At 69.4% G+C, this 57379-nt stretch carries 53 protein-coding genes (2 of these 53 cut by a window edge); 37 read left to right on the top strand and 16 right to left on the bottom strand.

From position 1 onward, the window contains the following. The 10 genes from ABD736_RS01705 to ABD736_RS01660 form a co-directional block, all read left to right on the top strand. Positions 1 to 135, top strand: the 3' end of a protein-coding gene (locus ABD736_RS01705) for a cytochrome ubiquinol oxidase subunit I (RefSeq protein ID WP_344792185.1). The gene continues 1425 nt to the left of window position 1, outside the view; only the last 135 of its 1560 coding nucleotides appear in the window; the start codon falls outside the window, past its left edge; its stop codon occupies positions 133 to 135. Between the two features lie 15 nt (positions 136 to 150). Further along, positions 151 to 1224 carry a cytochrome d ubiquinol oxidase subunit II gene (gene cydB, locus ABD736_RS01700; protein ID WP_344790010.1) on the top strand — a complete coding sequence of 358 codons (1074 nt, stop codon included), beginning with the start codon at positions 151 to 153 and terminating at the stop codon, positions 1222 to 1224. Next, positions 1221 to 4610 (top strand): thiol reductant ABC exporter subunit CydC, encoded by a 3390-nt coding sequence (cydC, locus tag ABD736_RS01695; protein WP_344790009.1) that lies wholly within the window; start codon positions 1221 to 1223, stop codon positions 4608 to 4610. Before cydB ends, cydC begins: the two co-directional genes overlap by 4 nt. Before the next feature lie 9 nt (positions 4611 to 4619). Further along, positions 4620 to 6692 (top strand): excinuclease ABC subunit UvrB, encoded by a 2073-nt coding sequence (gene uvrB / locus ABD736_RS01690; RefSeq protein ID WP_344790008.1) that lies wholly within the window; start codon positions 4620 to 4622, stop codon positions 6690 to 6692. Between the two features lie 59 nt (positions 6693 to 6751). After that, the gene (locus tag ABD736_RS01685; protein WP_344790007.1) at positions 6752 to 7420 is read left to right on the top strand and encodes a DUF4129 domain-containing protein; all 669 of its coding nucleotides are present in this window, start codon (positions 6752 to 6754) and stop codon (positions 7418 to 7420) included. Continuing rightward, positions 7387 to 7908 (top strand): hypothetical protein, encoded by a 522-nt coding sequence (locus ABD736_RS01680; protein ID WP_344790006.1) that lies wholly within the window; start codon positions 7387 to 7389, stop codon positions 7906 to 7908. Before ABD736_RS01685 ends, ABD736_RS01680 begins: the two co-directional genes overlap by 34 nt. 208 nt (positions 7909 to 8116) lie before the next feature. After that, positions 8117 to 9139 (top strand): AAA family ATPase, encoded by a 1023-nt coding sequence (locus ABD736_RS01675; protein WP_344790005.1) that lies wholly within the window; start codon positions 8117 to 8119, stop codon positions 9137 to 9139. Continuing rightward, a complete protein-coding gene (locus ABD736_RS01670; RefSeq protein WP_344790004.1) occupies positions 9136 to 10497 on the top strand; it encodes a DUF58 domain-containing protein in 1362 nt (453 codons plus the stop codon). Before ABD736_RS01675 ends, ABD736_RS01670 begins: the two co-directional genes overlap by 4 nt. Next, the gene (locus tag ABD736_RS01665; RefSeq protein ID WP_344790003.1) at positions 10494 to 11006 is read left to right on the top strand and encodes a hypothetical protein; all 513 of its coding nucleotides are present in this window, start codon (positions 10494 to 10496) and stop codon (positions 11004 to 11006) included. Before ABD736_RS01670 ends, ABD736_RS01665 begins: the two co-directional genes overlap by 4 nt. 29 nt (positions 11007 to 11035) lie before the next feature. After that, a complete protein-coding gene (locus ABD736_RS01660; RefSeq protein WP_344790002.1) occupies positions 11036 to 11590 on the top strand; it encodes a GNAT family N-acetyltransferase in 555 nt (184 codons plus the stop codon). A gap of 16 nt (positions 11591 to 11606) precedes the next feature. On the opposite strand, the gene ABD736_RS01655 is transcribed toward ABD736_RS01660, so the two are convergent. Next, entirely contained in the window at positions 11607 to 13181 is a 1575-nt protein-coding gene (locus tag ABD736_RS01655) for an ABC-F family ATP-binding cassette domain-containing protein (protein WP_344790001.1), read from the bottom strand. 416 nt (positions 13182 to 13597) lie between these two features. Between ABD736_RS01655 and ABD736_RS01650 the strand changes: the two genes are divergently transcribed. The 11 genes from ABD736_RS01650 (at position 13598) to ABD736_RS01600 (ending at position 26787) form a co-directional block, all read left to right on the top strand. Further along, a complete protein-coding gene (locus tag ABD736_RS01650) occupies positions 13598 to 15133 on the top strand; it encodes a DUF222 domain-containing protein (protein ID WP_344790000.1) in 1536 nt (511 codons plus the stop codon). A 116-nt stretch (positions 15134 to 15249) separates the two neighbouring features. Next, positions 15250 to 18144: an excinuclease ABC subunit UvrA gene (gene uvrA / locus ABD736_RS01645; protein ID WP_344792184.1), complete on the top strand. Its 2895-nt coding sequence runs from the start codon at positions 15250 to 15252 to the stop codon at positions 18142 to 18144. 2 nt (positions 18145 to 18146) lie between these two features. Then, entirely contained in the window at positions 18147 to 20132 is a 1986-nt protein-coding gene (gene uvrC / locus ABD736_RS01640) for an excinuclease ABC subunit UvrC (RefSeq protein ID WP_344789999.1), read from the top strand. A gap of 9 nt (positions 20133 to 20141) precedes the next feature. Then, entirely contained in the window at positions 20142 to 21044 is a 903-nt protein-coding gene (gene rapZ, locus ABD736_RS01635) for an RNase adapter RapZ (RefSeq protein ID WP_344789998.1), read from the top strand. Positions 21045 to 21067: 23 nt separating this feature from the next. Further along, positions 21068 to 22045 (top strand): DNA-binding protein WhiA, encoded by a 978-nt coding sequence (gene whiA / locus ABD736_RS01630; RefSeq protein WP_344789997.1) that lies wholly within the window; start codon positions 21068 to 21070, stop codon positions 22043 to 22045. A 119-nt stretch (positions 22046 to 22164) separates the two neighbouring features. Beyond that, positions 22165 to 22788: a superoxide dismutase gene (locus tag ABD736_RS01625; protein ID WP_344789996.1), complete on the top strand. Its 624-nt coding sequence runs from the start codon at positions 22165 to 22167 to the stop codon at positions 22786 to 22788. Between the two features lie 101 nt (positions 22789 to 22889). Further along, complete coding sequence (gene gap, locus ABD736_RS01620) at positions 22890 to 23894, top strand: type I glyceraldehyde-3-phosphate dehydrogenase (protein WP_344789995.1); 1005 nt, start codon at positions 22890 to 22892, stop codon at positions 23892 to 23894. Between the two features lie 62 nt (positions 23895 to 23956). Beyond that, positions 23957 to 25180 carry a phosphoglycerate kinase gene (locus tag ABD736_RS01615; RefSeq protein WP_344789994.1) on the top strand — a complete coding sequence of 408 codons (1224 nt, stop codon included), beginning with the start codon at positions 23957 to 23959 and terminating at the stop codon, positions 25178 to 25180. After that, entirely contained in the window at positions 25177 to 26001 is an 825-nt protein-coding gene (tpiA, locus tag ABD736_RS01610) for a triose-phosphate isomerase (RefSeq protein WP_344789993.1), read from the top strand. Before ABD736_RS01615 ends, tpiA begins: the two co-directional genes overlap by 4 nt. Before the next feature lie 101 nt (positions 26002 to 26102). Then, on the top strand, positions 26103 to 26348 hold the full coding sequence (secG, locus tag ABD736_RS01605; RefSeq protein ID WP_120790399.1) for a preprotein translocase subunit SecG: 246 nt from the start codon (positions 26103 to 26105) through the stop codon (positions 26346 to 26348). Positions 26349 to 26424: 76 nt separating this feature from the next. Next, positions 26425 to 26787 carry an RNA polymerase-binding protein RbpA gene (locus ABD736_RS01600; protein ID WP_344789992.1) on the top strand — a complete coding sequence of 121 codons (363 nt, stop codon included), beginning with the start codon at positions 26425 to 26427 and terminating at the stop codon, positions 26785 to 26787. Between the two features lie 160 nt (positions 26788 to 26947). Here ABD736_RS01600 and pgl read toward each other — a convergent pair whose 3' ends face one another. From pgl to tkt, 6 genes are read right to left on the bottom strand one after another with little or no spacing between them, the layout of a single operon-like run. Further along, complete coding sequence (gene pgl / locus ABD736_RS01595; RefSeq protein ID WP_344789991.1) at positions 26948 to 27718, bottom strand: 6-phosphogluconolactonase; 771 nt, start codon at positions 27716 to 27718, stop codon at positions 26948 to 26950. Between the two features lie 29 nt (positions 27719 to 27747). Then, on the bottom strand, positions 27748 to 28692 hold the full coding sequence (locus tag ABD736_RS01590) for a glucose-6-phosphate dehydrogenase assembly protein OpcA (RefSeq protein WP_344789990.1): 945 nt from the start codon (positions 28690 to 28692) through the stop codon (positions 27748 to 27750). Next, entirely contained in the window at positions 28689 to 30230 is a 1542-nt protein-coding gene (gene zwf, locus ABD736_RS01585; RefSeq protein ID WP_344789989.1) for a glucose-6-phosphate dehydrogenase, read from the bottom strand. The genes ABD736_RS01590 and zwf overlap by 4 nt, the downstream gene beginning before the upstream one ends. Before the next feature lie 12 nt (positions 30231 to 30242). After that, positions 30243 to 31844, bottom strand: coding sequence for a glucose-6-phosphate isomerase (locus tag ABD736_RS01580; RefSeq protein WP_344789988.1), 1602 nt, complete (start codon positions 31842 to 31844; stop codon positions 30243 to 30245). After that, complete coding sequence (gene tal / locus ABD736_RS01575) at positions 31841 to 32959, bottom strand: transaldolase (RefSeq protein WP_344789987.1); 1119 nt, start codon at positions 32957 to 32959, stop codon at positions 31841 to 31843. The genes ABD736_RS01580 and tal overlap by 4 nt, the downstream gene beginning before the upstream one ends. A gap of 40 nt (positions 32960 to 32999) precedes the next feature. Continuing rightward, complete coding sequence (gene tkt, locus ABD736_RS01570; RefSeq protein WP_344789986.1) at positions 33000 to 35102, bottom strand: transketolase; 2103 nt, start codon at positions 35100 to 35102, stop codon at positions 33000 to 33002. Between the two features lie 253 nt (positions 35103 to 35355). Here tkt and ABD736_RS01565 point away from each other — a divergent pair, with 253 nt between their 5' ends. The 9 genes from ABD736_RS01565 (at position 35356) to ABD736_RS01525 (ending at position 45475) form a co-directional block, all read left to right on the top strand. Next, positions 35356 to 36294, top strand: coding sequence for a heme o synthase (locus ABD736_RS01565; RefSeq protein ID WP_344789985.1), 939 nt, complete (start codon positions 35356 to 35358; stop codon positions 36292 to 36294). 10 nt (positions 36295 to 36304) lie between these two features. Continuing rightward, a complete protein-coding gene (locus ABD736_RS01560; protein WP_344789984.1) occupies positions 36305 to 37282 on the top strand; it encodes a COX15/CtaA family protein in 978 nt (325 codons plus the stop codon). Between the two features lie 145 nt (positions 37283 to 37427). After that, on the top strand, positions 37428 to 38846 hold the full coding sequence (sufB, locus tag ABD736_RS01555; RefSeq protein ID WP_344789983.1) for a Fe-S cluster assembly protein SufB: 1419 nt from the start codon (positions 37428 to 37430) through the stop codon (positions 38844 to 38846). A 2-nt stretch (positions 38847 to 38848) separates the two neighbouring features. After that, entirely contained in the window at positions 38849 to 40021 is a 1173-nt protein-coding gene (sufD, locus tag ABD736_RS01550; protein ID WP_344789982.1) for a Fe-S cluster assembly protein SufD, read from the top strand. Continuing rightward, a complete protein-coding gene (locus tag ABD736_RS01545; protein WP_344789981.1) occupies positions 40021 to 40350 on the top strand; it encodes a non-heme iron oxygenase ferredoxin subunit in 330 nt (109 codons plus the stop codon). Before sufD ends, ABD736_RS01545 begins: the two co-directional genes overlap by 1 nt. A gap of 1 nt (position 40351) precedes the next feature. Next, positions 40352 to 41161: a Fe-S cluster assembly ATPase SufC gene (gene sufC / locus ABD736_RS01540; protein ID WP_344789980.1), complete on the top strand. Its 810-nt coding sequence runs from the start codon at positions 40352 to 40354 to the stop codon at positions 41159 to 41161. A 2-nt stretch (positions 41162 to 41163) separates the two neighbouring features. After that, positions 41164 to 41493, top strand: coding sequence for a metal-sulfur cluster assembly factor (locus ABD736_RS01535; protein ID WP_344789979.1), 330 nt, complete (start codon positions 41164 to 41166; stop codon positions 41491 to 41493). Between the two features lie 14 nt (positions 41494 to 41507). Further along, positions 41508 to 43106 (top strand): ABC-F family ATP-binding cassette domain-containing protein, encoded by a 1599-nt coding sequence (locus tag ABD736_RS01530; RefSeq protein WP_344789978.1) that lies wholly within the window; start codon positions 41508 to 41510, stop codon positions 43104 to 43106. Between the two features lie 272 nt (positions 43107 to 43378). Continuing rightward, positions 43379 to 45475, top strand: a complete 2097-nt coding sequence (locus tag ABD736_RS01525; protein ID WP_344792183.1) for a RecQ family ATP-dependent DNA helicase — start codon at positions 43379 to 43381, stop codon at positions 45473 to 45475. Positions 45476 to 45506: 31 nt separating this feature from the next. Here the strand turns inward: ABD736_RS01525 and ABD736_RS01520 are convergent, their stop codons facing one another. The 3 genes from ABD736_RS01520 to ABD736_RS01510 are packed head-to-tail and all read right to left on the bottom strand — an operon-like array spanning position 45507 to position 46887. Further along, positions 45507 to 46382, bottom strand: coding sequence for an SURF1 family cytochrome oxidase biogenesis protein (locus ABD736_RS01520; protein ID WP_344789977.1), 876 nt, complete (start codon positions 46380 to 46382; stop codon positions 45507 to 45509). Then, positions 46379 to 46618: a hypothetical protein gene (locus ABD736_RS01515; RefSeq protein WP_344789976.1), complete on the bottom strand. Its 240-nt coding sequence runs from the start codon at positions 46616 to 46618 to the stop codon at positions 46379 to 46381. The genes ABD736_RS01520 and ABD736_RS01515 overlap by 4 nt, the downstream gene beginning before the upstream one ends. Then, positions 46615 to 46887 (bottom strand): DUF3099 domain-containing protein, encoded by a 273-nt coding sequence (locus ABD736_RS01510; protein ID WP_344789975.1) that lies wholly within the window; start codon positions 46885 to 46887, stop codon positions 46615 to 46617. Before ABD736_RS01510 ends, ABD736_RS01515 begins: the two co-directional genes overlap by 4 nt. Before the next feature lie 45 nt (positions 46888 to 46932). Between ABD736_RS01510 and fabG the strand changes: the two genes are divergently transcribed. Then, positions 46933 to 47649 (top strand): 3-oxoacyl-ACP reductase FabG, encoded by a 717-nt coding sequence (fabG, locus tag ABD736_RS01505; protein WP_344789974.1) that lies wholly within the window; start codon positions 46933 to 46935, stop codon positions 47647 to 47649. Positions 47650 to 47744: 95 nt separating this feature from the next. Here fabG and serB read toward each other — a convergent pair whose 3' ends face one another. Both serB and glgC read right to left on the bottom strand, forming a co-directional pair. After that, positions 47745 to 48422 carry a phosphoserine phosphatase SerB gene (serB, locus tag ABD736_RS01500; protein WP_344789973.1) on the bottom strand — a complete coding sequence of 226 codons (678 nt, stop codon included), beginning with the start codon at positions 48420 to 48422 and terminating at the stop codon, positions 47745 to 47747. Continuing rightward, entirely contained in the window at positions 48419 to 49663 is a 1245-nt protein-coding gene (glgC, locus tag ABD736_RS01495; protein WP_344789972.1) for a glucose-1-phosphate adenylyltransferase, read from the bottom strand. The genes serB and glgC overlap by 4 nt, the downstream gene beginning before the upstream one ends. A 47-nt stretch (positions 49664 to 49710) precedes the next feature. Between glgC and glgA the strand changes: the two genes are divergently transcribed. The 3 genes from glgA to ABD736_RS01480 all read left to right on the top strand — a co-directional run bounded on the left by glgA (position 49711) and on the right by ABD736_RS01480 (position 52088). Continuing rightward, positions 49711 to 50892: a glycogen synthase gene (gene glgA, locus ABD736_RS01490; protein WP_344789971.1), complete on the top strand. Its 1182-nt coding sequence runs from the start codon at positions 49711 to 49713 to the stop codon at positions 50890 to 50892. Between the two features lie 21 nt (positions 50893 to 50913). Next, on the top strand, positions 50914 to 51702 hold the full coding sequence (locus ABD736_RS01485) for an ABC transporter ATP-binding protein (RefSeq protein WP_344789970.1): 789 nt from the start codon (positions 50914 to 50916) through the stop codon (positions 51700 to 51702). 128 nt (positions 51703 to 51830) lie between these two features. Then, complete coding sequence (locus ABD736_RS01480; protein WP_344778006.1) at positions 51831 to 52088, top strand: type B 50S ribosomal protein L31; 258 nt, start codon at positions 51831 to 51833, stop codon at positions 52086 to 52088. Positions 52089 to 52120: 32 nt separating this feature from the next. Here the strand turns inward: ABD736_RS01480 and ABD736_RS01475 are convergent, their stop codons facing one another. Both ABD736_RS01475 and ABD736_RS01470 read right to left on the bottom strand, forming a co-directional pair. Then, on the bottom strand, positions 52121 to 52441 hold the full coding sequence (locus ABD736_RS01475) for a putative quinol monooxygenase (RefSeq protein ID WP_344789969.1): 321 nt from the start codon (positions 52439 to 52441) through the stop codon (positions 52121 to 52123). Between the two features lie 17 nt (positions 52442 to 52458). Beyond that, entirely contained in the window at positions 52459 to 53154 is a 696-nt protein-coding gene (locus tag ABD736_RS01470; RefSeq protein WP_344789968.1) for a 3'-5' exonuclease, read from the bottom strand. Positions 53155 to 53216: 62 nt separating this feature from the next. Here ABD736_RS01470 and ABD736_RS01465 point away from each other — a divergent pair, with 62 nt between their 5' ends. The 3 genes from ABD736_RS01465 to ABD736_RS01455 are packed head-to-tail and all read left to right on the top strand — an operon-like array spanning position 53217 to position 56516. Beyond that, positions 53217 to 54092: an alpha/beta fold hydrolase gene (locus ABD736_RS01465; protein ID WP_344789967.1), complete on the top strand. Its 876-nt coding sequence runs from the start codon at positions 53217 to 53219 to the stop codon at positions 54090 to 54092. After that, positions 54089 to 55177 carry a glycosyltransferase family 4 protein gene (locus tag ABD736_RS01460; protein ID WP_344789966.1) on the top strand — a complete coding sequence of 363 codons (1089 nt, stop codon included), beginning with the start codon at positions 54089 to 54091 and terminating at the stop codon, positions 55175 to 55177. Before ABD736_RS01465 ends, ABD736_RS01460 begins: the two co-directional genes overlap by 4 nt. A 10-nt stretch (positions 55178 to 55187) precedes the next feature. Continuing rightward, on the top strand, positions 55188 to 56516 hold the full coding sequence (locus tag ABD736_RS01455) for an outer membrane protein assembly factor BamB family protein (RefSeq protein WP_344789965.1): 1329 nt from the start codon (positions 55188 to 55190) through the stop codon (positions 56514 to 56516). 19 nt (positions 56517 to 56535) lie between these two features. Here the strand turns inward: ABD736_RS01455 and ABD736_RS01450 are convergent, their stop codons facing one another. Further along, a complete protein-coding gene (locus tag ABD736_RS01450; protein WP_344789964.1) occupies positions 56536 to 57168 on the bottom strand; it encodes a histidine phosphatase family protein in 633 nt (210 codons plus the stop codon). Positions 57169 to 57202: 34 nt separating this feature from the next. Then, positions 57203 to 57379, bottom strand: partial view of a Sir2 family NAD-dependent protein deacetylase gene (locus ABD736_RS01445; protein WP_344789963.1) — the final stretch only. It continues 654 nt past the right edge of the window; the window shows 177 of its 831 coding nt (coding positions 655-831); its start codon lies off the right edge, out of view — the gene reads right to left on this strand; it ends in the stop codon at positions 57203 to 57205.

Genomic DNA, 57379 nt, shown 5'->3' with positions numbered 1-57379 from the left:
CTCATCACGAAATACGTGCGCGGAGGCGCGGCGAGTGCGATACCCGAGTTGGGCAAAAAACCTGACGACACGGATGCCTCAGGCGGCGGCACCGGTCAGAAATCCCCCGACGACGTCCTGGCCTTCGCCTACTAGGAAAGGGGAGAGCTCATGGTCGACTTCCTGCCCACGCTCTGGTTCATCCTGATCGCCGTCCTCTGGACGGGCTACCTCTTCCTCGAGGGGTTCGACCTCGGCGTCGCGATGCACATGCTGCTGCTCGCCCGCAACGAGAAGGACCGCCGCGTGATGCTCAACACCATCGGCCCCGTGTGGGACGGCAACGAGGTGTGGCTGCTCACCGCCGGCGGCGCGACCTTCGCGGCGTTCCCGTTCTGGTACGCGTCCCTGTTCTCTGCGCTCTACATCCCGCTGATCCTGGTGCTGCTCGGGCTCATCCTGCGCGCGGTCGCGATCGAGTACCGCGGCAAGGGCGACTCGGAGCGCTGGGTGCAGCTGTGGACCTGGTGCCTCGGCCTCGGCTCGTTCGTCGCCGCGTTCGGCATCGGCGCGGGTCTGGCGCTCACCTCGACCGGGCTGCCGCTCGACAAGAACGGAGACATGATCGGCGGGCCGTTCGCGTGGTTCAACGGCTATGCGGTGCTCGGCGGCCTCGCCGTCGTCGGATTCGCGCTCGTGCACGCGGCCGACTTCCTGGCGCTCAAGACCGAGGGGCCGGTGCGCGAGCGCGCGGCCGCGTTCGCCTGGCCGTGGGGCGTGGTGTGCCTGCTGCCGATCGCACTGTGGGCGATCTGGGTGACGGCGCGGGCGGGGCATCCGATCGCCTGGGTCACGCTCGCCATCGGCGTGGCGGCCGTCGTCTGGTGGGCGATCGAGGCGCGTGCGCGCCATGAGGGCCTCGCCTTCCTCGGCCTCGGCATCTTCGTCGTGGCCGGCGTCGCGACGATCTTCGAGGCGATGTACCCCGTGGTGCTGCCCGCGTCGAACGACCACGCCTTCGATCTGACCGTCTCGAACGCGTCCGCTGCGCCCTACACCCTCGAGGTGATGTCGTGGGTCGCGCTGTTCGGGGTGCCGCTGGTACTGGCCTATCAGGCCTGGACCTACTGGGTGTTCCGCAAGCGGCTGAGCGGCGATGCGATCCCAGATGCCACCCCGTTCCAGGCGGCCGTGGCCGCGGCATCCGGTCGCAGTGACGCCGCGACCCAGCCGTTCGCGAAGTGAAGCCCGTCCTCGACGACCTCGGGCGGCCCGCGCTCTATCTGCTCGGGCTGCTCGGGGCGGTGAAGGCCGCCGGTCTGGTGCTGGTCGCGCAGGGCGTGGCCGGCGGGCTGGCCGCCCTGTTCTCGCACACGGATGCCTGGCACTCAGCGCTCTGGATCGGACTGCTCGGCGCGCTGCTGCGCGGCCTGTCGACCTGGGCGCTGCAGGCGACGTCCGCGCGCGTCTCACTCGGGGTGAAGGAGAAATTGCGCGCCCGCGTGCTGGATCGCGCGGTGACGGATGCCCGTGGCACGGTCGGCGCGACGACGACGGTCGCCACGGCCGGGCTCGATGAGCTCGACCGCTACTACACGGTGTTCCTGCCGACGCTCGTCGGCGCGGTGACGGTGCCGCTGCTGGTGGGTCTGCGCATCCTGGCCGCGGATTGGGTCTCTGCGCTGATCGTGGTGCTGACGATTCCGCTGATCCCGGTCTTCATGGCGCTCATCGGGCTGCACACGCGCGAGTCGGTGGCGACGGCGACGCGCGCACTCGAGCGGATGTCCGACCACCTGGTCGAGCTCGCTCGCGGGCTGCCAGTGCTGATCGGCCTGGGGCGCGTGCGCGAGCAGAGCGCGGCGCTGCGGAAGCTCTCGGACGACTGGCGCACCACGTCGCTCGGCACGCTGCGCACCGCGTTCCTGTCGGCGCTCGCGCTCGAGCTGATCGCGACGCTGTCGGTCGCGATCGTGGCGGTGTTCGTCGGCGTCCGGCTGGTCGCCGGCACGATGCCGCTCGAGGCGGGGCTGCTCGCGCTCGTGCTGGCGCCGGAGTGCTACGCGCCGTTCCGCGACATCGGCGCCGCGTTCCACGCCTCGCAGACCGGGCTCGAGGCGCGGCGGCGCGTGCAGGAGGTGCTCGATGCACCGGCTGTGCCTTCTGAGCTCGAGCGGTCGGTCGCGGCATCCGGTCTCGCTGTGCGCGCGCTCACCGTGCGACACGCCGGGCGCGCGGCTGACGCGGTGACCGGGCTGTCGTTCGACGTGCGGCCGGGCGAGGTCGTCGCGCTCGACGGGGCGAGCGGGGCCGGGAAGTCCACCGTCCTGCGCGTGCTCGCGGGCCGCGGGGCGCAGCTGGCCGGGGGCGCGCGGGCCGCGGGGACCGTCGCCGCACCGAGCGAGGTCGCGTGGCTGCCGCAGCATCCGCAATTCGCGCGGGCGGGCGCGCTCGAGGAGTTGCTGGCATATGGGGCGACGGATGCCTCGGCCCGCGCCCTGCTCGAACGACTCGGCCTTCCCGACGCCGACCCCGCACGGATGTCGCCCGGCGAGCAGCGCCGTCTGGCGTTCGCGCGGGTGCTCGCCCGCGTTGACGCGGGGGTGCGGGTCGTGCTGCTCGACGAGCCGACCGCGCACCTCGACGAGGAATCCGCCGCCGTGGTGCGGGGCGAGATCGCCGCGTTGGCGGGGCGCGGGGTCGCCGTCGTGGTCGCCTCGCACGACGCGGCCGTGCGTGAGCTCGCCGATCGGGTGGTGTCGGTCGGTTCGGGCGTCGGCGCGTCGAGCGATGGCCCGGTCGTCACCACGGCGCCCCGTGCCGACTCCGACGGCAGCCTCTCTGATGATCGGCAGAGCTGGGCCGCCGCGCAATCGTCAGAAGAGCGGGGTGACGATGCCCCGGGCGCCGCTCTTTCCACGACAGGGGGAGACGCCGATTCGAGCGCACGCTGGCTCGCCTTCCGCGAGCTCGCGCGGGTGCTCGGGCCGACCCGTTCGCGGCTGCTCGGCGCCATCGGCCTCGGCACGCTCGCGGCGCTGTTCGCCACGGCGCTCACCGCGCTCTCGGGGTGGCTCATCGTGCGGGCCGCAGAGCACCCGCCGATCCTGTTCCTCGAGGTGGCGATCGTCGGGGTGCGCTTCTTCGGACTCGGTCGGGCGGCGCTGAGATATGCCGAACGGCTCATCACCCATGACGCCGTCTTCGGCGCGCTCACCGAGCTGCGCATGCGGCTCTGGCGCGGACTCGCCGCGCAGGGCCCGGCCGGCCGCGTCGAGCTCACGGCCGCGAACACGCTCGACCGGCTGATCGGCGACGGCGACCGGGTGCGCGACCTCGCGCCGCGCGTCGTCGTGCCGCTCGCCTCGGGAGTCGTCGCGCTGACGGCGGCGGTCGTCGCGCTCTGGATCCTCTGGGCCCCCGCCGGCATGCTGCTGCTCGCCTGCTGCATCGTCGCGCTCGGCGGGGGAGCGCTGGTGGCCGTCGCCGCCGACGCCCGGGCATCCCGCGGCCGCGACCGCGATCGCTCGGCGATCGTGCGCCGGGTCGCGGCCGTGCTCGCCGCCCGTGACGACCTCGCCGCCAACGGCGCGGCTGCCGGTGAGCTGGCGGCGGTCTCCCGACTCGATGCGCGGGCCGCGGCATCCGCCAAGCGCTCCGCCAGCGCGCTGGGGGCCGGCGCCGCGCTCGCTGTCTTCGTGTGCGCCGCCACCGCGATGGGGATGCTGCTGCTCGGCCAGCATGCTCATGCCGTCGCCGCGCTGCCGGTGCCGCTGATCGCCGTCTTCGTCCTGACGCCGCTGGCGCTGATCGAGCCCGTGCTCGAGGCCATCGGCGCGGCGCAGCGGTGGCCGGAGCTCGCCCAGGTGCTGCGTCGCATCGCGCCGGTGACGGCGGCCGCCGATGAGGCTGCGCGCGAGGAACCGGGCCTTCCGGTGGGGCCCGTGCGAAGCATCCGTCTCGCTGATGTCGCCTACCGCTACCCGCGCGCGCCGCACGACGTGTTCAGCCACGTGTCGGCGGCGGCGAGCGCGGGGGAGACGCTCGTCGTCACGGGGCCGTCCGGCAGCGGGAAGACGACGCTGCTCGGCGTGCTGCTGCGCTATCTCGCGCCGACCGCCGGGCGATATTCGCTGGACGGTGCCGACGCCTCGGCGCTCGACGCCGATGCGCTGCGCCGCCGTGTCGCGTGGTGCCCGCAAGAGGGTCACCTGTTCGACTCGACGCTGCGCGGGAACCTGCAGCTCGCGCGTGGCCGCGACGAGCAGGCGACGGATGCCGAGCTCGTCGGCGCTTTGGAGAGCGTGGGGCTCGGGCCCCTGCTCGCCGCGCTGCCGCTCGGGCTCGACACGCCGATCGGGCAGGGCGGTGCGTTCCTCTCGGGTGGGCAGCGGCAGCGGGTCGCCGTGGCGCGCACGGTGCTGGCCTCCGCCGATGTGGTGCTGCTCGACGAGCCCACGGCGCACCTCGACGACGAGGCGGCCGAGGCGCTGATCGCCGATCTGGCGGTGGCGCTGCGCGAGAAGACCCAGGTGCTCGTGACGCACGATGCGCGGTTCCGGGGACGCGGCGTCGCCGTTGAGTTGGGCGGGGAGCGAACGGCCCGGACGAATGTCGTACGTGCTTCCTAGACTGATTGCATGGTTCAACCCACCCGTGCTGTGCGCCCGTTCGAGGTCGTCAGCGAGTACTCGCCGAGCGGTGACCAGCCGCAGGCGATCCAGGAACTCGCCGCACGAATCAACGCCGGTGAGACCGACATCGTGCTGCTCGGCGCCACGGGAACGGGAAAGTCGGCGACCACCGCCTGGCTGATCGAGCAGGTGCAGCGGCCGACACTGGTGCTCGCGCACAACAAGACGCTGGCCGCGCAGCTGGCGAATGAGTTCCGCGAGCTCATGCCGAACAACGCCGTCGAGTACTTCGTCTCGTACTACGACTACTACCAGCCTGAGGCCTACGTTCCGCAGACAGACACCTTCATCGAGAAGGACTCGTCGGTGAACGCCGAGGTCGAGCGGCTGCGGCACTCGACGACGAATGCGCTGCTGTCGCGGCGTGACGTGGTCGTCGTCTCGACGGTCTCGTGCATCTACGGCCTGGGCGCCGTCGACGAGTACATCGGCGCGATGACGGTGCTGCAGGTCGGCGACACGGTCGGGCGCGACCGCCTGATCCGCACCTTCGTCGACGCACAGTACGAGCGCAACGACATCGACTTCTCGCGCGGGAAGTTCCGGGTGCGCGGCGACACGATCGAGATCATCCCGATCTACGACGAGAACGCGGTACGCATCGAGCTGTTCGGCGACGAGGTCGAGGCGATCTCGATCATCCAGCCGCTCACCGGCCAGGTGCTGCAGCGGGTGGAATCCGTCTCGATCGCTCCCGCCACGCAATACGCGGCGAGCCAGGCGGCGGTGCACCGCGCGATCGGCACGATCAAGGAAGAGCTGGCAGAGCGGCTCGAAGAGCTCGAGCGGCAGGGCAAGCTGCTCGAGGCGCAGCGGCTGCGCATGCGCACCACCTTCGATCTCGAGATGCTCGAGCAGATCGGCTTCTGCTCGGGCATCGAGAACTACTCGCGGCACCTCGACGGGCGCAAGCCGGGCGAGCCGCCGACCTGCCTGCTCGACTACTTCCCCGACGACTTCCTCGTCGTGATCGACGAGTCGCACCAGACTGTGCCGCAGATCGGCGCGATGTACGAGGGCGATGCGAGCCGCAAGCGCACGCTCGTCGAGCACGGCTTCCGTCTGCCGAGCGCGCTCGACAACCGGCCGCTCACGTGGGACGAGTTCAAGAGCCGCGTCGGCCAGACGGTGTACCTCTCTGCGACGCCCGGCCGCTACGAGCTCGGGGTCGCCGACGGCATCGTCGAGCAGATCATCCGCCCCACCGGCCTCGTCGACCCGAAGGTCGTCGTCAAGCCGACGAAGGGCCAGATCGACGACCTGCTCGAAGAGATCAAGACCCGCACCGAGCGCGATGAGCGGGTTCTCGTCACCACGCTGACGAAGAAGATGGCGGAAGAGCTGACCGACTTCCTCACGGAAGCCGGCGTCCGGGTGCGCTATCTGCACTCCGACGTCGACACGCTGCGCCGGGTCGAGCTGCTGACCGAGCTGCGCCAAGGCGTCTTCGACGTGCTCGTCGGCATCAACCTGCTGCGCGAGGGTCTCGACCTGCCCGAGGTGTCGCTCGTCGCGATCCTCGATGCCGACAAAGAGGGCTTCCTGCGCTCGGGCACCTCGCTCATCCAGACGATCGGCCGCGCGGCGCGCAATGTGTCGGGCGAAGTCCACATGTATGCAGACACGATCACCGACTCGATGAAGTCGGCCATCGAAGAGACCGACCGCCGCCGCGACATCCAGATCGCCTACAACCGCGAGCACGGCATCGACCCGCAGCCGCTGCGGAAGCGCATCGCCGACATCACGGATGCGCTCGCCCGCGAAGAAGCCGACACCGCGAAGATGCTGGCTGAGCGCGATGGCGGCAAGCCCGGCAAACCGGGCAAGGGCAAGTCGCAGCGGGTCGGCATCGCGGCGCAGGGCGCGACCGAGCTCGAGACGCTCATCGCCGATCTGAACGCCCAGATGCTCGAGGCAGCGGCCGAGCTGAAGTTCGAGCTGGCCGCGCGGCTGCGCGACGAGCTCTCCGATCTCAAGAAGGAGCTGCGCCAGATGGAGAAAGCGGGGCACGCCTGAGCGCCCGGCCGCGGCCGCGCCACGGCGCCCTGATCGGCGTCGGCGCGCTGGGCGTCGTCGTGCTCGCCGGGGTGGCTCTGGCGGGAGTGCCGCGCTTCGGGCCCCAGCGGTGGCGACTCGGGCTCTTCGGCGGCGCGCTTCCGCACCATGACTTCCAGGCGCCGTCGCTACCGCCGATGCCGCCGCACCACGGCGGCATGTCGTCGAGCTGGCCGCTGATCCTGCTCGTGGTGATCGCGGCGGCCGCTGCCGTGGCGTTCTGGCTCGTGCTGCGGGCGGTGCTGCGCACGCGCCGTGGCAGGGGACTGCCGCCGGCACTGAGCCAGACTGAGCTCGAGCCACCCGCTCTGACGGCCGACGCCGGGCCCGACGACGAAGGCGAACCCGACGCGCCGATCGTGCACCGCGGTCTGAGACTCGCACTCGACGTGCTCGACGAGCAGCGCGAGCCGGCTGACGCGATCGTGAAGGCGTGGCTGGGGCTGCAGTCGGCCGCCGAGGACTCCGGGGTCGAGCGGCGCGCCGCCGAGACGCCCACCGAGTTCACCCGGCGCGTGATCACCCGCGTGCAGGCCGACGCCGCCGCGGCGCAGCAGCTCGTCGACGTGTATCAGGCGGTGCGCTTCGGCGCGCACGAGATCACCGCGGCCGACGTGCGCGCGGCGCGCACCGCCGTCGAGCGCATGCTGAGCTCGTGGCACGAGCCGATCCTGAGGTCGCGGCGGTGAAGAAGCTGCTGAGCCTTCGTGTGCTTGCGCCGTCGGTCGCCCTCGGCGTGATCGCCGGGGTGGTGCTCTGGTTCGTCGGCGCCCCGGGGTGGTGGGCGGTCGCGACCGGCCTCGTTGCCGCTGCGGCGATCGCGCTCTGGCGCGGCCACCCGAGCCTCGAAGAACCGATCTGGGGCAAGCTCACCGGGGAACGCGGTCGCGGGGCGCGCGACGACGTGCAGGTGCTCGGGTGGGCCGTCGCCGACCTGCGGGGCCACATCCAGCCGCGTGCGCTCGAGCGCGTCAGGGGTGTGGCGCGCGATCGCCTGGCACAGCGCGGGCTCGATCTGGATGCGGCATCCGATCGCCCCGCAATCGAGGCGCTCATCGGCCGGCGCGCCTACGCGACCCTGCACAGCGACGTGGCGCACATGCCCAGCCAGGCCGCGCTGCTGGCGAGCCTCGACGCGCTCGATCGGGTTGGGCTGCCCGGCGCGGCACGGCACTGAGCAGTCAGCGCGCGGCACGGCACTGAGCAGTCAGCGCGCAGAACGTCGACCAGGCATCCGATCACGACCGCATCGCCGCTCTGATCGGCGAGCCCGCCTACGCGACCCTGCACAGTAATCTGGCGAACATGCCCGCTCAGGACGCGCTTCTGGCGTGTCTCGATGCGCTCGACGCCCTCGACCGCACCACCGTACGAAGGAGTAACGGATGACCGAGAACGCCCTGCCCGTTTCTGAGATCTCACGGCTCGCGAACGAGGTGCTCGACCGCGTCGGCAGCGTCGTGGTCGGCATGCGCGAACCGCTCACGACGGCACTCGCGACGATCCTGGCCGGCGGCCACGTGCTGTTCGAAGATGTGCCCGGCCTCGGCAAGACACTCGCCGCGCGCAGCATCGCCTCGGCACTCGGGCTCGGCTTCCGCCGCCTGCAGTGCACGCCCGACCTGCTGCCGTCCGACATCACCGGCTCGTATGTCTATCAGCCGAGCACGGGCGAATTCGTGTTCCGCGAAGGGCCGGTGTTCACGGGGCTGTTCCTCGCCGACGAGATCAACCGCACCTCCCCGAAGACCCAGTCGGCCCTGCTCGAGGCGATGGCCGAGGGCCAGGTCACGGTCGAGGGCCGCAGCTTCCCGCTGCCGAAGCCGTTCCACGTCGTCGCGACCAGCAACCCGATCGAGTTCGAGGGCACGTACCAGCTGCCCGAGGCGCAGCTCGACCGCTTCATGGTGCGGCTGGCGGTGGGCTACCCGGGGCGCGACGGCGAGCGGCAGGTGCTGCTCGCGCGCGTCGACCGCCGCCACGAAGTCGCGACCGTCGAGCCGGTCGTGAGCGCCGAGACGCTCGCGGCGATGCAGGCCGGGGTCGAGAGCGTGCACGTCGACCCCGACATCGCGACATACTGCGTCGACCTCGCGATCGCGACCCGTGGGCACGCCTCGGTGCAGGTCGGCGCGTCGCCGCGTGGGTCGCAGGGCCTGATGCTGGTCGCGCGCGCCCGCGCGGTGATCGCCGGCCGCGACTACGTGACGCCCGACGACGTGAAGGCCGTCGCGGTGCCCGTGCTCGCGCACCGCCTGTCGCTCACGGCGCAGGCCTGGGCGACCGGCGTCAACCCGCGCGACGTCGTCACCGAGCTGGTGAGCGTCGTGGCCGGGCCGCCGGCGGTGGGTGCAGCAGGCGCGGGCGCCGCGAGCTCCGCGAGCGCGGCCGGCACCGCCTCGGCATGAGCGAGCCGCGCCCTACGCCGCCTCCGCGCTGGCGGCTCACCGTCGCGCAGACCGGCGCGATCGTCGTCGGATTCCTCACCGGTGCCGCCGGCGTCGTCGCCGGCCACGCCGACGTCGTCGTCATGGGTCTGCCGCTGCTCGCGCTGGCCGCGTGGGCGTGGGATCGCCGGCCGCGTGCGGCCGATGAGCTGCAGGCGACGGATGCTTCGCTGGCTGCCCCCGCAGGCGCCGTGTTGACGGCGGATCGCACCGCAAGCGACCGGGGCATCGGCTATCGCGTGCGGTTCGACACGGCGCCCGGTATCGAGGCGGTGCAGCTGCGCATCCTTGAGTTGGGGGTGCGGCCACGGGTGCACATGCTCGCAGCGGCGCCGAGCCGGCCGATCGACGTGCGCGGCCGCGTGCCCGCCCCGCACTCCGGCCCGCAGCGCATCGTCTCGGTCGACTGGCGGCAGGTCGCCGACGGCGCCGCTCTGATCACCGATGTGTCGGCGCCGATCGGTGTCGACCGCACCCTGGCGCCCGCATTCACCCCGATCGCCGCACTTCCGCTGCCGCTGCGGCTCACCGGGCTGACGGGGTCGCACGACTCCTCGCGCCCCGGCGACGGTGGCGACTTCCATGACATCGATCGCTTCCGCCCGGGCGACCGGCTGCGCCGCATCGACTGGAAGGCGACCGCGCGCCTCGCCCGCGACCCGAGTGAGCTGTACGTGCGCCGCACCCGCGCTCAGGCCGACGCGACGATCTTCATCGTCCTCGACAGCGCAGACGACCTCGGCGAGAACGTCGACACCTGGGCGGTCTTCGACCCCACCGAGAGCGGCACGACATCGCTGGACATCGCTCGCTCGGCTGCGTCGGCGATCGCCGCCGGCTATGTGCGCCAGGGCGACCGGGTCGCCCTCGCCGATCTCGCAGTGCCCGGTCGCACCGCACGACCGGGCGCCGGCAGCCGACACCTCGACCGCGTGCTGCGGGCGATCGCGGCAACGGATGCTTCGGGCGCGACGCGCCTCACCCGCCGACCGCCTCTCGTGACGCCGGGCTCCGGGGTATTCCTGCTCTCGACGTTCCTCGACGACCATCCTGCGGCGTCGGCGCTGCAGTTCGCGGCTGCCGGCCACCGAGTGATCGCAATCGACGTCCTGCCGCCTGCGAACCTCGGCGCCCTGACACCGTCGCGCCGCATCGCGCACCGGCTGCTGATGATGGACCGCGAGAACCGCCTTGCGGCGCTGCGACGCGGCGGCGTCGACGTGCTTCCGTGGGGTCTCACGGTCGATGACCCCGAGCGGGACGCCGCTCTGCTGGCGCTCGCGCGGCCGAGGCATCCGTCACTGGCGGTGTCGCGATGAGCCGGGTGCTGGCCGGCGCGGGCGTCGAGGTTCCGGCGTGGGCGATCAGGGTCGCGCTCGGCGTGGTGCTGATCGCTGCGGGTGCGCTGCATGCGGGCGACGCGTGGGGCTGGCTCGCGATGTCGCTCGGCGCGCTTGCCGCCGCATCGCCGTGGGTGCAGCTGGCGTGGGCGGCGATGCTGAGCCTTGCGCTGTCCGAGCTCACTCAGCCCGCGGGGGCCGGCACGTGGCATCCGTATGCCGTGCTCGCCGCTGTCGTGCTCGCGCACGTTCTCGCGAGCCGCGCCGCGATCACGCCCGTGCGGGCGCGTGTCGAGCTGCGCATCTTCAGGCGGCCCCTGATCGTTGCCTGCGTGATCGCCCTGACGAGCGAGTTGCTGCTGGCACTCACGCTGTGGGAGCGCGGCCGCTCGCACCCGACGTGGGCGCCGGCCACGCTGGTCGCCGCGCTCGCGCTGCTCGGGCTGGGCGCGCTGCTGTTCCTGCGGCTGTTCAGGCGCACGGAGTGACACCGCGAGGCCGCCCGTAGGCTGGCCGCGTGCCGACCGAACCAGAGGACGCGACCGACCGCCTCGACCTCTTTCGGCCGACGCTCGACGATGTGGAGCAGCTGCACGAGATCCTCAGCGACCCGCGCGTCTGGCAGCACTTCCCGAGCCTGCGCCCGACCGAGCCGGCGCAGACGGCGGCGCGCGTGCGCGGCTGGATGCTCGGCTGGCGGGCTGTCGGCCTCGACACCTGGGTCGTCCGCGAGCGCGGCAGCGACGCGATCATCGGCTACGGCGGCTGCTCCGTGCTGCCCGGCGGTGTCTGGAACCTCGGCTATCGCCTCGCGCCCGCGTCGCAGGGCAGGGGATTCGCCACCGAGCTCAGCCGACGCGCCATCGAGCGCGCCGAGCGGCTGCGGCCCGAGCTGCCTGTGGTCGCCTACCTGCTCGAGCACAACCTCGCGTCGAAGGCCGTCGCTGAGAAGCTCGGCATGACGCCGGTGCACCGGGGGCCGGATGCAGGCAACCCCGACCCCCGTGCGATCCGCCTCGTCTACGCCTTCCGCCCGCTCACCGCAGGCGAGCTCGCCGCGGCGCTGCACTGAGCGCTGCCGGTGCCGCTCACGTCGCTCGCTGTGAGAGGCGACCGGATGCCTCGAGCCGCAGCTCCACGTCGAGGTTCAGCCGCTCCAGGAATCCCCGGTCATGGCTCACGACGAGCAGCGCGCCGCGGTAGGCGGTGAGCGCCTCGACCAGACGGTCGATCGAGTCGAGATCGAGGTTGTTGGTCGGCTCGTCGAGTACGAGCAGCTGCGCGGGTGGGTCGGCGAGCAGCAGCCGCGCGAGGCCCACGCGGAACCGCTCGCCGCCCGAGAGGCTCGAGACGGGGCGGTCGACGGCGTCGCCGCGGATCAGGAAGCGCGCGAGGCGATTGCGCAGCTCGCCGGTCGTCGTGTTCGGCGCAGCCTGTGCGACGTTCGCGAGCACCGTGGCGTGCTCATCGAGGGTGTCGATGCGCTGGGGCAGATACGCGACGCGCTCGGTGAGCAGGCCCTCGCCTCCGACCAGCCGCTCGAGCATCGTCGTCTTGCCGACGCCGTTCGGTCCGGTGAGCGCGACGCGCTCGGGTCCCTGTAGCACGTAGTCGCGGCCATCGCTGCTCGGAAGCGCGGCGATTCGGCGGCCACGGGCGACGCCGGGGTCCGGCAGATCGACGCTGATGCGGTCGTCGTCGCGCACCAGCAGATCGGCGGCTTCGACCGCGGCCTTCGCCTCGGCTTCCCGCCCCGCGTGCAGCCCACGGATCTTGGCACCGGACTTCTCGCCCGAGTTCTTCATCGCGTCGAACATCGCCTTGCCGAAGTCGCCGTTTGCGCGCTTCTTGCGCCCGTCTGCGGCGCTGCGCGCGACCTTGGCCTCTGCCCTGATGCGGTCGCGCTGCTCGGCCCGCAGCTTCTGCTTCGCGGTGACCAGCGCCTGTCGCGCCGCCGCCTGCTGTTCCTCGAGCCAGGCGCGGTAGGCGCTGAACGGGCCGCCGAAGACGGTCAACCCGCCACCGCGCAGCTCGGCCGTGTCATCCATCAGCTCGAGCAGCGCCGTGTCGTGGCTGACGACGATGAGCGCGCCGCGCCATGCGCGCACGAGGTCGTAGAGGCGCTCGCGCGCGTCGCCGTCGAGGTTGTTGGTGGGTTCGTCGAGCAGGGCGACGGATGCCCCGCGCAGCCGCACGCCGACGACTCCGGCGAGCATCGCCTCGCCGCCGGAGAGCTCGTCGACACGGCGGTCGAGGTCGCTGGGCAGGCCGGCCGCGGCGAGCTCCGCTGCGGCGCGCTCTTCGACATCCCAGCCGTCGGTGCCGATGAGGTCGAAGTTCGCCGGGTCGGGGTCGCCCTGCGTGACGGCGCGCACGGCGTCGACGACGGCGCGCACCCCGAGCAGGTCGGCCAGCGTGGCATCCGCATCGAGCGTCAAATGCTGCGGCAGATAGTCGACCGTTCCCGTGATGCTCACGGTGCCGCGCGTTGGCGTGAGACGGCCCGCGATCAAGCGCAGCAGCGTGGACTTTCCGGCGCCGTTCGCACCGATGAGGCCGGTGCGGCCGCGGCCGAAGGTGCCGGTGAGTCCGTCGATGGCGGTTTCGCCGTCAGGCCAGGCGAAGGTGAGGTCGTTCAGGACGACGGAGGGCGAAGAAGGCATGGAAAAGGCTCCGGTTCGTGTCGAAGATGAACGCCGACACGGCGGAGCCTCGGTGCTTTCGAAGAGCGGGCAGGCAGCGGTGTCAGCGAGTGGTCGCGAAACCGGTGCTGTCCGTCATTCCTGATCCTTCTGCCTGTTCCCTGGCATGGCGGGTGATCCGCGGGAACGGTTGATTATGGCATGGATGCTTCGTCGAGCGCATGCATTGGCGGGGGGGTCGTGCATCGCGCGAGCAGGCTGGAGACCGCACGGCGCCTCGCAGCGGAGGGCGGATGACCGGTGCCGAGCATCCTGCCCTCGGATGCCCGAAGCTCTCGTTCTGTGGGTCTTGCCGTGCACAGGCGGCGACGCGACGAGTTGTACACACATTCGGCTGTCCGGCCTTGAATGTCGGGGGTGCGTTCTAGCCTTGTGGCATGTCTTCGGTGCTGGATTCGCTGGACCGGCTGGCCGCCATGGTCGCCGGGGCGTTGCCGTGTGCCGATGACCTGGCAGTTTTGTCGCCCGATGAGGAGGCGCGGGCGACGCAGGTTCTGGGCGGCATCCGTGCTCGTGTCGGCACGACCATTGCACTGCTGGCCGCCGACATCATCCGCAAGTCCGCGCGGGAGCTAGGCACCGAGGGGCTGGCGCAGCAGCGCGGCTTCAAAGACGGTCTCGGGTTGGTGCAGAACCTGACCGGGGTGAGCCGTGATGAGGCGGCCCGGCTGATCAGGGTCGGTGATCTTTTGGAGACGGCGCAGGCCGTAGCGCCGGTGCATGAGGCAGGTGACGAGTCGGTGGCGGCGGGGGAGCGGTCGCTTGCGCTGCTGAGCGCGCTGCCCGGCGGGTGGGATGCGCCGATCGGCGTCGCGGTGCGCAACTGGTGGCTGAGCGCCGCCCAGGGCGACGCGCTCCGGCGCGAGCTGGGCGCCCCGCGCCTTCCCGAGCTGACGGCGGAGTGGCGCCGGGCGGCGCTGGAGCTGATCGGCGACAGCTGGTCGGGGCACTGGACCCCGGAAGACCTCGGCCGCGCCGCCAAGCGCATCCGGGCGTCGCTGGACACGCTGGCGGCCTCCCGTGAGGCCGAGCAGCGCAAACAGCAGCGGTCGTTCACACGCGTCGTGCGCCGAAACGGCATGGTGCACTACGACATCGACCTCGACCCGGAATCCGACGCCCGCTTCTACGGCCCCATCCGTACGATGCTCTCCCCACGGCTGGGCGGCCCGCGCTTCCGCGACCAGGCAGCGATCGAACGCGCCCGCGAACTCGGCGAGGACCCGCGCACCACCGAGCAGCTGCAGGCCGACACGCTCGTGGACCTGGTCGAATGCGGCGGCCAGGCCGAGAGCAACGTGCTGCTGGCCCGCCACCGCCCCCAGGTGACCATCGCGGTGACCACGAAAGAGCTGCAGAAGGCGCGCAAGGCGCAGAACATCCTGGCCCTGCACGCCGCCGGCGACCACAGCAGCTGCCCCGGCACCGCCTTCGGGCTGGCTTGCGCCGGCCCCGACCAGGGCATCGCGTGGATCGACGGGTCCGAGTCCCCGATCACCGCCACGGACGCACTGCGCATGCTCTGCGGGAACGGGTTCACCCCGATCCTGTTCGACGAGACCGGCCAGGCCATCGACGTCGGCAAAGACCAGCGCCTGTTCACCCGCCGCCAGCGGCGCGCCCTGGCCAAACGCGACGGCGGGTGCCTGTGGCCCGACTGCCTCATGCCACCAGAGGCCACGGAAGCCCACCACCTCAACCCATGGGGCGAGCATTCTGCGCATCACAAGACTGAAACCCGCGACGGCGCCCTGTTCTGCAAGCGACATCACCTGATGCTCCACAACCACGGAGCACGAGTTGAACGACGCGGATCCGAATACTGGCTGCTGTGGCCCGGGCGCGACCCCATCCGCCTGCACTCCAAAGCGGGAATCCAAACCCAACTACGCCGAGAGGCAGCCAGCGCATGACGGAGAACTCTGCCTGGAGCCGGCGAGCACACATGCCGGGCTCAAAGCGCAATGTCGGTGGTCGAATCTAGACTCGAAAGGTGACGTCCCCAACTACTTCCGCGGCGTTCGGGCACGTGCACCCGGTCGACTCGCGAGCCAAGCTCAGCGTGCGCGGCGCGCGCGTGCACAACCTGCACAACGTCGACCTCGAGATCCCGCGCGACGCGCTCGTCGTGTTCACCGGCCTGTCCGGCTCCGGCAAGTCCTCGCTCGCGTTCGACACCATCTTCGCCGAGGGCCAGCGCCGCTACGTCGAGTCGCTGTCGGCCTACGCCCGCCAGTTCCTCGGCCAGGTCGACCGTCCCGACGTCGACTTCATCGAGGGCCTGAGCCCGGCGGTGTCGATCGATCAAAAGTCCACGAACCGCAACCCGCGTTCGACCGTCGGCACCATCACCGAGATCTACGACTACATGCGCCTGCTCTGGGCGCGCATCGGTGTCGCCCACTGTCCCGTCTGCGGCGAGAAGATCCAGCGCCAGACCGTGCAGCAGATCGCCGACCAGCTGATGGAGCTCGACGAGCGCACCCGCTACCAGGTGCTCGCCCCCGTCGTGAAGCAGAAGAAGGGCGAGTTCGTTGACCTCTTCAAAGAGCTCGCAGCGAAGGGCTTCGCCCGCGTGCTCGTCGACGGCGAGCAGCACTCGCTGACCGAGCCGCCGACGCTCAAGAAGTCCTACAAGCACGACATCTCGGTGATCGTCGACCGGCTCGTCGCCGGCCCCGAGATCCTCGGCCGCCTCACCGACTCGATCGAGACCGCCCTCGGCCTCACTGACGGCCTCGTCGACGTGAACTTCGTCGACGAGCCGGCCGACTCACCCGATGCGTGGGTGACCTTCAGCGAGAAGCTGGCGTGCCCGAACGGGCATCCCATTCAGCTCACCGAGATCGAGCCGCGCACGTTCTCGTTCAACGCCCCGTTCGGCGCGTGCCCCGAGTGCTCCGGCCTCGGAGTGCGCATGGCCGTCGACGACGAGCTGCTGCTGGGCGACCCCGAGCTGAGCCTTGCCGAGGGCGTCATCATCCCGTGGACCAGCCAGGGCAAGAGCCTCTACCAGTACTACGAGAAGCTGCTCGCGGGTCTCGCCCGCGACCTCGACTTCGACCTCGACACCCCGTGGAACAAGCTGCCCGAGCGCGTGCGCACTGCGGTCATGCACGGCGAGAACTTCGAGGTGAAGGTCCGCTGGCGCAACCGCTTCGGGCGCGAGATGAGCTACACCTCGGGCTTCGAGGGCGTCGTCCCCTACATCGAGCGCCAATACGCGCAGGCCGAGACCGACACGCAGCGCCAGCGCTGGGCCGAATACCTGCGCGAGGTGCCCTGCCCCGTCTGCGACGGCAAGCGCCTCAAGCCAGAGGTGCTGGCCGTGCTGGTGCACGAGCACTCGATCGCCGACGTCGCCGAGCTCAGCCTCACCGACGCCCGCGAGTTCATGAACAAGCTCAAGCTCACCGACCGCGAGGCGACGATCGCCGCGCAGGTGCTGCGCGAGATCAAGCTGCGACTCGACTTCCTCATCCAGGTCGGTCTCGGCTACCTGAACATGGCCCGCGCCGCGGGCACGCTGTCGGGCGGCGAGGCGCAGCGGATCCGCCTCGCGACGCAGATCGGGTCGGGCCTGACGGGCGTGCTCTATGTGCTCGACGAGCCGTCGATCGGCCTGCACCAGCGCGACAACCGCCGACTCATCGACACGCTCGTTGCGCTGCGCGACCTCGGCAACACGCTGATCGTCGTCGAGCACGACGAAGACACCATCCGCACCGCCGACTGGGTCGTCGACATCGGCCCGGGCGCCGGTGAAGGCGGCGGCAAGGTCGTGCACTCGGGCACCTACGACGAGCTCGTCGCCAACAAGGACTCGCTCACCGGCGACTATCTCGCCGGCCGCAAGGCGATCGCGGTGCCGAAGAAACGCCGCAAGGTCGACAAGAAGCGGATGCTTCAGGTCGTCGGCGCCAACGCGAACAACCTCAAAGACCTGACGGTCGAGTTCCCGCTCGGTGTCTTCACGGCGGTCACGGGGGTGTCGGGCTCCGGCAAGTCGACGCTGGTCAACGACATCCTCTACCGCGTCCTCGCCCAGCGCCTCAACGGCGCTCGCAAGGTCGCCGCCAAGCACACGCGCGTGACCGGCGTCGACAACCTCGACAAGGTGGTTCACGTCGACCAGGCGCCCATCGGCCGCACCCCCCGGTCGAACCCGGCGACCTACACCGGCGTGTTCGACAAGATCCGCACGCTGTTCAGCGAGACGGTCGAGGCGAAGTCACGGGGCTATCAGCCCGGCCGCTTCAGCTTCAACGTCAAGGGCGGCCGCTGCGAGAACTGCCAGGGCGACGGCACGATCAAGATCGAGATGAACTTCCTGCCCGACGTCTACGTCGACTGCGAGGTGTGCCACGGCGCGCGCTACAACCGCGACACCCTGCAGGTGCACTACAAGGGCAAGAACATCGCCGAGGTGCTCGACATGCCGATCGCCGAGGCCGCCGAGTTCTTCGAGCCGATCAGCTCGATCCACCGCTTCCTCAAGACCCTGGTCGACGTGGGCCTCGGCTACGTGCGACTCGGCCAGTCCGCGACGACGCTCTCGGGCGGCGAGGCGCAGCGCGTCAAGCTCGCCACCGAGCTGCAGCGCCGCACCAACGGCCGCAGCGTCTACGTGCTCGACGAGCCGACCACCGGTCTGCACTTCGAAGACGTGCGCAAGCTTCTGCTCGTGCTCGACAGCCTGGTCGAGAAGGGGAACACGGTCATCGTCATCGAGCACAACCTCGACGTCATCAAGAGCGCCGACTACCTCATCGACCTCGGCCCCGAGGGCGGCGCGGGCGGCGGCCAGGTGATCGCGACGGGCACGCCTGAGGAGGTCGCACGTGTGGAAGGCAGCCACACGGGCTACTTCCTGCGCGAGATCCTCGGGCTCGACGAGCAGGCGCTCGCGAAGGCATCCGCCTGACTGTGTCTTCCTCGATCACCAACGGGGGCGCGGCGGTCGGCCGGGCACCGAGCCAGACCGTGCCGTACAAGCCGAAGACCGGCGAGATCCCGACCGCCCCGGGTGTGTACCGCTTCCGCGACCCCGCTCGGCGCGTGCTCTACGTCGGCAAGGCGAAGAACCTGCGCGCGAGGCTCTCGAACTACTTCCAGCCGCTGCGCAACCTGCACGAGCGCACCCGCCGCATGGTCACCACCGCGGCGAGCGTCGAGTGGACGGTCGTCGGCAATGAGTTCGAAGCCCTGCAGCTCGAATACACGTGGATCAAGGAGTTCAACCCGCCCTTCAACGTCGTCTTCAAAGATGACAAGACCTACCCGTATCTCGCCGTCACGCTCGGCGAGAACGTCCCGCGCGCGCTCGTCACCCGCAATCGCAAAGACAAGACGAGCCGCTATTTCGGGCCGTACACGAAGGTGTGGGCCATCCGCGAGACGCTCGACCTGATGCTCAAGGCGTTCCCGATGCGCTCGTGCTCCGACGGCGTCTTCCGGCGCGCCGAGCAGACCGGGCGCCCGTGCCTGCTCGCCGACATCGGCAAGTGCGCTGCGCCCTGCGTCGGGCGCATCACCCGCGAAGAGCACCGCGAGCTCGCGAACGAGTTCGTCGACTTCATGTCGGGAAGCGACCAGCGCTATCTGCGCACACTGAGCAAGGCCATGGCGGATGCCTCGGCCGAGCTCAACTTCGAAGCAGCCGCCCGCTACCGAGACCGCATCCAGGCACTGACCGCCGTGATGGAGAAGACGGCCGTCGTCCTCTCCGACAACGTCGACATCGACGTCTTCGCCATCGCCCACGACGAGCTCGCCGCCGCGGTGCAGCAGTTCATCGTGCGCGGCGGCCGCATCCGCGGAACCCGCAGCTGGGTCGTCGACAAAGAGCTCGACCTCGAGCTCGGCGAGCTCGTCGAGACGGTGCTGCAGAACGCTTACGACGGCGATTTCGCGCCGCCGCGCGAGGTCATCGTGCCCGAGGTGCCCGACGACAGCGTGGCGCTCGAGCAGTGGCTCACCGCCCGCCGCGCCGAGGTCGACGGCGCGAGCCGCGGGGGAGCGGTCGCCCTGCGCACCGCCCAGCGCGGCGACAAGGCCCAGCTCGCCCAGACCGCGGCGATCAACGCGAAGAACGCGCTCGCGCTCTACAAGACCCGCCGCAGCGCCGACTTCACGAGCAGGTCGCAGGCCCTCAACGTCATCCAGGAAGCACTCGGCATGGCCGAGGCGCCGCTGCGCATCGAGTGCTACGACGTCTCGCACCTGCAGGGCACGAACGTCGTGGCGTCGATGGTCGTCATGGAAGACGGCCTGCCGCGCAAAGACCAGTACCGCCGCTTCTCGATCGCAGAGACCACCGACGACACCGACTCGATCTACCAGGTGCTCACCCGCCGCCTCGCCTACCTCAAGGAAGAGGCCGCGGCTCCGGTGGCCGAGCGCGACGAGGAGACCGGCGAGACGCGCCGCAAGAAGTTCGCGTATGCCCCGCAGCTGCTGCTCGTGGACGGCGGCCAGCCGCAGGTCAGCGCCGCCAAGCGCGCCCTCGACGAGTCCGGCGTGCAAGGCATCCAGCTCGCCGGCATCGCCAAGCGACTCGAAGAGGTGTGGCTGCCCGACTCGGATTACCCCGTGATCCTGCCGCGCAACTCCGATGCGCTGTTCCTCATCCAGCGCATCCGTGACGAGGCGCACCGCTTCGCGATCACCTACCAGCGCTCGACGCGCAAACGCGATATCTCGAGCGTCCTCGGCACGGTGCCTGGCCTCGGACCCGCACGGGTGAAAGAGCTGCTGAGCCACTTCGGCTCTGTGGCGCGCCTGCGCGGGGCATCCGTCGACGACATCGCGCAGGCGCGCGGAATCGGCCCGGCGCTCGCGAAGGCCGTGTATGACGCTCTGCACGCGTCCGAGGCGACGGCGGTACCGGCGGCGGCACCCGCGAGTGAATAGGCTGGGGGTGTGACGGCCACGCCTCCGCAGACAGCGCAGCCTCAGCCCGCGCCCACCCAAGAAGTGCTCATCGTCACCGGCATGTCCGGCGCTGGCAGGTCGACCGTGGCGAAAGCCCTCGAAGACCTGGACTGGTTCGTCGTCGACAACCTGCCGCCGCAGATGCTGCGGCCGCTGCTCGACTTGGCGGTGCGCACCGGTGAAGACACGCCGCGCATCGCCGCCGTGCTCGATGTGCGCGGCCGCGACTTCTTCACCGAGCTGCAGGACCTGCTGCCGTCGCTGCGCGACAACATCCGGCTCTCTGTGCTGTTCCTCGACGCCTCTGACGGCGTGCTCGTGCGCCGCTTCGAGTCGGTACGCCGCCCGCACCCCCTGCAGGGCAACGGCACGATCCTCGACGGCATCATGGAGGAGCGCACGCGCGTCAAGCAGCTGCGCGAGTTCGCCGACCAGGTGATCGACACCTCAGAGCTGAACGTGCACCAGCTCACGAACCGGATCCACGACACCTACAAGACCGACAACACGCCGGGCGTGAAGGTCACCATGACGAGCTTCGGCTTCAAATACGGGCTGCCGAGCGACGCCGACATGATCGCCGACGTGCGCTTCCTGCCGAACCCGTTCTGGGTGCCCGAGCTGCGCGCGCTCAACGGCACGGACGCCCCCGTGCGCGACTATGTCTTCGAGCAGCAGGGCGCCGAGGAGTTCATCGATCTGTGGAGCCGGATGCTCGCCGTGGCGCTCGCGGGCTACCAGCGCGAGAACAAGCGCAACGCCTTGATCGCGATAGGCTGTACCGGCGGCAAGCACCGCTCCGTCGCGATCGTCGAGGAGCTGGCGCGCCGGGCCTCTGCGCTCCCAGGCGTCGCCGTCAACGTCAAGCACCGTGACCTTGGCCGCGAGTGACGCGGCAGATTGGATTCGACTCAGTGGCACTGACCGCGGACGTCAAGGACGAGCTTCTCTCGGTCGAGGCGGGCAAGACCACGGTACGTGCGGCTGAGCTCGCGACGATCCTGCGGCTGGCGGGCGGTCTGCACGTGATCTCCGGTCGCATCGCCATCGAGAGCGAGCTCGACAGCCCGCAGCTCGCGCGCCACGTCGCCCGAGGAATCGCCGAGCTGTACGGCGTCCGCTCGGAGGGCACCGTCATCGCGGCATCCGGAACTCGTCGTGCCGACCAGTTCGTCGTGCGCGTCGTCGACGGCGGTGAGACGCTCGCGCGTCAGACGGGCCTGCTGGATGCGCGTCGCCGGCCCATCCGCGGCCTGCCCAACAAGCTGACCACCGGCTCACGCGACGAGCTCGCCGCCGTGTGGCGCGGCGCCTTCCTCGCGGCCGGCTCGCTCACCGATCCGGGCCGCTCGGCATCGCTTGAGATCACCACGCCCGGCAACGAGACCGCGATGGCGCTCGTCGGCGCCGCCGGCCGCCTCGGCATCGCCGCGAAGGCGCGCGAGGTGCGCGGAGTGCACCGTGTCGTCATCCGCGACGGCGAGGCGATCAGCGGGATGCTCGGCCTGATGGGCGCGGCGGGAACGGTGCGCAGCTGGGAAGAGCTCAGGCAGCGCCGTGAGGTGCGCGCCACCGCCAACCGCCTCGTGAACTTCGACGACGCGAACCTTCGCCGCAGCGCCCAGGCCGCCGTCGCCGCGTGCGCCCGCGTCGAGCGCGCCCTCGAGATCCTCGGCCCCGACCTGCCCGAGCACCTGAAGTACGCGGGCGAGCTGCGCCTCGCGCACCGTGACGCGAGCCTCGACGAGCTCGGCCACCACGCCGATCCGCCCATGACGAAGGACGCCGTCGCCGGCCGCATCCGCCGCCTGCTCGCCATGGCTGACAAGAAAGCCGCAGACCTCGGCATCCCGGGTACTGAGGCGAACCTCCCCCCTGAACTTGAAGAATGAGCGCGCACGCGTGGAATAGGGCGTAACGCAACGGGGCATCGGGCCCCTCGAGCCTTATCCACGGCCCGACGCGTTACTAGAGTTGAGAACGTCTGCAGAAGATACGAGGAGAAGAGTGAATGGCTGACTACACGCTCGCCGACCTGCCCTACGACTACTCGGCACTTGAGCCGAACATCTCGGGGCGCATCATGGAGCTCCACCACGACAAGCACCACAAGACCTACGTCGACGGTGCCAACACCGCCCTCGCCAAGCTCGCCGAGGCGCGCGACGCGGGCGACCTCACCTACGTCAACAAGCTTCAGAAGGACCTGGCCTTCAACCTGGCCGGCCACGTGAACCACACGGTCTTCTGGAACAACCTCTCGCCGGACGGCGGCGACAAGCCCGAGGGTGAGCTTGCCGCGGCCGTTGACGAGTTCTTCGGCTCCTTCGACAAGTTCCGTGCGCACTTCACCGCCTCGGCCCTCGGTATCCAGGGTTCCGGCTGGTCGATCCTCGCGTGGGACTCGCTCGGGCAGAAGCTCATCATCGAGCAGCTGTACGACCACCAGGGCAACCTGGCGGCCGCGACGGTTCCGCTGCTGCTCCTCGACATGTGGGAGCACGCGTTCTACCTCGACTACGTCAACGTCAAGGCCGACTACGTCAAGGCGTTCTGGAACATCGCGAACTGGGCCGACGTCGCCGCCCGTTTCGAGAAGGCACGCACCACCACCTCCGGGCTGCTGCTTCCGTAGCTGATCACCGGCGCCCGGCACACAATGCCGGGCGCCGGTTCCGCACTTCACCACCCTCACCAGCCGGCGCCGCCGGCACCTGAACCCACTGGAGATAACCCGTGTCCGTAAAGATCGGAATCAACGGCTTCGGCCGCATCGGTCGCAACTTCTTCCGCGCTGCGCTCGAGAAGGGCACCGAGCTCGAGATCGTCGCCGTCAACGACCTCACCGACGCCAAGACCCTGGCTCACCTGCTCAAGTACGACTCGATCCTCGGCACGCTGAAGGAAGACATCTCGGTCGACGGCGACAGCATCGTCGTGAGCGGCCACCGCATCAAGGTGCTCGCCGACCGCGACCCCGCCAACCTCCCGTGGGGCGAGCTGGGCGTCGAGATCGTGATCGAGTCGACCGGATTCTTCACCGACGGCACCAAGGCCAAGGCGCACCTCGACGCCGGCGCCAAGAAGGTCATCATCTCGGCTCCCGCGAGCAACGAGGACGGCACCTTCGTCATCGGCGTGAACGAGGACAAGTACGACCCGGCCAACCACAACATCATCTCGAACGCGTCCTGCACGACGAACTGCCTCGCGCCGCTCGCCAAGGTCTTCAACGACAAGTTCGGCATCGAGCGCGGCCTCATGACCACGGTCCACGCGTACACCGCCGACCAGAACCTGCAGGACGGCCCGCACAAGGACCTGCGCCGCGCCCGCGGTGCCGCGCAGTCGATCATCCCCACCTCGACCGGCGCCGCGAAGGCCATCGGCCTCGTGCTGCCCGAGCTGCAGGGCAAGCTCGACGGCTTCGCGCTGCGCGTTCCGACCCCCACCGGCTCGATCACCGACCTCACGGTCACGGCGAGCAAGCCGGTCACCGTCGACGAGATCAAGGCCGCCTACAAGGAGGCCGCTGAGGGCCCCCTCAAGGGCATCCTCGAGTACACCGAGGACCCGATCGTCTCGCGCGATATCGTCGGCAACCCGCACTCGTCGATCTTCGACGCGGGCCTCGTGCGCGTCATCGGCGACCAGGTCAAGCTGTCGTCCTGGTACGACAACGAGTGGGGCTACTCGCGCCGTCTCGTCGACCTGGCCGACTACGTGGCAGAGCGCCTCTAAGCGCCGACCGAACGATAAGAAAGCCAAGCCGTTAGCCATTTGAAATAAGAAGAGGAAGAGCAGTGGCGCTTCGCACCCTGGACTCACTGGGCTCGCTCGCAGGCAAGAAGGTCGTGGTTCGCTGCGACCTGAATGTTCCGCTGAAGGACGGCGTCATCACCGATGACGGCCGCGTGCGCGCGTCCCTGCCCACCCTCAACGCGCTGCTGTCGCAGGGCGCCCGCGTGGTGGTCATCAGCCACCTCGGGCGCCCCGACGGCGCGCCGGACCCCAAGTACTCTCTTGCGCCGGTGGCCGCTCGCCTGGGCGAGCTGCTCGACGCCCCGGTCGCGTTCGCGACCGACACGGTGGGCGCGGATGCCTCCGCCAAGGTCGATGCACTGGAGGACGGCCGGCTGGTGGTCCTCGAGAACCTGCGCTTCAACGCGGAGGAGACCTCCAAGGACGAGGCCGAGCGGAAGGCGTTCGCCGAGAAGCTAGCCGCCTTCGGCGACGCGTTCGTGTCGGACGGCTTCGGTGTGGTGCACCGCAAGCAGGCATCCGTCTATGAACTCGCGCACGCTCTGCCCAGCGCAGCCGGCCTGCTCATCGCGGCCGAGCTCGACGTGCTCGACCGCCTCACCGAGAACCCCGAGCGCCCCTACACGGTCGTGCTCGGCGGCTCGAAGGTCAGCGACAAGCTCGGCGTCATCGGCCACCTGCTGCCGCGCGTCAACACACTCGCGATCGGCGGCGGAATGCTGTTCACCTTCCTCGCCGCGCAGGGGCACAAGGTCGGCTCGAGTCTGCTCGAGGCCGACCAGATCGAGACCGTGAAGGGCTACCTCGCCAAGGCCGAGGAGCTCGGCGTCGAGATCGTGCTGCCCACCGACGTCGTCGTGGCCGAGAAGTTCGGGGCGGACGCCGCCCACGAGGTGCGCCCCGTCGACGACATCGAGGGTTCGCCGTGGGGTGAGAAGGGCCTCGGGCTCGACATCGGCCCGGACACGTCTGCGACCTTCGCCGAGAAGATCGCCGCGTCGAAGACGGTGTTCTGGAACGGCCCCATGGGCGTGTTCGAGCTCGCGCCCTTCGCAGCGGGCACCAAGGCCGTCGCTCAGGCGCTGACCGAGGTCGACGGCCTCGCCGTCGTCGGCGGCGGCGACTCGGCCGCGGCGGTGCGCGCGCTGGGCTTCGACGACGACCAGTTCGGCCACATCTCGACCGGCGGCGGCGCGAGCCTCGAGTTCCTCGAGGGCAAGAAGCTTCCGGGCCTGGAGGCGCTCGGCTGGGAGGCCTCCGCATGAGCGACGCCACCCAGACGCAGGCCGCGGAGCAGACTCAGACGACGCGCAAGCCGCTGATCGCCGGCAACTGGAAGATGAACTTCGACCACCTGCAGGCGATCGCGTTCGTGCAGAAGCTGGCGTGGACTCTGAAGGATGCCCAGCATGACTACAACGATGTCGAGGTGGCCGTCTTCCCGCCGTTCACCGACCTGCGCAGCGTGCAGACCCTGGTGCAGGCCGACAAGCTCGAGCTGAAGTACGGCGGCCAGGACGTGTCGACGCACATGTCCGGCGCGTACACCGGTGAGATCTCCGCGAACTTCCTCAAGCAGCTCGACTGCGACTATGTGATCGTCGGCCACTCCGAGCGCCGCTACCGCCACGTCGAGTCTGACGAGACCATCGCCGCGAAGGCGAAGGCCGCGAAGGACGCCGGCCTCGTGCCGCTGATCTGCGTCGGCGAGACCGCAAAGGACCTCGAGCGCCACGAGCCGAGCGCGGTTCCGGCGAACCAGCTGCGCGGTGCGCTCATCGACTTCAAGCCGGGTGACGACTTCGTCATCGCCTACGAGCCCGTGTGGGCGATCGGGGCGGGGTCGGCTGCCACCGCAGAGCAGGCACAGAACGTGGCATCCGTTCTTCGCAATGTCGTGCGCCAGGCGCTGGGGGAGGAGACCGCGGCGAAGACCCGCATCCTCTACGGCGGATCGGTGAAGGCCGACAACATCGTGGGCTTCATGAAGTGCCCCGATGTCGACGGCGTCCTCGTCGGGGGCGCGAGCCTCGACGTCGAGGGCTTCGCCGCGATCGTGCGCTACAAGAAGCACGCCACCTACTAGATTCTCGCGCCGGAATCCGGGCGTCGATCGACGCTCGTTTATACTGGCTGACGGCGCCGCGACCCGAATCGCGCGCGCTGACGCTCACGAAAGGCCATATCGTGCAAATCCTCCAGGTCGTCCTGCAGGTGCTCCTCGGAATCACCAGCCTGCTGCTGACCCTGCTGATCCTGCTGCACAAGGGCCGCGGTGGCGGCCTCTCCGACATGTTCGGCGGCGGCATGACCTCGAACCTCGGCGCCTCCGGCGTCGCAGAGCGGAACCTGAACCGCATCACGGTCATCCTCGGTCTCGTCTGGATCGTGTGCATCGTGGTTCTCGGCCTCATCACCCGCTTCACGTCGTAAGCCCGCACAGCTTCGACGTCGTCGTGGTCGCACGACACCCCTCGCACACGCACACCCGAAACATCTAGGAGGAGCAATGGTTTCCGGAGGCAGCGCCATCCGTGGTTCGCGCGTCGGCGCGGGCCCGATGGGCGAGCAGGACCATGGCCACCACGCCGATCGCATCGCGATCTCGTACTGGGACGCGCTCGGCAACGAGACCGTCCGCTACTTCGCGGCGAACCTGCCCGAGGAAGAGATCCCCGAGATCATCGACTGCCCGATGTCCGGCCTTCCCGCCGGCCGCGACCGTGAGAACCCGCCGGCCGTCGCCAAGAACGAGCCGTACAAGACGCACCTCGCCTACGTGAAGGAGCGCCGCACCGAGGAAGAGGCCGAGGCCCTTCTGCAGGAGGCGCTCGACAAGCTGCGCGCGCGCCGCGGCACGGTCGCGAGCTAGTCGCAGAAGCTCGTCGACGCGCACCCATAGCAGGCCCCCGCTTCGGCGGGGGCTTGCTGCGTTCCGGCACGCAATGGCTGCTGCGAAAAACGCAGGCTAGGGAGGGCGATTCGCGAGAAAAGCCCTCCCTAGCCTGCGTCTTGGGAAGAGGCGCCTGAGCTCAGTACGACTCGGCGATCAATTCCTCTGGAACCTCGGCCGCGGCATCCTGATCGACGAAGAAGACGGTGCGCCTGCGTCCCTTGGCGCCCGCAGCCGGCACCTCGAGATACGACGCGCCCGCGAGCGCGAGGCCGAGAGCAGACGCCTTGTCGGCGCCGGCGAGCACAAGCCACACGCGCTCCGACGAATTGATCACCGGCCGCGTCAGCGACAAGCGCTCGGGCGGCGGCTTGGGCGAGTTGCGCACCGCGATCACGGGGGCGTCGGTGACGCGGATGCCTGCCAGGTTCGGGAACAGCGAGGCGATGTGCCCGTCGGGTCCGACGCCGAGGAAGGTGAGGTCGAACCGCGGCCACTGGCCGCCGTCGGGGGAGAAGCGGGCGAGTTCGGCGGCGTACGCCTCGACGCCCTCTTCCAGCGACGCCACCTCGTCGCTCGCCGCGAACGCGTGGATGTTCTCGGCGGGCACATCGATGTGGTCGAGCAGCGCCTCACGGGCCTGCAGCTCGTTTCGGTCGCCGTCGGCCTTCGGCACGAAGCGCTCGTCGCCCCACCAGAAGTGCACCTTCGACCAGTCGACGGTGTCGCGCGCCGGCGACTCGTTGACCGCGGCCAGCGAGCCGATGCCGATGGTGCCGCCGGTGAGCACGATGTGCGCATCGCCGAAGTCGGCGATGATGTCGACCACCTTGGTCAGGAAGCGCGCCGCGACCGAAGCGGCGAGTGCTTGCTTGTTCGGGTGGACAAGCACCCGCCGTTCGTTCGTCATAGTCTTCTCAACCTACCGGCGCGCCGGCACTAGTGACCGAGCAGTGCGATTCCCTTGGTGATGACCTGGCCGTACAGCTCGTCGGGGTCGAGCCGGCGCAGCTCCTCGGCGAGGCAGTCGCGCAGGTTGCGACGCGGCAGCGCCAGGTCGTGCGTCGGCTGGTTCGGCTGCTTGAGCGTCGCGATGCCGGGGACATCGCGCTCGAGGTCGATCTCACCCGACGGGCGCGTGAGGCGCACGCCGTGGATGCCGCTCGAACCGTTCGCACGGGTGGTGATGTCCTTGTTCACCGGCGCATCGAGTGCCATGCGCAGCCACGCGGCGAGCAGGTACGTCGAGGGGGAGTCCTCTGCACCCGTCACGTGCACCTGGGTGACCGGCTCGTACGGCGGCTGGTCGAGCGCCGCGGCGAGCTGGGCGCGCCACAGGGTGAGGCGGGTCCACGCGAAGTCGGTGTCGCCGGGGGCGTACGTGACCGAGTTGTGGCGGATCGCCGCGGCCGGGTCGGGCTGGGTCGAGGCATCCGTGATGCGACGCGTGGCGATGCGGCCGAGCGGCGAGTCGGAGACCTTGATCGGCGCCTTGCGCGGCCACCAGGCGACCACGGGGGCGTCCGGCAGCAGCAGGGCGGTGACGAGGCCCTCTTCGTCATCAGCGACGTCGCCGTAAGCGCGCAGGATGATGACTTCGGAGGCACCGGCGTCGGCTCCAACGCGGATCTGCGCGTCGAGACGGTGGCCCACCGATGCGACCGTCGGGTCCTCGTCGTCGGCCTTCGCGATGACGATGACCCGCATGGGGTGCTCGCGCGAGGCGTCGTTCGCGGCCTCGATGGCCTCTTCCTCTTCGCCCATCGCAGTCGAGATGACCAGGGTGAGGACCCGGCCGAGGGTGACGACGCCACCCTCCTCGCGGATCTTCACGAGGGTCTTCGCGACGCCGTTGGTAGTGGTGTCGGAAAGGTCGACGATCACGGACGCCTCCAAGTTCGGCCGTCACGGGCCATCATGTCGTCTGCGGACTTCGGGCCCCACGAGCCCGGCTTGTACTGCTCGGGCTGGCCCTGCTTCGCCCAGAACTCCTCGATCGGATCGAGGATCTTCCAGGAGAGCTCGACCTCTTCGTGGCGGGGGAACAGCGGCGGGTCGCCCAGCAGCACGTCGAGGATGAGCCGCTCGTATGCCTCGGGGCTCGCCTCGGTGAACGAATGGCCATAGCCGAAGTCCATCGTGACGTCGCGCACCTGCATGCCCGCGCCCGGGACCTTGGAGCCGAAGCGGAGCGTGACGCCCTCATCGGGCTGCACGCGGATCACGAGGGCGTTCTGACCGAGCGCCTCGGTCTGCGAGCCGTCGAACAGCTGCTGCGGGGCGCGTTTGAAGACGACCGCGATCTCGGTGACGCGGCGGCCCAGGCGCTTACCGGTGCGCAGGTAGAACGGGACTCCGGCCCAGCGGCGCGTGCCGATCTCGAGCTTGATCGCGGCGAAGGTCTCGGTGGTCGACTGAGGGTTCATACCCTCCTCTTCGAGGAATCCGAGCACCTTCTCGCCACCCTGCCAGCCACCCGCGTACTGGCCGCGCGCGGTCGCAGTGGACAGGTCCTCAGGCAGGCGGACGGCGGCCAGCACCTTCTCCTTCTCGGCGCGAAGGTCCTTCGCGTCGAAGCTGATCGGCTCCTCCATGGCGGTGAGAGCGAGCAGCTGCAGCAGGTGGTTCTGGATGACGTCGCGGGCAGCGCCGATGCCGTCGTAGTAGCCGGCACGCCCGGCCACGCCGATGTCCTCGGCCATCGTGATCTGCACGTGGTCGACGTAGTTGGCGTTCCAGATCGGCTCGTACAGCTCGTTGGCGAAGCGCAGCGCCAGGATGTTCTGGACCGTCTCCTTGCCGAGGTAGTGGTCGATGCGGAACACGGAGTCCGGCGGGAAGACCGACTCCACGACCGCGTTCAGCTCACGAGCCGTCTTCAGGTCGCTTCCGAAGGGCTTCTCGATGACGACGCGGCGCCACTGACCCTCCTGCGAGTCCGCCAGCCCCGACTTCTTCAGCTGCTCGGTGACGAGCGGGAAGGCCTTCGGGGGGATGGACAGGTAGAAGGCGTGGTTGCCGTTGGTGCCGCGCTCCTCGTCCAGCGAGTGGATCGTGTCGGCGAGGCGCTGGAACGCCTCGTCGTCATCGAACTCGCCGGGGACGAAGCGGATGCCCTGGGCAAGCTGCTGCCACACCTCGTCGTGGAACGGGGTGCGGGCGTGCTGCTTGACGGCCTCGTAGACGACCTGCTCGAAGTCCTGGTCGACCCAGTCGCGTCGGGCGAAGCCGACGAGTGCGAAGCCAGGGGGGAGCAGGCCGCGGTTGGCCAGGTCGTAGACGGCCGGCATCAGCTTCTTGCGCGACAGGTCGCCCGTCACGCCGAAGATGATGAGGCCCGACGGCCCAGCGATGCGGTTCAGCCGCTGATCGTCACGGCTGCGCAGAGGATTGAAATCCTTGGTGATCTCCACCGGGGACATTGAGCTCGCTTACTACTCGTTGACCGCGCCGAAGAGGGTCGCGATGTTCGCCTCAGGGTCGGTCAGGTTCAGGGTCAGCACCGGGCGGCCGTGCTGCGCGAGCACGGTGCCGTCGCCGGCCGCCTGCGCGTCGATCAGCTGGCCGAAGGTGAACGGACGGTCAGGGATCTGCAGGTCCTGCTGGTGCGTCGACGTGATCTGCAGGAACACACCGACCGCGGGGCCGCCCTTGTGGAACTGCCCGGTCGAGTGCAGGAAGCGCGGACCCCACCCGAAGGTGACGGGGCGCTTCGCGCGCGCCGCGATCAGGTCGCGGATGCCGGCGAGCTGGGGCAGGGCGACGCGGTCGACGTAGGCCTGCACGGCGACATAGCCGTCGGCGGGCAGCTGGGCGAGCAGCGCGCCGATGGCGCCGTCGAGATCGGATGCCCCGTCGAGCAGCCCCTCGGTCGCGCGCACCTCGATGCCGGCCTCGGTGAACACCGGGTCGGTGGCCTCGGGGGTCGCGTCGAGCAGCGCGCGGGCCGCGGCCTTGGCGGCCTCGACGTCGGGCTGGTCGAAGGGGTTGATGCCGAGCAGGCGGCCCGCGACGGCGACGGCGAACTCCCACAGCACGAACTGCGAGCCGAGCGAGCCGGAGACGAGGATCTCACCCTCGTGGCGCGCCTGGGGCAGCAGGTGGAACTCGGTCGCGTCCTCGACGAGGCGGGCGATCTGCAGGTCGTCGGGCTTCTGGTCGAGCTCGGGCGCCTCGGTGCCGAGGACGACGGGAAGCACGCCCTTGCCGAGCTTTCCGGTGGACTCGGCGATGAGCTGCTCGGCCCAGTCGCCGAAGCCGACCAGCGGGCTGCCGTCGGTGACGATGCCGAGCTTGCCCTTCGACGCCATCGCGGCGCCGAGGATCAGGCCCGGGTTCTTCTCGTCGTCGATCGCGAGCTCACGCAGCACGGCCTCCGCCTCGACGAGCAGCTCCTCGAGGTCGACGCCGGCTAGACCGGAGGGCACGAGGCCGAACGCGGTCAGCGCCGAGTAGCGGCCGCCCACGTTGGGGTCGGCGTTGAACACCGTGTAGCCGGCCTCGCGGGCGCTCTGGTCGAGCGGCGAGCCCGGGTCGGTCACGATGACGATGCGCTCGGTGGGCTCGATGCCGGCGTCACGGAACGCCTTCTCGTAGATGCGCTTGTGGCTGTCGGTCTCGAGCGTGGAACCCGACTTCGACGACACCACGACGGCCGTGGTCTCGAGACGGTCGCCCGTCGCGGCGAGCACCTGGCCCGGGTCGGTCGTGTCGAGGATCGTGAGCTCGACGCCCTCGGTGTTGGTGATGACCTCGGGCGCGAGCGACGAGCCGCCCATGCCGCCGAGGACGATGTGATTGACACCGGCTGCGCGCAGCTTGTCGCGCAGCGCGTAGATGTCGGCGACGAGCGGCCGCGAGATGTTCACGGCGTCGATCCAGCCGAGGCGCTTGCTCGCCTCCGACTCGGCGTCGGGGCCCCAGAGCGTGGGGTCCTGGGCGAAGATGCCCGACGCGACGAGGTCCGTCACGAGCGCGGGGACGGCGGCTTCGACAGCCGCCTTCACCGCGCCGCTGACGTGGATCTGAACCGTCACTTGGCGCCCTCCAGCGAGGACTCCAGCGCGCCCTTCACGGACTCGATGAGCTCGTTCCACGAGGCGATGAACTTGTCGACGCCCTCGGTCTCGAGCAGGGCGACGACGTCGTTGTAGTCGACGCCGACCTTGGCGACGGCGTCGAGGACGCCGGCGGCCTCGTCGTAGGAGCCGGTGATGGTGTCACCGGTGACCTGGGCGTGGTCGAAGGTCGCGTCGAGCGTCTTCTCGGGCATCGTGTTGACGACGCCGGGGGCCACGAGGCCGGTGACGTAGAGCGTGTCGGGCAGGCTCGGGTCCTTGACGCCGGTCGAGGCCCACAGCGGGCGCTGCAGGTTGCCGCCGGCGGCGAGCAGGCTCTGGGCGCGCTCGGTCGCGAACTCCTGCTCGAAGAGCTGGTACGCGAGCACCGCGTTGGCGACGCCGGCCTTGCTCTTGAGCGCGAGCGCCTCGTCCGTGCCGATGGCGGTCAGGCGCTTGTCGATCTCGGTGTCGACACGCGAGACGAAGAACGAGGCGACCGACTGGATCTTCGAGATGTCGATGCCTGCGGCCTTGGCGGTCTCGAGACCGGTCAGGTAGGCGTTGATGACCTCGCGGTAGCGCTCGAGCGAGAAGATCAGCGTGACGTTGACGCTGATGCCCTTGCCGATGACCGCCGCGATGGCCTCGAGGCCCTCCTTGGTGGCGGGGATCTTGATCAGCGCGTTCTCCTTGCCGACCTTCTTCCAGAGCTGCTCGGCCTCGGCGATGGTGCCGGCTGCGTCGTGCGCCAGGTTCGGCTCGACCTCGATCGACACGCGGCCGTCGACGCCGTTCGTCGCGTCGTAGACCGGCTTGAAGATGTCGGCGGCGTCGGCGACGTCGGTCGTGGTGATCTCGAAGATCGCCTCGGTGGCCGACTTGCCGGCCGCGGCGAGCTCCGCCAGCTTCTCGGTGTAGCCCTCGCCCTTGCCGATCGCGGCGGCGAAGATCGTCGGGTTGGTGGTCACACCGGTGACGTTCTTCTCGTCGATGAGCTTCTGCAGCCCGCCGGAGGTGATGCGGGTGCGCGACAGGTCGTCCAGCCAGATGCTGACGCCCGCTGCGGCGAGCTTCGCGGTGGGAGTAGTCATGTGCTTCTCTTCTTTCCTTGAGATCTCTTCAGCTCGACGATTACTTGCCGTTGGCGGCCAGGGACTCCTTGGCCGCGGCGACGACGTGCTCCGTCGTCATACCGAACTTCTCGAACAGGGTCTTGTAGTCGGCCGACGCACCGAAGTGCTCGATCGAGACGATGCGGCCCTTGTCGCCGACCCACGTGTGCCACGGCAGGGCGATGCCGGCTTCGACGGCGACGCGGGCGGTGACGGATGCCGGCAGGACCGACTCCTTGTACTCGTCGGTCTGCTCGGCGAACCACTCCTGGCTCGGCACGGACACAACGCGGGCGTTGATGCCCTCGCCTGCGAGCACCTGACGCGCCTCGACGGCGATCTGCAGCTCGGAACCGGTCGCGATCAGGATGATGTCGGGCGTGCCGTTCGGCGCCTCGGCCAGGATGTACGCGCCCTTGCCGACGAACTTCGCCGAGGCGAGCGTGTCGCCGGATGCCTCGCCGTCGCCGCGCTCGAAGACGGGCAGGTTCTGGCGGCTGAGCGCCAGGCCGACGGGGCCGCCACGGCGCTTGAGGGTCTCGAGCCATGCGTACGCGGTCTCGTTCGCGTCGCCGGGGCGGACGATCGCGAGGTTCGGGATCGCACGGAGCGCAGCCAGGTGCTCGACCGGCTGGTGCGTCGGGCCGTCTTCGCCGAGGGCGACGGAGTCGTGCGTCCAGACGAAGATCGACGGGATGTTCATCAGCGCGGCGAGACGCACCGCGGGGCGCATGTAGTCGGCGAACTGCAGGAAGGTGCCGCCGTAGGCGCGCGTCTTGCCGTGCAGCGTGATGCCGTTGAGGATCGCGCCCATCGCGTGCTCGCGGATGCCGAAGTGCAGGATGCGGCCGTAGGGGTTGCCGGTGCCCCACTCGGGCGTGGTGATCGAGGCGGGCAGGAACGAGCCGCCGCCCTCGATGGTGGTCAGGTTCGACTCGGCGAGGTCGGCCGAGCCGCCCCACAGCTCGGGCAGCTGGGCGGCCAGGGCGTTGATCGCCTTGCCGCTCGCAGCGCGCGTCGAGACATCCTTGCCGGCCTCGAAGACGGGCAGGGCGGCCTCGAGACCCTCGGGAAGCTCGCCCGCCTCGAGGCGGTCGAACAGCGCCTTGCGCTCGGGGTTGGCGGCGGCCCAGGCGTCGAAGCCCTTCTGCCACTCGGCGCGCTGCTCCTTGCCGCGCTCGATGGCGCCGCGGGTGTGCGCGAGGACCTCGGGGTCGACGTCGAAGCTCTTCTCGGGGTCGAAGCCGAGGGCCTTCTTGACGCCGGCGACCTCGTCGGCGCCGAGCTTGGCGCCGTGCACCTTGCCGGTGCCCTGCTTGGTCGGCGACGGGTAGCCGATCAGGGTCTTGAGGATGATGATCGACGGCTTGTCGGTGACGGCCTTGGCCGCCTCGATCGCGTCGAACAGCTCCTGCACGTCTTCGTGGTACTCACCGGTCTTGAACCAGTCGACCTCGCGGACGTCCCAGCCGTACGCCTCGTAGCGCTTGGCGGTGTCCTCGGAGAGGGCGATGTCGGTGTTGTCCTCGATGGAGATGTTGTTCTTGTCGTAGATGACCACGAGGTTGCCGAGCTGCTGGGTGCCGGCGAGCTGGCCGGCCTCGCTCGTGACGCCCTCTTCGATGTCGCCGTCGCCTGCGATGACGTAGACGTAGTGGTCGAACGGCGAGGTGCCGGGGGCGGCCTCGGGGTCGAACAGGCCGCGCTCGTAGCGCTGCGCGAAGGCGAAGCCGACGGCGGAGGCGAGGCCCTGGCCGAGCGGGCCGGTGGTGATCTCGACGCCCTTGGTGTGGCGGTACTCGGGGTGGCCGGGGGTCAGCGAGCCCCAGGTGCGCAGCGCCTCGATGTCGGAGAGCTCGAGGCCCCAGCCGCCGAGGTACAGCTGGATGTACTGGGTGAGCGAGGAGTGACCGACCGAGAGGATGAAGCGGTCCTGGCCGATCCACTGGTCGTCGCTCGGGTCGCGACGCATGATCTTCTGCCAGAGCAGGTAGGCCGCAGGGGCCAGGCTCATCGCGGTGCCGGGGTGGCCGTTGCCGACCTTCTCAACGGCGTCCGCCGCAAGCACGCGGACGGTGTCGACCGCCTTGTTGTCAATGGAATCCCATTGCAGAGCTGCCACTGGAACTGACCCTTCACTGTTCAGCGCGGTGGGTCGTCATGAGCACCCGCCGCTTTATCGGTTGTGCCGCCACGGACATCATTGGCAACCGGGGCGCTTCGCAGACTTCTCCCAGCCGGGTGGATGGAATGTTGTCTCGTCTGTGTAAAGCCTCGGAAGGCGAGCACCCAACAGCATAGTCGCGCCCGCACACCCCCGGACCACCACGGGGGTCAACTAGACTCGGTGCGAAACAAAACCCCCTCGAGGAGCCATGGGCATTGCCGTAGATCGCCGGGTCGAGACCGCCGCGCAGAGCGCCGCCGGGCGCATCGGCTGGCGCCGCAAGACACTGGCCTACGTCGCTCTGACGAAGCCGCGCGTGATGGAGCTGCTGCTCGTCACCACGATCCCGGTCATGATTCTCGCGGCGCGCGGCCTTCCGAACGTCTGGCTGATCATCGCGACCGTCATCGGCGGCGCCCTGTCGGCCGGCAGCGCCGCGGCGTTCAACATGTACATCGACCGCGACATCGACGCGGTCATGAAGCGCACCAAGAACCGGCCGCTCGTCACGGGCGAGGTCACGCCCCGCGAGGCATACGTCTTCGCCTGGACACTCGGCGTCGTCTCGACCGCCTGGCTCGCGCTCACGACCAACCTGCTGGCCGCCGGCCTCTCGGTCGCGGCGATCCTCTTCTACGTCTTCGTCTACACGCTGTGGCTCAAGCGCCGCACCGCGCAGAACATCATCTGGGGCGGCATCGCCGGCTGCTTCCCGGTGCTCATCGGCTGGTCGGCCGTGACCGACAGCCTCGATTGGGCCCCTGTCATCCTGTTCGCGGTCGTCTTCCTGTGGACGCCGCCGCACTACTGGCCGCTGTCGATGAAGTACCGCGACGACTACAAGGCCGTCGGGGTGCCGATGCTCGGCGTCGTGCGCGGCCGCGCCCAGGTCGGCCTGCAGGTCATCCTCTACGCGTGGGCGACCGTCGCCTGCTCGCTGCTGCTGATCCCCGTGGCCGACATGGGCTGGATCTACGCATTCGGCGCCGCGGCCGCGGGTGGCTGGTTCATCTACGAGACCCACCGCCTCTACCACTTGGCGATCAAGCACGAGGATGTCTCGCCGATGCGCGTGTTCCACGGCTCGATCACCTACCTCTCGATCCTGTTCCTCGCGGTCGCCATCGACCCGCTGCTCCATTTCTAGGTACCCGGGGATGCCTCGACTGAAGACCCCCCTCGCGTGGGCGGCCGACCGCTGGACTCTGAGCCCGCGCGTGCTGCGCTGGGCGACGACGTTCGCGCTGGTGGTCAGCATTCTGATCATCCTGACCGGGGGAGTGGTGCGGGTCACCGGCTCCGGTCTCGGTTGCCCGACCTGGCCCACCTGTGACGGCCAGTACGTCATCGACCCGATCTCACCGGACCTGCATCGCATGATCGAGCAGACGAACCGCATGATCACCGGGTGCATCGTGCTCGTCGTCGGATGGGTGATCGTCGCGGCCCGCCTGCAGAAGCCTCGCGTGCGCAGCATCACCCGACTCGCGTGGAGCCAGTTCTGGCTGGTCGTCGCCAATGCCGTCATCGGCGGGCTGAGCGTGCTGGCCGACCTGAACCCGTTCATCGTGGCGTTCCACTTCGTCACCGCGATCGCCCTGCTCACCACGACCGCGCTCACCTGGCACCGCGTGCATGAGCGGCCGACCGCCTACCGGCCCACGTCGCGCGCCCGTGCCATGAGCTGGTGGCTGATCGCGCTCACGACGGTGCTGGTCGTCGTCGGCACGCTCGTCTCGGGCTCCGGGCCGCACTCCGGCGACTCCAGCGATGTGCCGCGCATGGGATTCGACTGGGTCGGCATCACCGTCGCGCACGCGGTGCTCGGCACCGCCACCCTTGCGCTCGGCATCCTGCTCTGGCTGACCTTGCGGGGCGCAGGCGCGGCCGTTCCGCGGCTGCGCGCCGCGGTGTTCATCGTGGTGGTCGTCGCGCAGGCTCTGCTCGGGCTGGTGCAGTCCGTCACGCATCTGCCTGAGGCCCTGGTTGCCCTGCATCTGCTGGGCGCCGCACTGGTCTGGGTCGGCGCGCTGCGGGTGCTCCTCGATGTGAACCCCGAGCTTTTCCCAAGCGTGCACACCGCGCAGGCATCCGTCACAGCCGATTCGCCGCGGGCCCGCGCAACAGTTCGATAGACTCGAAAGGTTCATGGGTGCGCATCACGCGCATCCGCCAGCCATCCGCACAATCAGCCGCTGCGACGGACTCGTGACCGTCGCCTGGAATGTGGCTGAGCCGGTCTGATAACCGGTCACGGGCGGCAGTAAGCGAGGTTAAAACATGTCAGACGTTCTCATCGACCGTCCTGAGCTCGCAGGCCTCGGCCAGTACGAGTTCGGATGGGCGGACCCGGACGCCGCTGGTGCGTCCGCACGCCGCGGCCTGTCGAACGAAGTCGTCAGCGACATCTCGGCCCTGAAGAAGGAGCCCGAGTGGATGCTGCAGCGGCGCTTGCGCGCCCTGGAGATCTTCGGGAAGAAGCCGATGCCCACCTGGGGCGCCGACCTCTCCGAGATCGACTTCGACAACATCAAGTACTTCGTGCGGTCCACCGAGAAGCAGGCCCAGTCATGGGAAGACCTTCCGGAGGACATCCGCAACACGTACGAGAAGCTCGGCATCCCCGAGGCTGAGCGCCAGCGCCTCGTCGCCGGCGTCGCCGCCCAGTACGAGTCAGAGGTCGTCTACCACCAGATCCGCGAGGACCTCGAGGCGCAGGGTGTCATCTTCATGGACACCGACACGGCGCTGCGCGAGCACCCCGAATTCTTCGAGGAGTACTTCGGCACCGTGATCCCCGCCGGCGACAACAAGTTCGCCGCGCTGAACACCGCCGTGTGGTCGGGCGGCTCGTTCGTCTACGTGCCGAAGGGCGTCCACGTCGAGATCCCGCTGCAGGCCTACTTCCGCATCAACACCGAGAACATGGGCCAGTTCGAGCGCACGCTGATCATCGCCGACGAGGGCTCGTACGTGCACTACATCGAGGGCTGCACGGCCCCTATCTACAAGTCGGACTCGCTGCACTCGGCCGTCGTCGAGATCATCGTGAAGAAGAACGCCCGCGTGCGCTACACGACGATCCAGAACTGGTCGAACAACGTCTACAACCTGGTCACCAAGCGCGCCGTCGCCCACGAGGGCGCGACCATGGAGTGGATCGACGGCAACATCGGCTCCAAGGTGACGATGAAGTACCCGTCGATCTATCTGATGGGCGAGCACGCCAAGGGCGAGACCCTGTCGGTCGCCTTCGCGGGCCCCGGCCAGCACCAGGATGCCGGCGCAAAGATGATCCACATGGCGCCGTACACCCAGTCGTCGATCGTCTCGAAGTCGATCGCCCGCGGCGGTGGCCGTGCCGGCTACCGCGGCGAGGTCCGCGTCGACGCCAAGGCGCATCACGCGGCGAACACCGTGCGCTGCGACGCGCTGCTGGTCGACACCGTCTCGCGCTCTGACACCTACCCGGCGATCGACATCCGCGTCGACGACGTGCAGCTCGGGCACGAGGCCACCGTCTCGAAGGTCTCTGAGGAGCAGCTCTTCTACCTGATGAGCCGCGGCCTTCCCGAAGACGAGGCGATGGCGATGATCGTGCGCGGCTTCATCGAGCCGATCGCCCGCGAGCTGCCCATGGAATACGCCCTCGAGCTCAACAAGCTCATCGAGATGGGCATGGAAGGATCGGTCGGCTAAGCGTGAGCACGACATACACCGAGACCGAGGTCCCGGCGCTGCCCAGCGTGCCGGTGCAGACCCGTTCAGAGCGCCCCACCTCGACGAACGTCGCCGACTTCGCGACGGTCACCGGCCGTGAGGCGCAGTGGAAGTACACGCCGGTCGGCGAGCTCACCGAGCTCACCGAGGGCGCGCTCGACGGCTCGAGCTACAACTTCGCGGTCGCCAACAGCCGCGGCATCCGCACCTCATGGGTGGCGCGCGACCACGCGCTCGTGGGCTCGGCCGGCCTCCCCGAGGACCGCGCCAGCGCGAACGCGTGGACGCACTTCGACCGCGCACTGCTGATCGAGCTGAGCGGCGAAGAGAGCTTCGACGCGACCCTCACCCGCTCGGGCCTCGGCACCTCCGCGCGCGCCGCGCACACGATCGTGTCGGTGGCGCCGAACACGCACGCGACGCTCGTGCTCGAGAACAAGGGCGACGCCCTGCTCACCGAGAACGTCGAGATCGTGGTCGGCGACGGCGCGAGCCTCACGCTCGTCACGGTGCAGGACTGGACGGATGCCTCGAAGCACGTCGCCGCGCACTTCGCGACCGTCGGCCGGGACGCCAAGCTGAAGCACGTCGTCGTCACCCTCGGCGGCAAGATCGTGCGCCTGAACCCCTCGGCGAAGCTCGCCGGCCGCGGTGCCGATACCGAGCTGCTCGGCGTCTACTTCGCCGACGCGGGTCAGCACCTCGAGCACCAGGTCTACGTCTTCCACGAGGCGGCGGACGGCAAGAGCCGCGTCACCTACAAGGGCGCCCTGCAGGGCGAGGCCGCGCACACCGTCTGGATCGGCGACGTGCTGATCGGGCCGGACGCCGTCGGCACCGACTCGTACGAGCAGAACCGCAACCTCGTGCTCACCGAGGGCACCCGCGCGGACTCCGTGCCGAACCTCGAGATCGAGACCGGCGACATCGTCGGCGCGGGGCACGCGAGCGCGACCGGGCGCTTCGACGACGAGCAGCTGTTCTACCTGCAGTCGCGCGGCATCACCGAGGACGAGGCGCGTCGCCTCGTCGTGCGCGGATTCCTCGTCGAGATCGTGCAGCAGATCGGTGTCCCCTCGCTCGAGGAGCGCCTGAACGCGGCCATCGAGGCAGAGCTCGCCGCGGGCAGCTCCGTCTCCGGGGGAGCGCGGTAATGGCATCCGTCAAGGTCTGCAAGTTCGACGACCTCGTCGTCAACCAGGCCAAGCGCGTCGTCGTCGCAGGCAACCCGATCGCCCTCGTGCGCGACGCGAACGACGTCGTCTACGCGATCGGCGATACCTGCACCCACGGCGACATCTCGCTGTCAGAGGGCTTCGTCGAGGGCGAGACGCTCGAGTGCTGGGCGCACGGCTCGCAGTTCTCGCTCGCCAGCGGCAAGCCGCTCAACCTGCCGGCCTACGAGCCGGTCCCCGTCTTCGAGGTCGAGATCGCCGACGGCGATGTGCTGATCGACCCCACCAGCAAGAAAGTGAATGCCTAACATGTCTGTTCTCGAGATCCGCGACCTGCAGACCACGGTCGAGACCGAGCAGGGCACCAAGCAGATCCTCCGCGGCGTCGACCTGACCGTGAAGTCGGGCGAGATCCACGCGGTCATGGGCCCCAACGGCTCCGGCAAGTCGACCCTCGCGTACACGATCGCGGGCCACCCGAAGTACACCGTCACCGGCGGCACGATCACGCTCGACGGCGAGGACGTGCTGGCCATGAGTGTCGACGAGCGCGCTCGCGCGGGCCTGTTCCTCGCGATGCAGTACCCCGTCGAGATCCCCGGCGTGACCAACACCAACTTCCTGCGCACCGCGAAGACGGCGATCGACGGCGAGGCGCCCTCGATCCGCCAGTGGACGAAGGACGTCAAGCAGGCCATGACCGACCTGCGCATGGACCCGTCGTTCGCGGCCCGCAACGTCAACGAGGGCTTCTCGGGCGGTGAGAAGAAGCGCAACGAGATCCTGCAGCTCGAGCTGCTGAAGCCGCGCTTCGCGGTGCTCGACGAGACCGACTCCGGCCTCGATGTCGACGCGCTCAAGATCGTGTCGGAGGGCGTGAACCGCGCGCACCAGGCATCCGATCTCGGCATCCTGCTCATCACGCACTACACGCGCATCCTGCGCTACATCAAGCCCGACTTCGTGCACGTGTTCGTCGCGGGCAAGGTGGCGGAGGAGGGCGGCCCCGACCTCGCCGAGCGCCTCGAGGAAGAGGGCTACGACCGTTATCTCGTCGCTGAATCAGCCACTGCCGGCGGCGCCGGCAATGGAAATGCTGCAGCTCTCGATGCGAGCTGATCATGGCCACCGCACTCGCTCCTGAGAAGTTCGACCAGGTCGTCGAATCGCTCAAGGACGTCATGGACCCCGAGCTCGGCGTCAACGTCGTCGACCTGGGGCTCATCTACGACCTCGCGTGGGACGACGAGAACGACGCGCTCATCATCTCGATGACGCTGACCAGCGCCGGCTGCCCGCTGACCGACGTGCTCGAGGAGCAGACCGGTCAGGCGCTGGACGGCGTCGTCGAGCGATTCCGCATCAACTGGGTGTGGATGCCGCCGTGGGGCCCCGAGCGCATCACCGATGACGGGCGCGACATGATGCGCGCGCTCGGCTTCTCGATCTAGTGGAGTTCTCTTAGATGCTTGCGGTCTCGAACCTCGAGATCCGGGTCGGCGCCCGCACTCTTATGTCGGGCGTCGATTTCCGTGTTCAGAAGGGCGACAAGATCGGTCTCGTCGGCCGCAACGGCGCCGGGAAGACGACGCTCACCAAGGTGCTCGCCGGCGACCTGCCGCCGACCGACGGCAACGTCACGCGCTCGGGTGAGCTCGGCTACCTGCCGCAGGACCCGCGCACGGGCGACCCCGAGATGCTCGCGCGCACCCGCATCCTCGATGCGCGCGGGCTGGGCACGCTGAACCTGCAGATCCACGAGGCGACGCTGAAGATGTCGGATGCCGACCCCGCGGTCGCCGACAAGGCGATGCGCCGCTATGCCACGCTGCAGGAGCGCTTCGAGGCGCTCGGCGGCTACGCGGCAGAGGCGGAGGCTGCGTCGATCGCCTCGAACCTGAACCTGCCCGACCGCATCCTCGACCAGGCGCTGGGGACGCTCTCGGGCGGCCAGCGGCGCCGCATCGAGCTCGCGCGCATCCTGTTCTCCGACGCGGAGACGATGATCCTCGACGAGCCGACGAACCACCTCGACGCCGACTCGGTGGTGTGGCTGCGCGAGTTCCTGAAGAGCTACCAGGGTGGCTTCATCGTGATCTCGCATGACGTCGTCCTCGTCGAAGAGGCCGTCAACAAGGTGTTCTACCTCGACGCGAACCGCGGCGTGATCGACATCTACAACATGGGCTGGAAGAAGTACCTCGCCCAGCGCGCCGCCGACGAGGAGCGCCGCAAGAAGGAGCGCGCGAACGCCGAGAAGAAGGCGTCGGCGCTGCAGCTGCAGGCCGCGAAGTTCGGGGCCAAGGCCACCAAGGCCGCCGCCGCCCATCAGATGATGGCGCGCGCCGAGAGGCTCCTTTCCGGCCTGGACGAGGTGCGGCAGGTCGAGCGCGTGGCCAAGCTGCGGTTCCCCGAGCCGTCTCCCGTCGGGAAGACGCCGCTCAAGGCATCCGATCTGTCCAAGTCCTACGGATCGCTCGAGATCTTCACCGCTGTCGACCTCGCGATCGATCGCGGCTCGAAGGTGGTCATCCTCGGCCTCAACGGTGCCGGGAAGACGACGCTGCTGCGGATCCTCGCGGGCGTCGACCAGCCCGACACCGGCGTGCTCGAGCCCGGGCACGGGCTCAAAATCGGCTACTACGCGCAGGAGCACGAGACGCTCGACGTGCACCGCTCTGTGCTCCAGAACATGGTGTCCGCCTCGCCTCACCTGACCGAGACGGACGCCCGCAAGGTGCTGGGCTCGTTCCTGTTCTCCGGCGATGACGTGCACAAGCCCGCCGGGGTGCTCTCGGGCGGTGAGAAGACGCGTCTCGCGCTTGCGATGCTCGTCGTGTCGTCGGCGAACGTGCTGCTTCTCGACGAGCCGACGAACAATCTCGACCCGGCCTCTCGGGCCGAGATCCTCGATGCGCTGGCGCACTACGGCGGCGCCGTGGTGCTCGTCTCGCACGACCCCGGCGCGATCGAGGCGCTGAACCCCGAGCGCGTGCTGATCATGCCCGAGGGCACCGAGGATCTCTGGACCCCCGACTACGTCGACCTGGTGGAACTCGCGTGAACGCCCACGGTCGTTGAGGAGCCCGCGAAGCGTGCGGAGCGCGCGTGACCCACGGTCGTTGAGGAGCGCGCGAAGCTTGCGGAGCGCGCGTGACCCACGGTCGTTGAGAAGCTCGCGAAGCTTGCGGAGCGCGCGTGACCCACGGTCGTTGAGAAGCTCGCGAAGCTTGCGGAGCGCGCGTGACCCTCGGTCGTTGAGGAGCTCGCGAAGCTTGCGGAGCGCGCGTCTCGAAACGAATGTCGGTGGTCACCGACAGGATGCGAGCCATGACGATGACCTCGACTGAGACCTCGACCCGCGCCGAGGCGCTGGCCTGTCTGCGCGCCCTCGTGGGGCGCCCCGAGGCAGACTTCCACGACGGCCAGTTCGAGGCGATCTCCGCGCTCGTCGACGAGAGTCAGCGTGCCCTCGTCGTGCAGCGCACGGGCTGGGGAAAATCGGCGGTGTACTTCGTCTCGACCATGCTGCTGCGCGAGCGGGGCGCCGGCCCGACACTGCTCGTGTCTCCGCTGCTGTCGCTCATGCGTGACCAGGTCGAGGCTGCGGCGCGCGCCGGGGTGCGGGCGCTCGCGATCAACTCGGCCAACCGGCACGAGTGGGAGGAGATCACCGCGCGGCTGCGTGACGACACCGTCGACGTGCTGCTCGTCTCACCGGAACGGCTCAACAACCCCGACTTCCGCGACCGGCAGCTGCCCGCGCTCATCGAGCGCACGGGCCTGCTCGTCATCGATGAGGCGCACTGCATCTCGGACTGGGGCCACGACTTCCGGCCCGACTACCGCCGCCTGCGCGAGCTGGTCGCCGCGCTGCCCGCGCGGGTGCCCGTGCTGGCCACGACCGCGACGGCCAACGAGCGCGTGGTCGCCGATGTCGCCGAGCAGCTCGGGGGCGACCGGGTGCGCACGATCCGCGGGCCGCTGGCGCGTACCTCGCTGAGGCTCGGCGTGCTGACCCTGCCGGATGCCGCGACCAGACTCGCCTGGCTCGTCACCAACCTCGGCGAGCTGCCCGGCAGCGGCATCATCTACACGCTCACGGTCGCGGCGGCGGAAGACGTCGCCCGGATCCTGCGTGAGGCCGGGCACGAGACCTACGCATACACGGGCAAGACGGATGCCGCCGAGCGGGAGGATCTCGAGCAGAGACTCAAGCTCAACGAGGTCAAAGCGCTTGTGGCGACCAGCGCGCTCGGCATGGGGTTCGACAAGCCGGACCTCGGCTTCGTGGTGCACCTCGGTGCGCCGTCGTCGCCCGTCGCCTACTACCAGCAGGTCGGCCGCGCCGGTCGCGCGACCGATAACGCCGACGTCCTGCTGCTGCCGGGCGCAGAAGATCAGGCGATCTGGGACTACTTCGCGACGGCATCGATGCCTGACGAGCGGAAGGCGCTCGCGCTGCTCGATGCCTTGACGGACCAGCCGCAGTCGACGCAGGTGCTCGAGAGCAAGGTCGACCTCAAGAAGTCGGCACTCGAGCTGCTTCTCAAGGTTCTCGACGTCGACGGGGCGGTGCGGCGCGTTCCGGGCGGCTGGGTCGGAACCGGCCAGCGGTGGCGCTACGACGCCGAGCGCTATCGGCGCGTGGCCGCCGCGCGCGAGGGCGAACAGCGCTCCATGCTCGACTACGAGCGCACGTCCGAGTGCCGCATGCAATATCTGCAGCTCGCGCTCGACGACGCCGACGCGCGGCCCTGCGGCCGCTGCGACAACTGCGCCGGGCCGTGGTACCCCAGCGCCACGGCCGAATCCGCCCGCGAGGTCGCCGGCGCGGCCCTCAGGCGCGCAGGCGTCGAGGTCGAGGTGCGCAAGCTCTGGCCGACCGGCGCCGACAGCGTCGGCGTGCCGGTGCGCGGAAAGATCGCGCCGGCCGAGCAGTACGAGCCCGGGCGTGCCCTTGCCCGGCTCAGCGACCTCGGCTGGGGCGGCCGGCTGCGCGAGCTGCTCGCGCCTGGCGGGCCCGACGTGCCGTGCCCGCCCGACGTCATCGGCGCGTGCGTGCAGGTGCTCGCGCAGTGGGACTGGGCGCAGCGGCCCGCGGCCGTGGTTTCGATGCCGTCGCGCCGACGGCCGCGGTTCACTGGGAGCCTGGCTCGCGGGCTCGCCGAGATCGGGCACCTGCCCTACCTCGGCGAGCTGGCCCTGAGCAACGGCGGCCCAACGGGCGGCCCGGGCGGCAACAGCGTCTTCCGCCTGTCGTCGGTGTGGGGCCGGTTCGATGCGTCCGGACTCACGCTGCCCACCGGTGCGCCGGTGCTGCTCGTCGACGATCTCATCGACAGCCGCTGGTCGATCACGGTCGCCGCGCGTGAGCTGAGGAACGCGGGCGCGGGCGCCGTGCTGCCCTTCGCGGCGGCGCTGCAGGGCTGAGTCTGCGCTGCACCGGGCCCGTCGGGGCCGCTCAGCGACCCTGCGCGTCGAGAAGGTCGTCTTCAATCGCGGCATCCGACTTGGCACGACGCGCGGCACGGCGCGCCTCCCGTGCGCGATCGCGCTCGGTGTCGCGACGCACGAACGACGGATCACCCTCGAGTCGCTTCTTGTACTCGAGGCGCACGGCGTAGCCGAGTCCGAAGAACCCGATGGCGGCGAAGATCAGCCACTGGATCATGTATGACCAGTGCATTCCCGTGTCGGCAACCGGGGGAGCGGCGACCACCGGCGTCAGCTCGTGCGCCGCAGCGGGGGTCTCGGAGTCGAGCTGCCCGTAGGCGTGGTCGTAGAGGTCGCCGCCGATGAGACCGGCATAGGTCGGCAGATCGATCGTGCCGAGCGACTTCCCGAGCACCTTCTGCGACGCGATGCGCGGTTCGGATGCCTGCAGCCGCACGACCGCCGTGACTGTGCCCCTCGGCGGCGCGGCGACGTGCGACGGAAGCACGCCCTTGTCAGGCGACGGCACCCACCCGCGGTCGACGACGAACACGGTGCCGTCGGCGAGCCGCATCGGCGTGAGCACCTCGAGCCCTGGGCCCGAGTCGTTCGCCCGGTTCCGCACCAGGTACTGCTCAGACGGCAGGTACGTGCCCGTGACCGTGACGCGCTTCCACTGGTCGCCGGGGGAGTAGTCGTGCGTGCCGGGCAGCACCTGCTCGAGCGGCACCGGCTTCGAGTCGAAGTTCCGCGCGACGAGCTCGTTCGCGGCCACCGCCTGCAGCCCGCGGTCGTGCTGCCAGCGGGACAGGAACGCGCAGGCGATCGCGAAGATCACCGCGGCGGCGAAGTACGCCAGCCAGCGGCGATGGAAGACGAAGGTCCAGCTGCGCAGGGTGCTCATGCGCCCACCTCGGATTCGGCTGCGTCAGCGGCCGTGAGCGCCGAGACCGTCACGGGGAAGCCGCGGGAGCTCAGGAATCCCTCGAGGAAATCGCGGTGCTCGGCGCACGCGAGCCACGTCTTGTATCGGCCGTCAGTATGGATCTTCGGGTTCCTCCAGTCGAGCCGCCACTGCGCCGCCTCGCGGCAGCCGGCGCGCGAGCATTCGCGAGCGCCCGGCTCGCCGAACAGGCTCACCGGTCGTCCTCGCGGCGGGCGAGCCCACCCGGGCGCTCGACGCTCCCTCGCGCGCCGCTCTGGGTCGCGTTCGCGACGACGACGGCGAAATAGGGAAGGAACACCGCGCCGAGGGCGGGGATCAGCAGCCACCAGCCGCGCACCCAGATGCACGCGAGCACGCACAGCACGCGGATGCCCATCATGATGCCGTACTCGATCATCCGCTTGCGGCGTTCCTGATCAGGGGACGGCGGCAGCGACGTGATGGTGTGCGCGGTGCTCTTCATGGCCTTCGGTCAAGCCTACTTCCGGGCCTGCCATACGATTCCTGTATGCCTGAAATCACCCCTCGTACCGTGCTCGTCACCGGCGGAAACCGCGGGATCGGTTACGCCATCGCACAGGAGTTCCAGGCGCTGGGCCACCGCGTCGCTGTCACGGCCCGGTCTGGCGAGGGGCCGGAAGGCACGCTCACGGTGCGGGCCGATGTGACGGATGCCGCCGCCGTCGACGCCGCGTTCGCCGAGGTCGAGGCGGCCCTCGGCCCCGTCGAGGTCGTCGTCGCGAACGCGGGCATCACCCGCGACACGCTCATGCTGCGCATGAGCGAAGAGGACTTCGACGCCGTCATCGACACCAACCTCGGCGGCTCGTTCCGCGTCGCGAAGCGCGCGCTCAAGGGCATGCTCAAGGCCAAGCACGGCCGCATCGTGTTCATCTCGTCGGTCTCCGGCCTCTACGGCAACCCCGGCCAGGTGAACTACTCGGCGTCGAAGGCCGGCCTCGTCGGCATGGCCCGCTCCATCACGCGCGAGCTCGGCAGCCGCGGCATCACGGCGAACGTCGTCGCCCCCGGCTTCATCGAGACCGATATGACGGCCGAGCTGCCCGAGGAGCAGACCGCCGCCTACAAGAAGGCGATCCCCGCCGGCCGCTACGGCACCGCCGCCGAGATCGCCAAGGTCGTCGCCTGGGTCGCCTCAGACGACGCCGCCTATGTCACCGGCGCCGTCATCCCGGTCGACGGCGGCCTCGGCATGGGCCACTAGCCGGCCGCTCACCTGCGCTGAACGGTCAGCGCTGCGCCCAAGGTCGGCGCGCAGGGCGCCGCGGTGAGCGTCTGGCGCAGTCGAACTGAAGCGCGTCAGCCTCGCAGGCCAAGCAGCGGCAGGATCTGCGACAGATCCTGCACGTCCACGATGACGTCCGCCTGCTCGCGCACGCGCGGCTTGGCATTGAAAGCGACCGCGAGCCCGGCGATCGCCATCATCTCGAGATCGTTGGCTCCGTCACCGACGGCGACGGTGCGCGACTCGGGGATGCCTGCGGCGTCCGCCCACTCCTTGAGGGCGCTCGCCTTCGCCAGCGCGTCGACGATGTCGCCCTCGACGCGGCCGGTCAGGCGCAGGCCCCCGCCCTCGGCCTCTTCGGTCTCGAAGCGATTCGCGCGCCAGAAGTCGAGCCCGAGCTCGGCGGCGAGCGGGTCGAGCACCTCGTGGAACCCGCCTGAGACGACCCCCACCTTGCCGCCGGCCGCGTGCACGGTGTCGATCAGCTCGCGCACCCCGGCGGTGACTGTCAGACGCGCACGAACCTCGGCGAAGGCATCCGTCGACAACCCGCCCAGCGTGGCCACGCGCTCGCGCAACGAGTCCGCGAAATCGAGCTCGCCGCGCATCGCGCGCGTCGTGATGTCGGCGACGAGCTCTGTCGTGCCCGCGTGGTCGGCGATGAGCTCGATGACCTCATCGTGCAGAAGAGTCGAATCCGCGTCGAGGACGACCAGGAACGGAACAGCGGCCGGCGCGGCAAGCGGACTCATGGAACGACGCGGACTCCCTTTCCGACCACGACCAGGCCGGACTCGGTGACGGTGAACCCGCGCGCACGGTCGCGCGCGAGGTCGATGCCGACCTCGGCCCCCTCTTCGATGACGACATCTTTGTCAAGGATGGCACGGCGCACGTGCGCGTCAGGACCGATGGTGACCCGGTCGAACGCCACCGTGTCCGTGATGTTCGCACCGGAGTCGATCAGGGTCCACGGCCCGAGCACGCTGCGCTCGACGTGCGCGCCCGAGATCACCGAGCCGAGCGACACGATCGAGTCGATCGTCGCGCCGATCGAGCCGCGGGCGTCACGCACGACCTTGGCGGGCGGCGAGTTGAGCTCCTGCGAGTAGATCGGCCACTCGCGGTTGTACAGGTTGAAGACGGGCAGTGCCGAGATCAGGTCCTGGTGGGCCTCGAAGAACGACTCGATCGTTCCCACGTCGCGCCAGTACGCACGGTCGCGGTCGGTCGAGCCGGGAACCTCATTGTCTTTGAAGTCGTAGACGCCGGCTTCGCCGCGCTCGACGAAGTAAGGCACGATGTCGCCGCCCATGTCGTGGTTCGACTCCGGGCGCTCGGCGTCGCTCTCGACGGCCTCGATCAGCGCGTCGACGTCGAATACATAGTTGCCCATCGAGGCGAACACCTCGTGCGGCGAGTCGGGCAGGCCGACCGGGTCGGAGGGCTTCTCGCGGAACGCGCCGATCTTGTCGGGGTGCTTGCCGTCGACCTCGATGACGCCGAACTGGTTGGCGAGAGAGATCGGCTGGCGGATCGCGGCGACGGTCGCCCGCGCGCCTGAGGCCACGTGCGCCTCGATCATCTGCGCGAAGTCCATGCGATAGACGTGGTCCGCGCCGACCACGACGACGATGTCGGGCTTTGCGTCGTTGAGCAGGTTGAGGTTCTGCAGGATCGCGTCGGCCGAGCCCGAGAACCACCGCTTTCCGAGACGCTGCTGAGCGGGCACCGACGAGACGTAGGAGTTGAGCAGCTGCGGCAGGCGCCAGGTCTGAGAGATGTGCCGGTCGAGCGAGTGCGACTTGTACTGCGTCAGCACGACCATCTGCCGCAGATCGGAGTTCACGAGGTTCGAGAGGGCGAAGTCGATCAGGCGGTATTGGCCGCCGAACGGAACGGCGGGCTTCGCGCGGTCCGCAGTCAGCGGCATCAGGCGCTTTCCCTCGCCGCCGGCCAGAACCACCCCGAAGATCTTCCTACCCGCCCTCATGGAACCGACATTAGTTGGCTAGACCTGCCTGTACTAGCGTCATGACCATGCGAGTCGACCTCTTGACACGTGAGTATCCGCCCGAGGTTTACGGAGGCGCGGGGGTTCACGTCGCCGAGCTCGTCAAAGCGCTGCGCGCCCATACGGAGGTGCGCGTTCACGCCTTCGGCGCGCCGCGTGATGAGGCGGGGGTTTTCTCTTACGGAGTGCCCGTCGAGCTGGCATCCGCCAACCCCACGATCACCACGCTGGGCGTCGACCTGCAGATGGCGCAGGCGGCGCAGGGCGCCGATCTCGTGCACTCGCACACCTGGTACGCGAACGGCGCAGGCCACATTGCGAAGCTGCTGCACGGCGTCCCGCACGTCGTGACCGCCCACAGCCTCGAGCCGCTGCGCCCGTGGAAAGCCGAGCAGCTGGGCGGCGGCTACCGGGTTTCCAGCTGGATCGAGAAGACCGCATATGAGGCGGCGGATGCTGTGATCGCGGTCTCTGAGGGCATGCGGCGCGACATCCTGCGCTCGTACCCCGACATCGACCCGGCCAAGACGCACGTGGTCTACAACGGCATCGACCTGTCGGCGTGGAAGCCCAACCCTGACCGCGACGTGGCCCGCGCGCTCGGAATCGACCCCGACCGCCCCGCGGTCGTGTTCGTCGGCCGCATCACGCGCCAGAAGGGCCTGCCCTATCTGCTGCGCGCGGCGAAGTCGCTGCCGGCAGACGTGCAGCTGGTGCTGTGCGCCGGCGCGCCGGACACGCCCGAGATCATGGCCGAGGTGCAGGGGCTCGTGGCCGAGCTGCAGGCCGAGCGCTCGGGAGTGGTGTGGATCGAGCAGATCCTGCCGCGCGATCAGCTCACCGCCGTGCTGTCGGCATCGACCGTCTTCGTGTGCCCCTCGGTGTACGAGCCGCTCGGAATCGTGAACCTCGAGGCGATGGCGTGCCGTCTTCCCGTGGTCGGCACCGCCACCGGCGGCATCCCCGAGGTCGTCGTCGACGGCGTGACGGGCCGGCTCGTGCCGATCGACCAGGCGCAGGACGGCACCGGCACTCCGCTCGACCCCGAGCGCTTCGTCGCCGACCTCGCCGCGGCGCTCACCGAGGTGGTCGCCGACCCGGCGCGGGCGCAGGCCATGGGGGAGGCCGGGTATGAGAGGGCGAGGGATGCCTTCTCGTGGTCTTCCATCGCCCAGCAGACGGTCGCGGTTTACGAATCCCTCCTCTGATCTGCCGATAGGGTTGATGCCATGTCGAGCACCGTCGTCAGCATGCAGTCCGCCGCAGTCGAGCGCTCCGGAAACACCATCCTCGAGGGCGTCGACTGGACGGTGACGAGCGATCAGCGCTGGATCGTCCTCGGGCCGAACGGCGCAGGCAAGACCACGCTGCTGCAGCTCGCCGCTGCGCAGCTCGCGCCCACCTCGGGCACCGTGACGCTGCTCGACGAGAACACCGCCGAGATCGACCCCGCCGAGCTGCGGCCCCACATCGGCTTCGCCTCGAGCTCGCTCTCGCGTCGGCTGCCGTACGGCGAGACCGTGCTCGACATCGTGCTCACCGCCGCGTACGGCATCACCGCGCGGTGGAAGGAAGAGTACGAGGACATCGACGAGCGCCGGGCGCACCGGGTGCTCTCCGAGTGGAAGGTCGACCACCTCTCCGACCGCAAGTTCGGCGAGCTCTCTGACGGCGAGCAGAAGCGCGTGCAGATCGCCCGCTCGGTCATGGCAGACCCCGAGCTGCTGCTGCTCGACGAGCCGGCGGCATCGCTCGACCTCGGCGCCCGTGAAGAGCTCGTGCAGCTGCTCGGCGGCTACGCCAGCTCGCCCTCGGCACCGGCGATCATCATGGTGACCCACCACGTTGAGGAGATCCCCGTGGGCTTCACTCACGCGATCGTGCTGGCGAAGGGCAAGGTCGCCGCCGCGGGTACCATCGCCGAGACCCTGACCTCTGAGACGCTGTCGTCGGCCTTCGGCGTCGCGGTCGAGGTCGCCGAGAGCGAGGGCCGGTTCACGGCTCGCGCGAAGTCGTAAGCACTCCGCCGACCTGATAGAATCGGTGTTTGGCCCCTCTGCGTTCGCGCATGAGTGCTGATCCCAGCGCCGAGCCGGGCCGACGATTTCACACCAAATCCATTCGACTGTTTCAAAGGCACTGACTTATGAAGGCTGACATCCACCCGAACTACGCCCCGGTGGTCTTCCGCGACCTGGCTTCGGGCGCGACGTTCCTCACGCGTTCGACCGTGAACAGCGACAAGACCATCGAGTGGGAAGACGGCAACACCTACCCCGTCATCGACGTCGAGATCTCCTCGGAGTCGCACCCGTTCTACACCGGCAAGCAGCGCATCATGGACTCGGCCGGTCGCGTCGAGAAGTTCAACCAGCGCTTCAAGGGCTTCGGCGGCAGCAAGTAAGCAGCCGCTCACGCTTCACGAAAGGCCTCGGGTTACAGCCCGAGGCCTTTCGGCGTTTTACCCCCGACCGCGAGCACGCGGTGCTGCTCAGGCATCCCGGAGAGCAGCGGCACGCACTTCTGCACGTACTCGCGCATCTGCGGCTCGGCCATTGCCGCCTCGTGAGCGGCTTCATCCGCCCAGACGTCTTGCACCCAGAGGACGTCGGCATCGTCGGCGTCGTGCGTCACGAGCGACATGACACAGCCGTCGATGCCATCGAAGGCCTTCCCGGATTCCAGCAGGATCGCGGTGACCTCGTCGCGCTTACCCGGCTTCACCGTCAGCTTGTTGATCAGCATGAGAGCACTCATGCCTTGGGTCTAGCGCGTCAGAAGCGTTCCGGCCAGGTGCCCGTCGCGACGAAGTTGAGGTCGCCGAGCTTGTTCCGGCGGAACTCGGCGTAGCTCTCTTCCTGCTGGCGGTACCAGTCGACCTGCTGCGCGTGCAGCTCGGCCGCCGTCATCTTGAGCTCTGCGGCGAACTTCACGGCGATCGCCTGGGCGACGCGACCGGCGGCGATGGCGTCGTAGCCGGCGTCATGCGCGTCGTCGCCCAGGTCGACGCCGTAGTGCTGCGCGGTGATCTCGAGCGTGCGCTTGCCCTTGCGGTAGCGGTCGACGGCCTTGTCGATCACAAGCGGGTCGATGATGGGCAGCGGGTTCTCGAGCGGCGTGATGCCGTGACGCTTGGCCTCGCGGTTGAGCACGGTGAAGTCGTAGGGGGCGTTGTAGGCCACGACGGGGATGCCCCGCTCGAACAGCACCCGCAGCGCGGCGACGATCTCGGCGACACCCGTCGCCGCGTCCATTCCCTCGAGGCGCACGCGCTCGGTCGTGTAGCCGTGAACGGCGGCCGCACCATCGGGGATCTCGACCATGGGGTCGATCACCCAGTCCTGCCGAGAGACCGTGATGCCCTGCTCGTTGATCACGCCCACGTGCGCCGTGACGATGCGCGCCGTCTCGGTGTCGACACCCGTCGTCTCCAGGTCGAAGACGCCCAGTTCCTCATGCCATCCGCTCATGCCTACAGGTTAGAAGCGACCTCTGACACCGGCCGGATGCGACGCTCGGTAGCCTGAGTGTGATGCACGAGATCGAGCTGCCGGGGGGCGTGACCCGCTGGGTCGAATATGGTGCCCCCGCCGACGCGGCGACGGCCGAGCACGAGCCGACGATCATCGCCGTGCATGGCTTCCGCGGCGACCACCATGGCCTCGAGCCCGTCGTCGATCGCCTGCACGGACGTCACGTGATCGCGCCGGACCTTCCCGGATTCGGGGCATCGGATGCCTTCACCGATCGCTTCCACGACATCGACGGCTACGCGCGCTGGCTGGGGGAGTTCACCCGCGCGGTCGCGCCTGGCCGACCGGTCGCCCTGCTCGGCCACTCGTTCGGCTCGATCGTGGTGGCCGCCGCCCTCGCAGAAGGCCAGGTCGAGGCATCCCTCGCGGTTCTCATCAATCCGATCGGTGCGCCCGCGCTCAAGGGCCCCAAGGCGATCGGCACGGGGGCCGCGGTCTTCTACTACTGGCTCGCGCGGGCTCTGCCTGCTCGCGCCGGCAACGGGCTGCTGCGCAACCCCGCGATCGTGCGCGCGATGAGCATCGCCATGGCGACGACGCGCGACCCGGAGCTGCGGCGGTGGATCCACGGGCAGCACGACGCGTACTTCTCGAGCTTCGCCGACCGCGGCTCGTTGCTCGAGGCGTTCCGCGCCTCCGTCTCGCACGACGTCAGCGAGTACGCCGCACGGCTCGACCTGCCCGTGCTGCTGGTGGCCGCCGCGCAGGACCAGATCACGCCCGTCGCGGCTGAGCGGCGCCTCGCCGAGCTGCTGCCCGACGGCACGCTCGAGGTCATCGACGGGGTCGGGCACCTCATCCATTACGAGAAGCCGGCGGAGGCCGCCGCGCTCATCGAATCGTTCCTCACGAGCCACGCCGGTCGGCTGTCGTGAAGGTGCTGTTCGACTGCCGCTACGTGCGCACGGGGCGGCACGACGGCATCAGCCGTTACAGCGCCGAGCTGGTGCGCGAGCTCGCGAAGCTGACGCCGGTCGAGCTGCTGATCAGCGACGAGGCACAGCTCGCGAACCTGCCGGAGCTGCCCTGGCACAAGATCAGCTCGCAGACCGGGCCGGGCGAGCCGTGGCGCGCCCGCGAGGTCAACCGGCTGCACCCCGACGTGGTGTTCACACCGATGCAGACGATGGGCTCGCGCGGGCGGAAGTACAAGCTCGTGCTGACCGTGCACGACCTCATCTACTACCGCCACCGCACGCCACCGCGCTCGATGCCCTGGTACGTCAAGATCGCGTGGCGGCTCTATCACCTGGCGTGGTGGCCGCAGCGGATGCTGCTGAACGGCGGCGACGCGGTGGTGTCGGTCTCGCAGACCACGGCAGACCTGATCGCCGAGCACCGCCTCACCCGCCGGCCGGTCTACGTCGTACACAACGCGGCAGCAGACCCGTCGCCCGCCGCGCTCGAGGCATCGGGGCACCGCGAGCCGCCGGTCGGCGAGCAGCGTCGCCTGGTGCACATGGGCCAGTTCGTACCGTACAAGAACATCGACGCGCTCGTCAGTGCGATGCCGATTCTCGGCGCCGGCTACGAGCTGCACCTGATGAGCCCGGTGACGGATGCCGAGCGCGAGCGGCTCGCCGACCTCGCCCCCGGCGCCGCGCTGGTCTTCCACGACGGCGCGAGCGATGCCGAGTACGAGACCGCGCTGCTCGGTGCCCACGCACTGGTGACCACGTCGTGGGACGAGGGCTTCGGCATTCCCGTGATCGAGGCCATGCGGCTCGGCACGCCGGTCGTCGCGAGCGACATCAAGATCTTCCACGAGGTCGGGGGAGAGGCGGCCGTGTTCGTCGACCCCGCTTCCCCCGAGGACGTCGCGCGCGGCATCCGCTCGTTTGAATCGCCGGATGCCTGGCGGGCCGCAAGCCGCGCAGGAATCGCGCAGGCCCAAAAGTTCAACTGGGCGGCCTCGGCGAAGGCGCTCTACGACGTGCTGCAGGCGGTCATGAGGTCATAGCCTGGCCATCGTGTCGAGGTTCGGCGTGCGGGCAAGCGTGGCAGCGGTGTTGGTTGCCGCGAGCGTGTGCCTCTCGGCATGCGAAACGTCGGGGCATCAGCTCGACAGCACCGCCTGCACCCGGCCGGCGACCTCGAAGACAAAACTCTCCAGCGACCTAACGGCGGGCCCGGCGGAACGGCCGGCGTGGTCGGGAACCGTCGGTTCGGTCGAGGCGTCCGGTGGCGATCGGCTGTTCAGCAGGAGCGGTGGATGCCTCAACGAGGTGAGCGCGACTACCGGGGCACCGGGCTGGACGTGGAAGGCCGGAGCGCTCGTGATGGGCGCTGTCGCATCGAGCGACGTCGTGATCGCCGCCACCGGCCACGACCACGGCCAGGCTCCTGCCGCGGTTGTGCCTGTGACGGAGCAGGTCGTCGGCCTCGACGCGCACACGGGGGATCGGCTCTGGTCGATGAAGGTGGGGAACGACGGTCAACGAGTTCCGGCGATGATCGCCGGGGGCACCGCGATCGTCGCCAAAGCAGACGGCACAGTGGTCGGGCTGGATGCCTCGCGGGGTGACCGGAAGTGGGAGACGATTCCGCCGAGCGGCTGCGCCGAGTCTCAGGAGCTGTCGGATATTCACCCGTCAGCCCAGCTGCTGGCGGACGCCCCAGCTCCTCTGGTGCTGTACCCCTGCGGCAGTGCGCCGCGCGTCGTCTTGCTCGACCCGGCGACCGGGAAGGTGCGCTGGACGTGGCAGGTGCCGGCCGGGCGGTCCGTCGAGTACCAGTCCGCGGCCGCCGGCACCACCGCCGTCTTCGGTCTGGTCGTCTCCGACGGAGCGAGTGCGTACTCCCTGTTTGCGCTGTCTGGTGCAACCGGCAGACCGATGTGGCACGCGGACGGGCTCACCGACGATGTCGGTGTCTTCGCGGGCGCTGGGGACCTGTGCGGAGTCTCGAGCTCGAGGGTCGCGTGCTACGACGAGACCTCGGGGAAACCGACGTGGACGCGGACCCCGCCGGCCGTTCCCGATCGCGACACTCTCGGACCGATCGGCGCCGTTGCCGAGAACGGTCGACTCCACCTTGTCGAGCCGACCGCGGCGGCCGCCAAGATCCCGCCGGCGTCGACCAGCTATCGCGCCAAGCCCGGAGCATTCCGGCTGCTCACGCTCGACCTCGCCTCCGGGCGAGTGATCGCCGCGCAGGCGCTTCCCGCCTTCTATCGGGGACCGGACGGAGTCGTCACGTCGGTCGATGTCCCGCCTGCGGTGGTCGCCGTCGCGGCCGGTCACTCGGTCGTGAGTCCGGAGTTCCACGAGACCTCGACGGTCGAGGCGTTCGCGAACTGAATAACGTCAGCCACGCACGTCAGACCTCGACGTCGACGTCGAGCTCGGTGAGGTCCGCCAGGTCCTCCAGCTCGGCGAGATCGGTCGCGGCGACGTTGAAGTTGACGAGGCGCAGCTCGCCGTCGACGACCTCGAGGTCGTGGACGGAGGCGTTGCCGATCGCCTCGCCCTTCGCCGGTCGGGCGCCGTCGGTGAGGTGACGGGCGACGGCGCCGATCACCCCGCCGTGCACGACGACGAGAATCCGCTCGCCCTCATGGTGCGCGGCGAGCCCCGCAAGCGCCTCGAGAACGCGAGCGAGGACGGACGCGTCGTCCTCCCACTCGGGAACGTCGGCGCGGTTGTCGCCGAAGGCGGCACGGATCTCGGGGCCGGTCATGCCCTCTGCGCGCCCGTAGCTGCGCTCTTCCAGCCCCGGAACAGCCACCGGCTCAGGCATCCCCAGCTCACCGGCGATGATCTCGGCGGTCTCGAATGCGCGCACGAGCGGCGACGCGTAGACGCCGTCGAAGCGGCGGACACGCAGCGCGCGACCCGTCTCGTGCGCCTGCTCGCGCCCCGTGTCGTTGAGCGGGATGTCGCTGCGGCCCTGGATGCGGCCGTCGCGATTCCAGTCGGTCTGGCCATGGCGCACGAGCGAGATCCGGGTCACACACCCAGTCTGTCAGGCGCGCGGCACGCGAAGCTCAGCCGAGCCTGTCAGCGAGCGCTGAAAGATATTCGGATGCCCCACCGTCGATCTTGACGGTGGCGCGAGCGTCGCCCTTGGTCTCGCCGCGGTTGATCACGACGATCGGCAGTCGCCGGCGCCTGGCCTGCTCGATCAGGCGGATGCCGGTGTTCACGACGAGCGACGAGCCGGC

This window comes from Gryllotalpicola daejeonensis, assembly GCF_039538145.1.
In the GTDB taxonomy this organism is placed as follows: Bacteria; Actinomycetota; Actinomycetes; order Actinomycetales; family Microbacteriaceae; genus Gryllotalpicola; species Gryllotalpicola daejeonensis.
This window is presented reverse-complemented; position numbering and strand designations above follow the sequence as displayed.

What these genes read in the sequence shown, in the direction of transcription:
- cydB (WP_344790010.1), top strand. Translation starts at nt 151, where the DNA reads ATGGTCGACTTCCTGCCCACGCTCTGGTTCATCCTGATCGCCGTCCTC.
- uvrB (WP_344790008.1), top strand. Translation starts at nt 4,620, where the DNA reads ATGGTTCAACCCACCCGTGCTGTGCGCCCGTTCGAGGTCGTCAGCGAG.
- ABD736_RS01675 (WP_344790005.1), top strand. Translation starts at nt 8,117, where the DNA reads ATGACCGAGAACGCCCTGCCCGTTTCTGAGATCTCACGGCTCGCGAAC.
- ABD736_RS01670 (WP_344790004.1), top strand. Translation starts at nt 9,136, where the DNA reads ATGAGCGAGCCGCGCCCTACGCCGCCTCCGCGCTGGCGGCTCACCGTC.
- ABD736_RS01665 (WP_344790003.1), top strand. Translation starts at nt 10,494, where the DNA reads ATGAGCCGGGTGCTGGCCGGCGCGGGCGTCGAGGTTCCGGCGTGGGCG.
- ABD736_RS01655 (WP_344790001.1), bottom strand. Translation starts at nt 13,181, where the DNA reads ATGCCTTCTTCGCCCTCCGTCGTCCTGAACGACCTCACCTTCGCCTGG.
- ABD736_RS01650 (WP_344790000.1), top strand. Translation starts at nt 13,598, where the DNA reads ATGTCTTCGGTGCTGGATTCGCTGGACCGGCTGGCCGCCATGGTCGCC.
- ABD736_RS01625 (WP_344789996.1), top strand. Translation starts at nt 22,165, where the DNA reads ATGGCTGACTACACGCTCGCCGACCTGCCCTACGACTACTCGGCACTT.
- tpiA (WP_344789993.1), top strand. Translation starts at nt 25,177, where the DNA reads ATGAGCGACGCCACCCAGACGCAGGCCGCGGAGCAGACTCAGACGACG.
- ABD736_RS01600 (WP_344789992.1), top strand. Translation starts at nt 26,425, where the DNA reads ATGGTTTCCGGAGGCAGCGCCATCCGTGGTTCGCGCGTCGGCGCGGGC.
- pgl (WP_344789991.1), bottom strand. Translation starts at nt 27,718, where the DNA reads ATGACGAACGAACGGCGGGTGCTTGTCCACCCGAACAAGCAAGCACTC.
- zwf (WP_344789989.1), bottom strand. Translation starts at nt 30,230, where the DNA reads ATGTCCCCGGTGGAGATCACCAAGGATTTCAATCCTCTGCGCAGCCGT.
- tal (WP_344789987.1), bottom strand. Translation starts at nt 32,959, where the DNA reads ATGACTACTCCCACCGCGAAGCTCGCCGCAGCGGGCGTCAGCATCTGG.
- ABD736_RS01565 (WP_344789985.1), top strand. Translation starts at nt 35,356, where the DNA reads ATGGGCATTGCCGTAGATCGCCGGGTCGAGACCGCCGCGCAGAGCGCC.
- ABD736_RS01560 (WP_344789984.1), top strand. Translation starts at nt 36,305, where the DNA reads ATGCCTCGACTGAAGACCCCCCTCGCGTGGGCGGCCGACCGCTGGACT.
- sufB (WP_344789983.1), top strand. Translation starts at nt 37,428, where the DNA reads ATGTCAGACGTTCTCATCGACCGTCCTGAGCTCGCAGGCCTCGGCCAG.
- ABD736_RS01545 (WP_344789981.1), top strand. Translation starts at nt 40,021, where the DNA reads ATGGCATCCGTCAAGGTCTGCAAGTTCGACGACCTCGTCGTCAACCAG.
- sufC (WP_344789980.1), top strand. Translation starts at nt 40,352, where the DNA reads ATGTCTGTTCTCGAGATCCGCGACCTGCAGACCACGGTCGAGACCGAG.
- ABD736_RS01535 (WP_344789979.1), top strand. Translation starts at nt 41,164, where the DNA reads ATGGCCACCGCACTCGCTCCTGAGAAGTTCGACCAGGTCGTCGAATCG.
- ABD736_RS01530 (WP_344789978.1), top strand. Translation starts at nt 41,508, where the DNA reads ATGCTTGCGGTCTCGAACCTCGAGATCCGGGTCGGCGCCCGCACTCTT.
- ABD736_RS01525 (WP_344792183.1), top strand. Translation starts at nt 43,379, where the DNA reads ATGACCTCGACTGAGACCTCGACCCGCGCCGAGGCGCTGGCCTGTCTG.
- ABD736_RS01520 (WP_344789977.1), bottom strand. Translation starts at nt 46,382, where the DNA reads ATGAGCACCCTGCGCAGCTGGACCTTCGTCTTCCATCGCCGCTGGCTG.
- ABD736_RS01510 (WP_344789975.1), bottom strand. Translation starts at nt 46,887, where the DNA reads ATGAAGAGCACCGCGCACACCATCACGTCGCTGCCGCCGTCCCCTGAT.
- fabG (WP_344789974.1), top strand. Translation starts at nt 46,933, where the DNA reads ATGCCTGAAATCACCCCTCGTACCGTGCTCGTCACCGGCGGAAACCGC.
- serB (WP_344789973.1), bottom strand. Translation starts at nt 48,422, where the DNA reads ATGAGTCCGCTTGCCGCGCCGGCCGCTGTTCCGTTCCTGGTCGTCCTC.
- glgC (WP_344789972.1), bottom strand. Translation starts at nt 49,663, where the DNA reads ATGAGGGCGGGTAGGAAGATCTTCGGGGTGGTTCTGGCCGGCGGCGAG.
- glgA (WP_344789971.1), top strand. Translation starts at nt 49,711, where the DNA reads ATGCGAGTCGACCTCTTGACACGTGAGTATCCGCCCGAGGTTTACGGA.
- ABD736_RS01485 (WP_344789970.1), top strand. Translation starts at nt 50,914, where the DNA reads ATGTCGAGCACCGTCGTCAGCATGCAGTCCGCCGCAGTCGAGCGCTCC.
- ABD736_RS01480 (WP_344778006.1), top strand. Translation starts at nt 51,831, where the DNA reads ATGAAGGCTGACATCCACCCGAACTACGCCCCGGTGGTCTTCCGCGAC.
- ABD736_RS01475 (WP_344789969.1), bottom strand. Translation starts at nt 52,441, where the DNA reads ATGAGTGCTCTCATGCTGATCAACAAGCTGACGGTGAAGCCGGGTAAG.
- ABD736_RS01470 (WP_344789968.1), bottom strand. Translation starts at nt 53,154, where the DNA reads ATGAGCGGATGGCATGAGGAACTGGGCGTCTTCGACCTGGAGACGACG.
- ABD736_RS01465 (WP_344789967.1), top strand. Translation starts at nt 53,217, where the DNA reads ATGCACGAGATCGAGCTGCCGGGGGGCGTGACCCGCTGGGTCGAATAT.